The sequence below is a fragment of the Citrobacter sp. Cm046 genome, assembly GCF_030333065.1.
In the GTDB taxonomy this organism is placed as follows: domain Bacteria; phylum Pseudomonadota; class Gammaproteobacteria; order Enterobacterales; family Enterobacteriaceae; genus Citrobacter; species Citrobacter murliniae.
The window spans coordinates 57,672-115,342 of the sequence record NZ_JAOWGP010000041.1; the positions used below are offsets into that span (position 1 = coordinate 57,672).

At 52.5% G+C, this 57,671-nt stretch carries 53 protein-coding genes (2 of these 53 cut by a window edge); 27 read left to right on the top strand and 26 right to left on the bottom strand.

From position 1 onward, the window contains the following. Positions 1-19, top strand: the final stretch of a protein-coding gene (gene rhaS, locus OGX98_RS13730; protein ID WP_286595410.1) for an HTH-type transcriptional activator RhaS. 830 nt of this gene lie to the left of the window's left edge; the window shows 19 of its 849 coding nt (coding positions 831-849); its start codon lies off the left edge, out of view; its stop codon occupies positions 17-19. Positions 20-170: 151 nt separating this feature from the next. After that, positions 171-1,019 carry an HTH-type transcriptional activator RhaR gene (gene rhaR, locus OGX98_RS13735; protein WP_045449271.1) on the top strand — a complete coding sequence of 283 codons (849 nt, stop codon included), beginning with the start codon at positions 171-173 and terminating at the stop codon, positions 1,017-1,019. On the opposite strand, the gene rhaT is transcribed toward rhaR, so the two are convergent. Continuing rightward, the gene (gene rhaT / locus OGX98_RS13740) at positions 1,016-2,050 is read right to left on the bottom strand and encodes an L-rhamnose/proton symporter RhaT (protein ID WP_045449272.1); all 1,035 of its coding nucleotides are present in this window, start codon (positions 2,048-2,050) and stop codon (positions 1,016-1,018) included. The genes rhaR and rhaT overlap by 4 nt on opposite strands. A gap of 203 nt (positions 2,051-2,253) precedes the next feature. Then, positions 2,254-3,675 (bottom strand): L-fucose/L-arabinose isomerase family protein, encoded by a 1,422-nt coding sequence (locus OGX98_RS13745; RefSeq protein ID WP_286595411.1) that lies wholly within the window; start codon positions 3,673-3,675, stop codon positions 2,254-2,256. A 255-nt stretch (positions 3,676-3,930) separates the two neighbouring features. Here OGX98_RS13745 and sodA point away from each other — a divergent pair, with 255 nt between their 5' ends. Further along, positions 3,931-4,551, top strand: coding sequence for a superoxide dismutase [Mn] (sodA, locus tag OGX98_RS13750; RefSeq protein ID WP_045449275.1), 621 nt, complete (start codon positions 3,931-3,933; stop codon positions 4,549-4,551). Between the two features lie 282 nt (positions 4,552-4,833). After that, positions 4,834-5,817: a 2-keto-3-deoxygluconate transporter gene (gene kdgT / locus OGX98_RS13755; RefSeq protein WP_045449276.1), complete on the top strand. Its 984-nt coding sequence runs from the start codon at positions 4,834-4,836 to the stop codon at positions 5,815-5,817. Between the two features lie 83 nt (positions 5,818-5,900). Here kdgT and OGX98_RS13760 read toward each other — a convergent pair whose 3' ends face one another. Further along, complete coding sequence (locus tag OGX98_RS13760; RefSeq protein ID WP_286595412.1) at positions 5,901-6,791, bottom strand: dihydrodipicolinate synthase family protein; 891 nt, start codon at positions 6,789-6,791, stop codon at positions 5,901-5,903. A gap of 152 nt (positions 6,792-6,943) precedes the next feature. Between OGX98_RS13760 and yiiM the strand changes: the two genes are divergently transcribed. After that, entirely contained in the window at positions 6,944-7,618 is a 675-nt protein-coding gene (yiiM, locus tag OGX98_RS13765; RefSeq protein WP_286595413.1) for a 6-hydroxyaminopurine reductase, read from the top strand. A 63-nt stretch (positions 7,619-7,681) separates the two neighbouring features. On the opposite strand, the gene cpxA is transcribed toward yiiM, so the two are convergent. Beyond that, positions 7,682-9,055, bottom strand: a complete 1,374-nt coding sequence (gene cpxA, locus OGX98_RS13770; protein WP_286595414.1) for an envelope stress sensor histidine kinase CpxA — start codon at positions 9,053-9,055, stop codon at positions 7,682-7,684. Continuing rightward, positions 9,052-9,750 carry an envelope stress response regulator transcription factor CpxR gene (gene cpxR / locus OGX98_RS13775; RefSeq protein ID WP_005121756.1) on the bottom strand — a complete coding sequence of 233 codons (699 nt, stop codon included), beginning with the start codon at positions 9,748-9,750 and terminating at the stop codon, positions 9,052-9,054. Before cpxR ends, cpxA begins: the two co-directional genes overlap by 4 nt. A gap of 150 nt (positions 9,751-9,900) precedes the next feature. On the opposite strand from cpxR, the gene cpxP reads away from it, so the two are divergent. From cpxP to OGX98_RS13810, 7 genes are all read left to right on the top strand, one after another. After that, positions 9,901-10,401 carry a cell-envelope stress modulator CpxP gene (gene cpxP, locus OGX98_RS13780; protein ID WP_286493455.1) on the top strand — a complete coding sequence of 167 codons (501 nt, stop codon included), beginning with the start codon at positions 9,901-9,903 and terminating at the stop codon, positions 10,399-10,401. Between the two features lie 147 nt (positions 10,402-10,548). Then, complete coding sequence (fieF, locus tag OGX98_RS13785) at positions 10,549-11,451, top strand: CDF family cation-efflux transporter FieF (protein WP_045449286.1); 903 nt, start codon at positions 10,549-10,551, stop codon at positions 11,449-11,451. Between the two features lie 173 nt (positions 11,452-11,624). Beyond that, positions 11,625-12,587: a 6-phosphofructokinase gene (pfkA, locus tag OGX98_RS13790; protein ID WP_045449287.1), complete on the top strand. Its 963-nt coding sequence runs from the start codon at positions 11,625-11,627 to the stop codon at positions 12,585-12,587. Positions 12,588-12,793: 206 nt separating this feature from the next. Next, complete coding sequence (gene sbp / locus OGX98_RS13795) at positions 12,794-13,783, top strand: sulfate/thiosulfate ABC transporter substrate-binding protein Sbp (protein ID WP_286595415.1); 990 nt, start codon at positions 12,794-12,796, stop codon at positions 13,781-13,783. A gap of 105 nt (positions 13,784-13,888) precedes the next feature. After that, positions 13,889-14,638, top strand: coding sequence for a CDP-diacylglycerol diphosphatase (locus OGX98_RS13800; RefSeq protein WP_286595416.1), 750 nt, complete (start codon positions 13,889-13,891; stop codon positions 14,636-14,638). Positions 14,639-14,711: 73 nt separating this feature from the next. Continuing rightward, positions 14,712-16,016 (top strand): SLC13 family permease, encoded by a 1,305-nt coding sequence (locus tag OGX98_RS13805; protein WP_284097133.1) that lies wholly within the window; start codon positions 14,712-14,714, stop codon positions 16,014-16,016. 113 nt (positions 16,017-16,129) lie between these two features. Beyond that, positions 16,130-17,602: a DASS family sodium-coupled anion symporter gene (locus tag OGX98_RS13810; protein ID WP_048223382.1), complete on the top strand. Its 1,473-nt coding sequence runs from the start codon at positions 16,130-16,132 to the stop codon at positions 17,600-17,602. 50 nt (positions 17,603-17,652) lie between these two features. On the opposite strand, the gene tpiA is transcribed toward OGX98_RS13810, so the two are convergent. After that, the gene (tpiA, locus tag OGX98_RS13815; protein ID WP_003028783.1) at positions 17,653-18,420 is read right to left on the bottom strand and encodes a triose-phosphate isomerase; all 768 of its coding nucleotides are present in this window, start codon (positions 18,418-18,420) and stop codon (positions 17,653-17,655) included. A 109-nt stretch (positions 18,421-18,529) separates the two neighbouring features. Further along, the gene (locus OGX98_RS13820) at positions 18,530-19,129 is read right to left on the bottom strand and encodes a YiiQ family protein (RefSeq protein ID WP_045449300.1); all 600 of its coding nucleotides are present in this window, start codon (positions 19,127-19,129) and stop codon (positions 18,530-18,532) included. 100 nt (positions 19,130-19,229) lie between these two features. On the opposite strand from OGX98_RS13820, the gene OGX98_RS13825 reads away from it, so the two are divergent. Continuing rightward, positions 19,230-19,652 carry a DUF805 domain-containing protein gene (locus OGX98_RS13825; protein WP_045449302.1) on the top strand — a complete coding sequence of 141 codons (423 nt, stop codon included), beginning with the start codon at positions 19,230-19,232 and terminating at the stop codon, positions 19,650-19,652. A gap of 96 nt (positions 19,653-19,748) precedes the next feature. Here OGX98_RS13825 and fpr read toward each other — a convergent pair whose 3' ends face one another. The 4 genes from fpr to OGX98_RS13845 all read right to left on the bottom strand — a co-directional run bounded on the left by fpr (position 19,749) and on the right by OGX98_RS13845 (position 24,111). Further along, on the bottom strand, positions 19,749-20,495 hold the full coding sequence (gene fpr / locus OGX98_RS13830) for a ferredoxin--NADP(+) reductase (RefSeq protein WP_286595417.1): 747 nt from the start codon (positions 20,493-20,495) through the stop codon (positions 19,749-19,751). Positions 20,496-20,590: 95 nt separating this feature from the next. Continuing rightward, entirely contained in the window at positions 20,591-21,601 is a 1,011-nt protein-coding gene (gene glpX / locus OGX98_RS13835; RefSeq protein ID WP_045449305.1) for a class II fructose-bisphosphatase, read from the bottom strand. Between the two features lie 133 nt (positions 21,602-21,734). Then, on the bottom strand, positions 21,735-23,243 hold the full coding sequence (glpK, locus tag OGX98_RS13840) for a glycerol kinase GlpK (protein WP_045449312.1): 1,509 nt from the start codon (positions 23,241-23,243) through the stop codon (positions 21,735-21,737). 22 nt (positions 23,244-23,265) lie between these two features. Next, positions 23,266-24,111 carry an MIP/aquaporin family protein gene (locus OGX98_RS13845; protein WP_045449313.1) on the bottom strand — a complete coding sequence of 282 codons (846 nt, stop codon included), beginning with the start codon at positions 24,109-24,111 and terminating at the stop codon, positions 23,266-23,268. A gap of 428 nt (positions 24,112-24,539) precedes the next feature. Here OGX98_RS13845 and zapB point away from each other — a divergent pair, with 428 nt between their 5' ends. After that, positions 24,540-24,785, top strand: a complete 246-nt coding sequence (gene zapB, locus OGX98_RS13850) for a septal ring assembly protein ZapB (protein ID WP_136345562.1) — start codon at positions 24,540-24,542, stop codon at positions 24,783-24,785. 217 nt (positions 24,786-25,002) lie between these two features. On the opposite strand, the gene rraA is transcribed toward zapB, so the two are convergent. The 7 genes from rraA to priA all read right to left on the bottom strand — a co-directional run bounded on the left by rraA (position 25,003) and on the right by priA (position 33,008). Next, positions 25,003-25,488, bottom strand: coding sequence for a ribonuclease E activity regulator RraA (rraA, locus tag OGX98_RS13855; RefSeq protein ID WP_045449315.1), 486 nt, complete (start codon positions 25,486-25,488; stop codon positions 25,003-25,005). A 92-nt stretch (positions 25,489-25,580) separates the two neighbouring features. Further along, positions 25,581-26,510: a 1,4-dihydroxy-2-naphthoate polyprenyltransferase gene (menA, locus tag OGX98_RS13860; RefSeq protein WP_045449316.1), complete on the bottom strand. Its 930-nt coding sequence runs from the start codon at positions 26,508-26,510 to the stop codon at positions 25,581-25,583. 67 nt (positions 26,511-26,577) lie between these two features. Next, positions 26,578-27,909 (bottom strand): ATP-dependent protease ATPase subunit HslU, encoded by a 1,332-nt coding sequence (gene hslU / locus OGX98_RS13865; RefSeq protein ID WP_045449318.1) that lies wholly within the window; start codon positions 27,907-27,909, stop codon positions 26,578-26,580. 9 nt (positions 27,910-27,918) lie between these two features. After that, positions 27,919-28,449: an ATP-dependent protease subunit HslV gene (gene hslV, locus OGX98_RS13870; protein ID WP_003028805.1), complete on the bottom strand. Its 531-nt coding sequence runs from the start codon at positions 28,447-28,449 to the stop codon at positions 27,919-27,921. 91 nt (positions 28,450-28,540) lie between these two features. Continuing rightward, on the bottom strand, positions 28,541-29,533 hold the full coding sequence (gene ftsN, locus OGX98_RS13875; protein WP_200012975.1) for a cell division protein FtsN: 993 nt from the start codon (positions 29,531-29,533) through the stop codon (positions 28,541-28,543). A gap of 93 nt (positions 29,534-29,626) precedes the next feature. Further along, positions 29,627-30,652, bottom strand: coding sequence for a DNA-binding transcriptional regulator CytR (gene cytR, locus OGX98_RS13880; protein WP_045449321.1), 1,026 nt, complete (start codon positions 30,650-30,652; stop codon positions 29,627-29,629). 157 nt (positions 30,653-30,809) lie between these two features. Then, a complete protein-coding gene (priA, locus tag OGX98_RS13885; RefSeq protein WP_286595418.1) occupies positions 30,810-33,008 on the bottom strand; it encodes a primosomal protein N' in 2,199 nt (732 codons plus the stop codon). Positions 33,009-33,212: 204 nt separating this feature from the next. Here priA and rpmE point away from each other — a divergent pair, with 204 nt between their 5' ends. Beyond that, a complete protein-coding gene (gene rpmE, locus OGX98_RS13890) occupies positions 33,213-33,425 on the top strand; it encodes a 50S ribosomal protein L31 (RefSeq protein ID WP_008787040.1) in 213 nt (70 codons plus the stop codon). A 54-nt stretch (positions 33,426-33,479) separates the two neighbouring features. Here the strand turns inward: rpmE and metJ are convergent, their stop codons facing one another. Beyond that, positions 33,480-33,797 (bottom strand): met regulon transcriptional regulator MetJ, encoded by a 318-nt coding sequence (gene metJ, locus OGX98_RS13895; RefSeq protein ID WP_003862042.1) that lies wholly within the window; start codon positions 33,795-33,797, stop codon positions 33,480-33,482. Positions 33,798-34,067: 270 nt separating this feature from the next. Between metJ and metB the strand changes: the two genes are divergently transcribed. Both metB and metL read left to right on the top strand, forming a co-directional pair. Beyond that, positions 34,068-35,228 carry a cystathionine gamma-synthase gene (metB, locus tag OGX98_RS13900; protein WP_045449327.1) on the top strand — a complete coding sequence of 387 codons (1,161 nt, stop codon included), beginning with the start codon at positions 34,068-34,070 and terminating at the stop codon, positions 35,226-35,228. 2 nt (positions 35,229-35,230) lie between these two features. Then, entirely contained in the window at positions 35,231-37,663 is a 2,433-nt protein-coding gene (gene metL, locus OGX98_RS13905) for a bifunctional aspartate kinase/homoserine dehydrogenase II (protein WP_045449329.1), read from the top strand. A gap of 44 nt (positions 37,664-37,707) precedes the next feature. Here the strand turns inward: metL and OGX98_RS13910 are convergent, their stop codons facing one another. After that, positions 37,708-38,868, bottom strand: coding sequence for a cytoplasmic protein (locus OGX98_RS13910; protein ID WP_286595419.1), 1,161 nt, complete (start codon positions 38,866-38,868; stop codon positions 37,708-37,710). A gap of 133 nt (positions 38,869-39,001) precedes the next feature. On the opposite strand from OGX98_RS13910, the gene OGX98_RS13915 reads away from it, so the two are divergent. Beyond that, a complete protein-coding gene (locus OGX98_RS13915) occupies positions 39,002-40,558 on the top strand; it encodes a bifunctional metallophosphatase/5'-nucleotidase (RefSeq protein WP_079939336.1) in 1,557 nt (518 codons plus the stop codon). A 38-nt stretch (positions 40,559-40,596) separates the two neighbouring features. Here the strand turns inward: OGX98_RS13915 and OGX98_RS13920 are convergent, their stop codons facing one another. Further along, positions 40,597-40,974, bottom strand: coding sequence for a carboxymuconolactone decarboxylase family protein (locus OGX98_RS13920; RefSeq protein ID WP_286595442.1), 378 nt, complete (start codon positions 40,972-40,974; stop codon positions 40,597-40,599). An 89-nt stretch (positions 40,975-41,063) separates the two neighbouring features. Here OGX98_RS13920 and OGX98_RS13925 point away from each other — a divergent pair, with 89 nt between their 5' ends. The 4 genes from OGX98_RS13925 (at position 41,064) to OGX98_RS13940 (ending at position 46,484) form a co-directional block, all read left to right on the top strand. Then, positions 41,064-41,972, top strand: coding sequence for a LysR family transcriptional regulator (locus OGX98_RS13925; RefSeq protein ID WP_286595420.1), 909 nt, complete (start codon positions 41,064-41,066; stop codon positions 41,970-41,972). 157 nt (positions 41,973-42,129) lie between these two features. Continuing rightward, positions 42,130-43,017: a methylenetetrahydrofolate reductase gene (gene metF / locus OGX98_RS13930; protein WP_045449335.1), complete on the top strand. Its 888-nt coding sequence runs from the start codon at positions 42,130-42,132 to the stop codon at positions 43,015-43,017. 168 nt (positions 43,018-43,185) lie between these two features. Further along, positions 43,186-45,366, top strand: coding sequence for a catalase/peroxidase HPI (gene katG / locus OGX98_RS13935; RefSeq protein WP_286595421.1), 2,181 nt, complete (start codon positions 43,186-43,188; stop codon positions 45,364-45,366). Between the two features lie 224 nt (positions 45,367-45,590). Beyond that, positions 45,591-46,484, top strand: coding sequence for a DMT family transporter (locus OGX98_RS13940; RefSeq protein WP_045449339.1), 894 nt, complete (start codon positions 45,591-45,593; stop codon positions 46,482-46,484). Between the two features lie 59 nt (positions 46,485-46,543). On the opposite strand, the gene gldA is transcribed toward OGX98_RS13940, so the two are convergent. The 3 genes from gldA to ptsP are packed head-to-tail and all read right to left on the bottom strand — an operon-like array spanning position 46,544 to position 50,837. Continuing rightward, positions 46,544-47,647: a bifunctional L-1,2-propanediol dehydrogenase/glycerol dehydrogenase gene (gene gldA, locus OGX98_RS13945; protein ID WP_048223407.1), complete on the bottom strand. Its 1,104-nt coding sequence runs from the start codon at positions 47,645-47,647 to the stop codon at positions 46,544-46,546. A 13-nt stretch (positions 47,648-47,660) separates the two neighbouring features. Beyond that, positions 47,661-48,323 (bottom strand): fructose-6-phosphate aldolase, encoded by a 663-nt coding sequence (fsa, locus tag OGX98_RS13950; RefSeq protein WP_286595422.1) that lies wholly within the window; start codon positions 48,321-48,323, stop codon positions 47,661-47,663. Positions 48,324-48,335: 12 nt separating this feature from the next. Further along, positions 48,336-50,837 (bottom strand): phosphoenolpyruvate--protein phosphotransferase, encoded by a 2,502-nt coding sequence (gene ptsP / locus OGX98_RS13955; protein WP_286595423.1) that lies wholly within the window; start codon positions 50,835-50,837, stop codon positions 48,336-48,338. Between the two features lie 306 nt (positions 50,838-51,143). Here ptsP and OGX98_RS13960 point away from each other — a divergent pair, with 306 nt between their 5' ends. The 5 genes from OGX98_RS13960 to OGX98_RS13980 are packed head-to-tail and all read left to right on the top strand — an operon-like array spanning position 51,144 to position 56,083. Then, on the top strand, positions 51,144-52,223 hold the full coding sequence (locus tag OGX98_RS13960; RefSeq protein WP_225760337.1) for a PTS fructose transporter subunit EIIC: 1,080 nt from the start codon (positions 51,144-51,146) through the stop codon (positions 52,221-52,223). Positions 52,224-52,237: 14 nt separating this feature from the next. After that, a complete protein-coding gene (locus tag OGX98_RS13965; RefSeq protein WP_045449349.1) occupies positions 52,238-52,558 on the top strand; it encodes a PTS fructose-like transporter subunit IIB in 321 nt (106 codons plus the stop codon). Between the two features lie 25 nt (positions 52,559-52,583). After that, positions 52,584-54,881, top strand: a complete 2,298-nt coding sequence (locus tag OGX98_RS13970) for a formate C-acetyltransferase (RefSeq protein ID WP_286595425.1) — start codon at positions 52,584-52,586, stop codon at positions 54,879-54,881. Beyond that, positions 54,847-55,725, top strand: coding sequence for a [formate-C-acetyltransferase]-activating enzyme (locus OGX98_RS13975; protein WP_045449352.1), 879 nt, complete (start codon positions 54,847-54,849; stop codon positions 55,723-55,725). Before OGX98_RS13970 ends, OGX98_RS13975 begins: the two co-directional genes overlap by 35 nt. Position 55,726: 1 nt before the next feature. After that, positions 55,727-56,083 carry a PTS fructose-like transporter subunit IIB gene (locus tag OGX98_RS13980; RefSeq protein WP_045449354.1) on the top strand — a complete coding sequence of 119 codons (357 nt, stop codon included), beginning with the start codon at positions 55,727-55,729 and terminating at the stop codon, positions 56,081-56,083. On the opposite strand, the gene OGX98_RS13985 is transcribed toward OGX98_RS13980, so the two are convergent. Together OGX98_RS13985 and OGX98_RS13990 are read right to left on the bottom strand one after the other, a co-directional pair. Continuing rightward, positions 56,070-56,930, bottom strand: a complete 861-nt coding sequence (locus tag OGX98_RS13985; RefSeq protein ID WP_286595427.1) for an AraC family transcriptional regulator — start codon at positions 56,928-56,930, stop codon at positions 56,070-56,072. The two genes, OGX98_RS13980 and OGX98_RS13985, sit on opposite strands and share 14 nt — an antisense overlap. 135 nt (positions 56,931-57,065) lie before the next feature. Then, positions 57,066-57,671: the 3' end of a phosphoethanolamine transferase CptA gene (locus OGX98_RS13990; RefSeq protein ID WP_045449359.1), read on the bottom strand. Its footprint extends 1,128 nt past the window's final position; the window shows 606 of its 1,734 coding nt (coding positions 1,129-1,734); its start codon lies off the right edge, out of view — the gene reads right to left on this strand; the stop codon is at positions 57,066-57,068.

Sequence of the window (57,671 nt, forward strand, 5' to 3'; positions counted from 1 at the left end):
GGGAAGCAGCCTCCAGTAACGCGAATGCTATCAACGTTTTTTGCCGCCAGTTCTCAGATAATCACGTTCCTTAACGCCGGATGACAGTTTCGTCTTATCCGGCTTACAAGGGCGCAGTGTCGGCCTGATAAGCGTATCGCCATCAGGCAACAAAGCATCGAGGTGGTACGGTGACTGAGCGGTTAATTCTTCTAAAGTCAGACTTTTTTGCCAATGCCCGGCAGGCGGTCGCCGTTGCCGATCGCTATCCGCAAAACGTCTTTGCTGAGCACACCCATGAGTTTTGCGAACTGGTTATGGTCTGGCGAGGCAATGGCCTGCATGTTCTCAACGATCGCCCGTACCGCATCACCCGTGGCGATCTGTTTTATATTCGTGCTGAAGATAAACACTCCTACACCTCAGTTAACGACCTCGTTTTGCAGAATATTATCTACTGCCCGGAACGGCTGACGTTGAATCTGGGCTGGGAAAGCGCGATCCCAGGATTTAATGACTCGGCGGGACAGCCGCACTGGCGACTGGGCAGCGCCGGGATGACCCAAGCCCGGCAGGTCATTAGCCAGCTTGAGCATGAGAGCCATCAACGCGACCCGCAGGCTTTTGACCTGGCAGAGCTGTTATTTGGACAACTGGTGATGATCCTAAAACGGCATCGTTATGCCACGGACACGCTTCCGGCGACATCAAGCGAAACGCTGCTGGATAAACTGATCACCGCTCTGGCCGGGAGCCATGAACACGCCTTTGAACTGGACAAATTTTGCGACCGTGAGCAGTGCAGCGAACGTGTTTTGCGCCAGCAGTTTCGTAACCAGACAGGAATGACTATCAACCAGTACCTCCGGCAAGTGCGAATTTGCCATGCTCAGTATCTGCTTCAGCATAGTCGGTTGATGATCAGTGAAATTTCTATGCGCTGTGGCTTTGAGGACAGTAACTATTTTTCGGTGGTGTTCACACGGGAAACCGGGATGACGCCCAGCCAGTGGCGTCATCTCGGTAATCAAAACGATTAGCTTGCCATTCCCATACCGACAATATTGGCCGCGACGATAATCACCACGCAACCGAGGCTTAGCACGCTGACCGGATGTCGGCCCGCATTGCTCCACTCTTTCATAATCAGGCCTACAATACCGCCGCACAGGACGTAGAAACTCATGTGCAGCATCCAGCTCATGTAGTCATACTGCGCCGGAATTTTGGCATGGCCCCAGGCGTAAAAGAAGAACTGGAGATACCACATCAGCCCGGCGAGCGCCGAAAACAGGATATTGCTGATAATCAGCGGTTTTGCTAACGAGAAGTCGGCTTTTATCGACAAGTTTTTCATTTTTGCCAGACGAATGAAGCAGTAGCCGAGGTTGATTACCGCACCGCCGCCCATGATCACCACGTAGCTTGGCAGGGCAACATACAGCGGATCGATACCGAGTGCGGCAGCGGCTTCGTGCATCGGTTTTGCCGCATCCATTGCAAAGGACATCCCGGCGGAGAAAAAGCCGCACATCACCGCCAGTATCAGACCTTTTTTCAGGTTGAACTCTTCCGCTTTGATGCCCATCTTGCGCTCTTTTAGCTGCCCGGCGCGGGTGACAATCGCGACGCCGATCAGGGCGACCAGCACACCGAACAGGGTCATACGGCCACCGGGTGTGCCGACGAGCACATCAAATTTACCGGCAATGATAGGCGTCATTAAGGTGCCGACAATCAGCGTAATACCGATGGCGATCCCGATTCCCATCGACATGCCGAGGTAGCGCATGGTCAGACCATAGTTAATGTTACCGATCCCCCACATCGCGCCAAATAAAAATATCGGCAGCAGTGTGGAAGCGCTGAAAGAACGGTAATAGGCCCAGAAGTCCGGTAGCAGGATCGAACTGACGAGCCAGGGAAGGATTAGCCATGAAACAAAACCGCCTATGGACCACATGGTTTCCCAGGTCCAGTGTTGTACCTTTTTAAAAGGGGCGTAGAAACAAGCGGCACTTGCGGCACCAATAAGATGCCAGAATATCCCCATCGTAATTGCGTTACCCATTCTGTTTCCTTTTAAATTATCGATCTGGCTGGATAAAAATCTCCCGTTTTGATGATCGAAAGTCTAAAGAGTGAGCAATGAATTAACCTTCAGCATGCTGCCGCAGGATTGGCAATGCTGGCAAAATTCAGGGGATGATAGGGATGTTGATCACAAATTGATCTTCCGCCCCTCTTTTTTGAGAAGGGCGGAAATGTCGCGGGTTAGCAGATTTTTACTGCCTGAATGCCCAGCAGCCAGGCGAGTTTATCCAGCACGTCGCCATGATGACCAAGGCCAATGCTGCAATGGTGGGCTGGACCGCCCAGGCACCACTGCGTTGTGAATTCGCGAGCCGATAAAGGGAAACGATAGCGGCTGTTGGTGTTGCCGATATCCAGTACTTCGCCCGCCACAGCTTCACCTTCGGCATACTGCAAACGCACGCCGTTTTCGGCATCTTCAACAACCGAAAGAAAGGTTACCGGGCCGGGTTTTACGGTCATCTGGATAGATACACCTTTACCGGGTTTACCATGATAAACCGGCAGCGGTACCAGGTTAACCGGGCCGTCCGCCATCAGCGGATGTGCCGGGCCGTCATGCCCCCACAGTACAACATTGTCATTAAATTCAATTCCATAGGGTTCAGAGAACGAACCTCCGGCCCCCAGGAGCTGCTGGATTTTCATTGCCAGCACGTTTTTGATTTCATATTCTCCTGCCACGGGAATACCGCGGTGGGTGAGCAGCGTGTTACCGAGGATGATTGAGGTGATGATATTTTCGTAAGCATTACCGCTTCGACCTTCGTAGTAATAGGCCAGTGCGCCAAGGGTATTCCGGGCAATAAGTTTATCCATGGCGCAGGCCGTGGTGAGCGCGCGGTCAAGTTCAGCGGGTTCACAGGCTGCTTCCACCTGTAGCACGCGGTTCGTCTCTTGCCGTTTAGCGCAGAGGTCCGTCTCGCTAACCTGCTCGCGATATTCCGCCAGCTCACACATTTCCAGCGGCTTAAAACGTACGCCCAATCTGGCGGATAAATTCGTCATATTGCTGTAAACGTCCACCATACCGTCATAATAGTGTCCGAGTACGCCGACCTGACAGTTTGACAGCATCTGGCGTACGTTCAGGGCCTGTAGCCACTGCGCAGTTTGTTGCCAGACGTACTCATCGCCCTGTAATGCACCCACAATCAGTTGAAAGCGGATATTCGCGCGGTTAAACACGTTTGCCAGTTCGGGCGCGCTACAGGCCTGGCAGTGCGCCAGCCATTCTCCGGTACGCCCGCCCCGATCCGGGATTTGACGGATCGTCGAATAGGGCAGGCCAGGCTCTGGCTGTAAGACCAGAATAATGACCGGCTTGTTGATGCTTTGCACCAAAGGCAGTACCGTTGCGCTGAGGGCATAGGTGCTGATGTACAGGCAGACAGCATCGACAGGCTGCTGCTGCAACCGCCTGATAAGGGCGTCGGCTTTGTCGACGTTATCGATCAGGCCGCCGTTAATTACGGTGGCTTGTTGCGCCGTCAGACGCTCGTCAATTGTTTGCAGATAGTCCTGAAGTCGTGACTCCAGGCCAGTAAACTGGGGCCAGTATGTGTCGAGGCCGATACCGAAAAGGGCGATGTTGACAGACATAGCAATATTTCCTCGTGAGATAATCCAGAGACTATCTCTTGCTTTGTCTCCCGTGTCCTTTATGTCGTTGCCTGTTTTCTCCGCGTGTTGGCAAAATTCGCCTGATTATTCCGCTAATGCTCACATTTTCATCTCATAATAGCCATGTAAAAAGTACGGCATTGATAATCATTTTCAATATCATTTAATTAACTATAATGACTCAACTGCTTACGCGGCGTTAACACTGGCCGCCCGACAATACTGGAGATGATTATGAGTTATACACTGCCATCCCTGCCGTACGCTTATGATGCCCTTGAACCGCACTTTGATAAGCAGACGATGGAAATTCACCATACCAAACACCACCAGGCCTATGTAAACAACGCTAACGCTGCGCTGGAAAGCCTGCCTGAATTCGCCAACCTGTCTGCTGAAGAGCTGATCACCAAACTGGATCAACTGCCTGCGGATAAGAAAACCGTACTGCGTAACAACGCTGGCGGTCACGCTAACCACAGCCTGTTCTGGAAAGGGCTGAAAACCGGTACCACGCTGCAGGGCGATCTGAAAGCCGCTATTGAGCGCGACTTTGGCTCTGTTGATAACTTCAAAGCTGAATTTGAAAAAGCGGCAGCAACCCGTTTCGGTTCTGGCTGGGCGTGGCTGGTTCTGAAAGGTGACAAGCTGGCTGTTGTTTCCACTGCTAACCAGGATTCCCCGCTGATGGGCGAAGCTATCTCTGGTGCTTCTGGCTTCCCGATCGTGGGTCTGGACGTATGGGAACACGCTTACTACCTGAAATTCCAGAACCGTCGCCCGGACTACATCAAAGAGTTCTGGAACGTGGTGAACTGGGACGAAGCTGCAGCGCGTTTTGCGGCGAAAAAATAAGTTTGATGATGCCTGAAACCTGATAGCGTTACGATTATCAGGCCGGGATCTGATGACCTGATACAGCCCTTACAAGTCATGCTTGTGGGGGCTTTTTTGTGATCAAAATCAATATGGGAACAATGATCCATTTAAATTGAAACAATGTTTTATTGTGCGATGAGGATCACTTTTATCTGTCCTCTGAGTATCTATCTTCTTTCCATCAAGACGGGCGCATCTCATAAGCAAGATGCAATCGCCCATAAAAATGCCCCATTTTTATGTCTACAGGTGATGGAAATGCATATCAAACGTACGATAGAGAAAATCCCAGGCGGTATGATGCTGGTGCCGCTATTTCTGGGCGCGTTATGTCACACCTTTTCACCCGGCGCCGGAAAATACTTCGGCTCATTCACCAACGGTATGATCACTGGCACAGTGCCGATTCTGGCTGTCTGGTTCTTTTGCATGGGGGCGTCGATTAAGCTAAGCGCCACCGGAACCGTACTGCGTAAATCTGGCACGTTAGTAATAACCAAGATTCTTGTGGCATGGGTAGTGGCGGCGATCGCTTCGCGCATTCTTCCAGAACATGGAGTGGAGGTGGGGTTCTTTGCCGGGTTGTCCACGCTGGCGCTGGTGGCTGCAATGGATATGACCAACGGCGGGCTGTATGCCTCGATCATGCAGCAATACGGCACCAAGGAAGAGGCTGGGGCGTTTGTCCTGATGTCACTGGAGTCCGGCCCGCTCATGACCATGGTCATTCTGGGAACTGCGGGGATTGCTTCGTTTGAACCGCATGTGTTTGTTGGTGCGGTGTTGCCGTTCCTGATTGGTTTTGCACTGGGAAATCTGGACCCTGAGCTTCGCGAGTTCTTCAGTAAAGCGGTGCAAACGCTGATACCTTTCTTTGCCTTCGCATTGGGTAACACTATTGATTTGAGCGTGATTGCTCAGACTGGCGTGCTGGGTATACTGCTGGGCGTCGCGGTGATTATCGTCACCGGTATCCCATTGATTATCGCCGATAAACTGATTGGCGGCGGGGATGGTACGGCGGGGATTGCGGCTTCCAGCTCTGCAGGTGCGGCAGTTGCCACGCCGGTGCTGATTGCCGAAATGGTTCCAGCGTTTAAACCAATGGCTCCGGCAGCGACTTCTCTGGTGGCAACCTCGGTGATTGTGACATCAATTCTTGTGCCGATTATCACTTCTATCTGGTCGAAAAGAGCTAAAGCCAGAGCGGCGGAAATTGATATTCGCGGCACGGTGAAGTAAATATTTTTTACCGGATAGCGCTGCGCTTATCCAGCCAATGTAGGCCCGGTAAGCGTTCGCGCTGCCGGGCATCAGGTGCAAAACTAAAGGACAAGGACCTCGTCAATTGTCCGACACTCACTCTCGTTCAGTTCCCCACCTGCATTACGTGAAACCCCTGAGCAATAACCATACTTACGTGACACTACAGTTTTAATGGTGGTGACAAAATCCTCGCCAATCGCGTAGATGGACATATACGTGCCAATCTTATCCTGAATGTCGCGTAGCGCAGCCAGGTCGCCCTGCTTAAATGCCTCGCGCGCGCTGACAAACAGTTCCGGCATGACGTTGTTCAACCCTGAGATAATCCCTGCACCACCTGCCAGCAGGTTAGGAATGTAGTATTCGTCGTAGCCGGAGAGCACAGCAAAATCTTCCCGCACGGCGCGGGTTGTCTGGATCATGCTGCGGGTATGCGACTGGCAGTCCACGGTGTCTTTAATACCGGCGAAGTTCGGGAACTCAGCGGCGAGTGTGGCAACCAGTTCAGGCGTTAAATCACAGCCGGTACGTGCCGGGAAGTTATAGGCAAACCATTTTCCACTGAGCTTCTGTCCTAGCTGGCGGAAGTAGCTCAGCAACTGTTTCGATGTTTGTCCGTAGTAGTAAGGTGGCAGGATCATGACGGCATCATATCCCGAGTGAAACGCTTCTTGCGCCATCAGCAGAACATCATTTTGGCATGTGGATGAGACATTTGCGACCATCTTCAGCGAGCTCATGGCCCGGGCCTCACGGATCAGTAACAGTCTCTCTTCCAGCGTAAAGGAGGCAAATTCCCCAATGCTGCCCATCAGTAAAATAACGTCGATCTTTGCCTCGGTAAGGCGTTTGAGATGCTGACTCAGACCGTTGAGATCGATCTTGCCATCATTGTCCATCGGCGTAATGGACGGACACCAGACGCCAGCAAATTGCGATTGACCAGTCACGTTGTTGACTCCTTAATTGAAATGATGTTTCAAAACCAGTTTACATTGATAGCATGTGTACCTAATTTTCATGTGAACCGTGCTCTCATTTTGAGCGACTGGGGTAAAATAAATATGGTGTAATGGGGGAAATTTATCGGGAGAGGGAACAGATGCGATATCCGGTTGATGTTTTTACAGGCAAGATTCGGGACTACATAGGAAGCCGTCCCAGCGCGATTGCGAAAGTTCAGGTCGATGGCGAGCTGATATTGACTGAACTGGGTCTGGCAGGCGATGAGCAGGCGGAAACGAAAATTCACGGTGGACCGGACCGAGCGCTGTGCCACTATCCGCGTGAACACTATCTGCACTGGAGGCAAGAATTCCCCGAACAGTCAGAGTTATTTATTGCCCCCGCCTTTGGTGAGAACCTCTCAACTGAAGGAATGACGGAAGAGAATGTTTATATCGGTGATATCTTCCATTGGGGAGAGGCACTGATTCAGGTCACGCAGCCGCGCTCGCCGTGTTTTAAGCTTAACTACCATTTTGGCATCAGTGATATGGCCAGCCAGATGCAAAACGCAGGCAAAACCGGCTGGCTGTACAGCGTTATCGCGCCAGGGATGGTGTCGGCGGATGCCCCCTTGATTCTGACTTCACGTGTCAGTGACGTCAGCGTACAGGAGGCAATTGCTATTGCCTGGCATATGCCGTTCGATGATGAACAGTACCACCGTTTGCTGTCGGCTGCGGGATTATCAAAAAGCTGGACCAGAACGATGCAGAAACGTCGTTTAAGCGGCAAAATCGAAGACAATTCGCGGAGATTGTGGGGGAAATAATTCCCCCCAGCAGGAAGCGTAGACCGGGTAAGGCGAAGTCGCCGCCCGGCACAACAGGTTTAATTACGAGCGTTTATACAGCGGCAGCCAGAGAACCAGACGCAGACCACCCAACGGGCTGTCTTCGGCCTTCACCCAACCACGGTGCTGCTGAATAGCGGTTTCGACAATCGCCAGACCCAGACCGGTACCGCCGGATTCGCGGTCACGCGCTTCATCGGTACGATAGAACGGACGGAAAATCTGTTCTCTGTCTTCGGGACTCACCCCCGGGCCATCATCGTCTACGGCGATGGTAATCCCGTCTTTATCCACCGCGAAGCCAACTTCAATCTTGGTGTGCGAGTAACGCAGGGCGTTGCGAACAATGTTCTCCAGTGCACTTTCCAGCGCATTCGGGTTACCGTACAGCGGCCACGGCCCTGGCGGGAAGTTTACCGTTAACGATTTACCCATCTGCTCAGCTTCAAAGGCGGCGTTATCCAGCACTTCGCCCCACAACTGGTTTGCTTTCACGGTTTCACTGACCAGTGCGTTTTTCTGTTGATTACGCGACATGACCAGTAAATCGTTGATCATGCTGTCCAGTCGGTGTGCTTCCGTTTCAATACGTTCCAGCTCTTTGCTCTCACCGCTACGACGGCGTAGCAGAGCGGTACCCAGTTGCAGGCGCGTCAGCGGCGTTCTCAACTCGTGGGAGATGTCCGACAACAGCCGTTGTTGGCTGGTCATCATCCGTTCCAGAGCGGTCACCATCTGGTTAAAACTGGCGCCTGCTGCAAGAAATTCCTGCGGACCTGCTTCCAGTTCCGGATGCTGACGCAGGTTACCCTGTGCCACTTCATCCGCCGCATTTTTCAGCTTACGTGCCGGTTTCGCCAGGCTCCAGGCAAGCCAGAGCAACAGCGGGGAACTGACCAGCATGGTGACGATCAGCAGTAACAGCGGTCGGTCAAACAGCAGGTTGATAAAGTCTGATTGTGAACTGCTGGCAGGTCGAATGAGATACAGTTGGTAGTTATCTTCGCCATCTCTGACAGAGAAAGGCCCGACCATCTCAACGCGACCGTACTTTTTCTTTTGTGGGTGGTCGGCGTTATCCGCCTGACCAATAAAGTTACGAATGATCTGCATTTCGTTGCGTTCTGCACCGATCACGCGTCCTTCCGTCGTAACAAGCAATAAACGTTGTCCCGGCGGTGCCCACTTGTCTATTGCACGGAACAGGCGACGCCACCACATCAAATCATTGGGTGGATCGTTCGCGAGTTCAGCTTCAACGTGTTGCTCGATCATCAACCCCTGGCGCTGTTCGCTGTCCAGTAGCTCGGTCATCTGGCGTGAGTCGAGCTTGGGTAACATCAGTACCAACATCAACACCAGTGCCAGCGTCAACCAGAAGATGGCAAAGATGCGTGCGGTTAAGCTCCCTATCATGAAGCGGAGACCATCAGGTAGCCGCGACCGCGCAGGGTTTTAAACCACGGGTGTCCGTCTTTACGCTCTGGCAGCTTACGACGCAGGTTAGAGATATGCATATCGATAGCACGGTCGAACGGTGTCAGACGTTTGCCCAGCACTTCCTGGCTTAAATGTTCACGAGAAACCACCTGACCGAGATGCTGTGCCAGCAAATAGAGCAGGGTGAATTCGGTGCCAGTTAACTCCAGGGTTTGTCCATCGAAGCTGGCTTCCTGGCGGCCTGGGTTGAGGCTTAACGCATCCACTTCCAGCGTCGGCGAACCGTTGTCGCTGTTCTGCTGCTGTTCGCTCCAGTGTGAGCGGCGCAGAATAGCGCGGATGCGCGCGACCAGTTCACGGTCGTTAAACGGTTTCGGTAAATAGTCGTCCGCGCCCAGCTCAAGGCCGAGTACGCGATCCAATTCGCTGCCGCGTGCGGTCAGCATGATTACGGGTGTCTGGTGTGTCTGGCGAAGCGCTTTCAACGTATCAATGCCGTTTTTCTTCGGCATCATGACATCGAGCAAAAGTAAATCGATGCTGTCATCCAGAAGCTCAAGTGCCTGCTCCCCGTCATGGGCAACCAGCACATCGAAACCTTCCATTTCGAGCAACTCCTTTAACAGGGATGTCAGCTCTCGGTCATCATCAACTAACAGGATTTTATTCATTGTTTACGTACCTCCGAGGCAGAAATTACGTCATCAGGCGGCGCTAATCTATGACTTTACGTTGTTTTACACCCCCTGACGCATGTTTGCAGCCCGAATCGTAAACTGTCTCTCGTTGAATCGCGACAGAAAAGATTTTGGGAGCAAGTGATGGGCAAAGTTACCGCTGCCGTCATGGCCTCAACGCTGGCACTCAGCACTTTAAGCCATGCAGCTGAAGTCGTCACAGGCGATCACTGGCACCTGGGAGAAAGCGGCTCGCAACGTAATGCGCAGAGCCACATGTTCGACGGTATCAGTTTAACCGAACATCAACGCCAACAGATGCGAGATTTAATGCAGCAGGCAAGACATGAGCAGCCTCCTGTTAATGTTAGCGAAATAGAGACAATGCATCGCCTTGTCACCGCAGAGAAATTTGATGAAAGCGCTGTGCGCGCTCAGGCAGAAAAAATGGCACAAGAGCAGGTTGCCCGCCAGGTTGAAATAGCCAAGGTTCGCAACCAGATGTATCGCCTGTTAACGCCCGAGCAGCAAGCGGTTTTAAATGAGAAACATGAACAACGAATGGAGCAACTGCGCGACATGGCGCAATGGCAAAAAAGCTCATCGTTGAATTTATTGAGTAGTAGCAACTCACGTTCCCAGTAGTAACCCTGTTTTCCTTGCCATAGACACCATCCCTGTCTTCCCCCACATGATGTGGGGGTTTTTTTTGCCCAAAATTTGACGCTCTGTTATTGCCTGACTGTTTTACTTCATCCGTTATACTAGCGGCATATCCTGGCAGGAGTGTTTATGAATCAAACCTATGGGCGGCTGGTGAGCCGGGCGGCAATCGCCGCGACAGTGATGGCATCGCTGTTACTTTTGATCAAAATTTTTGCGTGGTGGTACACCGGATCGGTGAGTATTCTGGCTGCACTGGTGGATTCTCTGGTAGATATCGCCGCGTCGTTGACCAATCTTTTGGTGGTGCGTTATTCATTGCAACCGGCTGATGATGAGCACACTTTCGGACATGGGAAGGCAGAATCGCTGGCGGCGCTGGCACAAAGTATGTTTATTTCAGGCTCGGCGCTGTTTTTGTTTTTGACCGGTATTCAGCATCTGGTCCAGCCGACGCCGATGAAAGATCCGGGCGTAGGGGTGATCGTCACCGTCATTGCGTTAATTTGTACTATCATACTGGTCACGTTTCAGCGCTGGGTTGTGAAACGTACGCAAAGTCAGGCTGTCCGGGCAGATATGCTTCATTATCAGTCTGATGTTATGATGAACGGAGCGATCCTCGTTGCGCTTGGCCTTGCCTGGTATGGCTGGCATCGTGCGGATGCCTTGTTTGCCCTCGGAATTGGCATCTATATTTTATATAGCGCATTACGTATGGGGTATGAGGCGGTGCAATCCTTACTGGATCGCGCTTTACCCGATGGGGAACGTCAGGAAATTATTGATATTGTGACGTCATGGCCGGGAGTCAGCGGCGCTCACGATCTTCGCACGCGGCAGTCAGGGCCGACCCGCTTTATTCAGATTCATTTGGAAATGGAAGATAATCTGCCGCTCGTTCAGGCGCATTTAGTGGCTGAACAGGTTGAGCAGGCAATTTTGCGGCGTTTCCCGGGATCGGATGTGATTATTCACCAGGATCCCTGTTCCGTCGTACCCAGGGAAGGCAAGATGTTTAATTCGTTGTAAAAAGTGTGCCAGGCCAGCATTTTGTGTATAAATTACCACCATTTGGCCTGACCTGAATCAATTCAGCAGGAAGTGATTGTTATACTATCTGCATATTCGTTGGATCGTTTCGATATGCGGAATCGACTTCCGGCAGCAGATTTCATTTTGCATTCCAAAGTTCAGAGGTAGTCATGATTAAGAAAATCGGTGTGTTGACAAGCGGCGGTGATGCGCCGGGCATGAACGCAGCAATCCGTGGTGTTGTACGTGCAGCGTTGTCGGAAGGACTGGAAGTCATGGGGATCCATGATGGCTACCTGGGTTTGTATGAAGACCGTATGGTCCAGCTTGACCGCTACAGCGTATCCGACATGATTAACCGTGGCGGTACTTTCCTCGGTTCTGCTCGCTTCCCTGAATTCCGCGACGAAAATGTGCGTGCAGTGGCTATCGAAAACCTGAAGAAACGTGGCATTGATGCACTGGTTGTTATTGGTGGTGACGGTTCTTACCTGGGTGCAAAACGCCTGACTGAAATGGGTTTCCCGTGCATCGGTCTGCCGGGCACGATCGACAACGATATTAAAGGCACTGACTACACTATCGGCTACTTCACTGCACTGGGTACCGTGGTAGAAGCGATTGACCGCCTGCGTGATACCTCTTCTTCTCACCAGCGTATTTCCATCGTTGAAGTGATGGGCCGTTACTGTGGCGATCTGACCCTGGCGGCAGCAATCGCGGGTGGCTGTGAGTTTGTTGTGGTACCGGAAGTGGAATTCAGCCGTGACGATCTGGTCGCTGAAATCAAAGCTGGGATCGCGAAAGGTAAAAAACACGCCATCGTCGCCATTACTGAGCACATGTGTGACGTTGACGAACTGGCGCATTACATCGAGAAAGAAACAGGCCGTGAAACGCGTTCAACCGTACTGGGCCACATCCAGCGTGGTGGTTCTCCGGTGCCTTACGACCGTATCCTGGCTTCCCGTATGGGCGCGTATGCCATTGAACTGCTGCTGGAAGGTCATGGCGGTCGTTGCGTCGGCATTCAGAATGAACAACTGGTTCACCACGACATCATTGACGCAATTGAAAACATGAAGCGTCCGTTCAAAGGTGACTGGCTGGACTGCGCGAAAAAACTGTACTGATTGTTTTTTCCGCGCCTGATGGCGCTACGCTTATCAGGTCTACAGGTTGCAGAGACTTGTAGGCCGGATAGGGCGTTAGTCGCCATCCGGCACATCCCCTCGCTTTTATTCCCCCAAGTTATAGCAAATCTTTTTTTATTCTTTAATGTTTGGAACGCTTTCTGGCACGCTTTGCTCATCACAACACAACATAAGAGAGCTGGGCGATGAACAAATGGAGCGTGGGGTTAACATTATTGCTGGCATCGACCAGCGTTCTGGCAAAGGATATTCAGTTACTTAACGTATCGTACGATCCAACGCGTGAACTGTACGAACAGTACAACAAAGCATTCAGCGCGCACTGGAAACAAGAAACGGGTGATAATGTCGTGATCCGCCAGTCACACGGTGGCTCCGGCAAACAGGCAACCTCCGTTATTAACGGTATTGAAGCCGATGTGGTAACCCTGGCGCTGGCCTATGATGTTGATGCCATCGCTGAACGTGGTCGTATCGATAAAAACTGGATTAAGCGTTTGCCGGATAACTCTGCGCCTTACACCTCCACCATCGTCTTCCTGGTCCGCAAAGGAAATCCAAAGCAAATTCATGACTGGAACGATCTGGTTAAACCGGGCGTGTCGGTCATTACGCCAAACCCGAAAAGTTCAGGCGGCGCCCGCTGGAACTATCTGGCCGCGTGGGGCTACGCGCTGCACCACAACAACAACGATCAGGCCAAAGCACAGGACTTTGTCAAGGCTCTGTTTAAAAACGTTGAAGTACTGGATTCCGGCGCACGTGGTTCAACCAATACTTTTGTCGAGCGCGGGATCGGTGATGTGCTGATTGCCTGGGAAAATGAGGCGCTGCTGGCGACAAATGAACTGGGTAAAGATAAGTTCGAAATTGTCACTCCGAGCGAATCTATCCTGGCGGAACCGACCGTTTCTGTTGTCGACAAAGTGGTCGAAAAGAAAGATACCAAAGCAGTGGCAGAAGCTTATCTGAAGTATCTCTATTCCCCGCAGGGTCAGGAAATTGCAGCGAAAAACTACTATCGTCCACGCAATCCTGAAATTGCGAAGAAATACGAAAATGCGTTTCCGAAGCTGAAGCTGTTCACCATCGACGAGGAGTTTGGCGGCTGGACAAAGGCGCAGAAAGAACACTTCTCTAACGGCGGCACGTTCGATCAGATTAGTAAACGGTAAGTGCGGGTGTCGTTTTCAGGCCCGGTAGCATAATGCGACCGGGCTTTTTTATTTGTCATCATTTTGCGTTACTCTTCCACTTCAATAAGATACAGGGAACGCGCAATGAAAAAAGCAGGCTATTTTTTACTGGTGGTGATCGTTATCGCTGCGACGGCGGGTATTGGCTACTGGAAGTTTACCGCTAATCCGAACGCGTTACGCCAGATTGTGCTTGAGCAATGTCTGCCGAACCAGTTACAACACCAAAATCCTGCACCGTGCGCTGAAGTTAAGCCGGATGCCGGATACGTGGTGTTCAAGGACCGTAACGGCCCTCTGCAATATCTGTTGATGCCTGGCTACCGTATTAACGGGATGGAAAGCCCGCTGTTGCTGAAATCGGGCACGCCAAACTTTTTCTGGCTCGCCTGGCAGGCGCGTAGCTTTATGAGTCAGAAATATGGTCAGGAAATTCCCGACAAGGCAGTATCACTGGCGATCAACTCAGTCACTGGTCGCACGCAAAACCACTTTCATATTCATATCTCTTGTCTGCGTCCTGATGTCAGAACGCAACTGGATGACAATCTGGCGAAGATCGGTACTCGCTGGCTGCCTTTGCCCGGTGGGCTACGCGGACACCAGTATCTGGCGCGCCGCGTGACGGAAAGCGAGCTGGTACAACGTAGCCCGTTTATGATGCTGGCGGAAGAAGTTCCTGATGCGCGTGAGCACATGGGCAGCTATGCGCTGGCGATGGCACGCCAGAGCGATGACTCCTTTGTCCTGCTGGCGACGCAGCGCGATCTGCTGTCATTGAATCTCGCCTCCGCCGAGGAAATTCAGGATCATCAATGTGATATTCTGAAGTAACCCCACCTAATCTGGCGTTTACTCTCTTTGCCTGTCCCCGTATTCTTGTTGAAAAAAACAACAGGAGACAGGCATGTCGATCTGGCTTACGCACCCTCTGTTTATTCCTTCTCTGGTGGTTGGCATCACCATTCTGCTCTGGGCAACGTCGCTGTTACCGGAGTTTATAACCGCTCTGCTGTTCTTTTCTGTGGCGATGGTGGCCAAAATTGCTCCACCGGATGTGATCTTTGGTGGCTTTGCATCGTCAGCGTTCTGGCTGGTCTTTAGCGGTTTCGTACTGGGTATTGCGATTCGTAAAACGGGACTGGCGGATCGGGCTGCGCGTGCGTTGTCGTCCCGGCTGACCGACTCCTGGCCGTTAATGGTTGCGAGCGTGGTGCTGCTTAGCTATGCGCTGGCGTTTGTAATGCCATCCAATATGGGGCGCATTGCGTTGTTGATGCCGATTGTTGCGGCGATGGCGAAACGTGCCGGAATTGCCGATGGTACCCGCGCCTGGTACGGCCTGGCGTTAGCCGTTGGTTTTGGCACCTTCCAGCTTTCCGCCACGATTCTACCCGCGAACGTACCTAACCTGGTAATGAGTGGTGCAGCAGAAGGCTCTTACGGTATCCATCTGAATTACCTTCCCTATTTGCTGTTACATACGCCTGTGCTGGGTTGGCTGAAAGGTGTGGTACTTATTGTGCTTATTTGCTGGCTGTTCCCCGGCAAGCCTCATGCACCGCGTGATCTGACGCCACCTGAACCGATGAGTGGTGATGAGAAACGTCTGGCCTGGATGTTGACGGTCGTGCTGATTATGTGGGTGAGTGAAAGCTGGCACGGCATTGGTCCAGCCTGGACCGGCCTGACGGCAGCGGTCATTACGCTGTTGCCCCGTGTTGGTTTTATTAATGGGGAGGAGTTTTCCAGTGGCGTAAATATCCGCACCTGTATATATGTGGCAGGTATCCTGGGGCTGGCGATCACTGTGACGCAGACCGGCATTGGTAGTGCGGTGGGCGAAGCACTGTTACAGGTGATGCCGTTGGATGCGAATAAACCGTTTACCAGCTTCCTGGCGTTGACCGGTATCACCACCGCGCTCAATTTTATTATGACGGCTAACGGCGTTCCGGCACTGTATACCACGTTGGCCCAGAGCTTTTCCGATGCGACCGGGTTCCCGCTGTTGTCGGTGATTATGATTCAGGTTCTGGGTTATTCCACCCCGTTGTTGCCGTATCAGGCATCACCGATTGTGGTGGCGATGGCGTTAGGGAAAGTGCCCGCAAGAGCAGGGATGTTGCTGTGTATTACGCTGGCGGTGGCGACGTATCTGGTACTGTTGCCGCTGGATTACGTGTGGTTTAGCGTATTAGGGAAATTATAGTTTCATCGTGGTGTTAATTTTTTGTTTTGTGAGATGATGAATTGTTTTATTTGTGCTGATACCGGTTAATACCGGAGCGCGTACTTGCGCACTGGAAACTCAAGGATTGATTCATGGACAGATTGACCCCCATCCGCTGTTGGCCTGCCATCATCTCGATCGTTATTACGCTGACAATCTGGTTTATTATTCCTTGCCCCCCTGACGTAACTCCTGAGGCGTGGCATCTGTTGGCGCTGTTTATCGGCACGATCGCGGCGATTATTGGCAAGGCCATGCCCATCGGCGCTATCGCAATTGTGGCGATTATGCTGGTGGCTATGACAGGCGTTACCAACCCTGGTAAACCCTCAGCGGCGTTGAACGACGCGCTAAGCGGTTTCTCGAACCAACTGATCTGGCTGATTGGGTTATCCATCATGCTGTCGCAAAGTCTGTTGAAAACGGGGCTGGGTGCGCGTATCGGCTATGGGTTTATTGCCTTGTTCGGCAAAAGAACACTGGGTATCGCCTGGGCATTAACGCTGGCGGAAACGATGATCGCGCCCGTAACGCCGAGCAATACCGCGCGCGGCGGCGGCATTATCCATCCGGTGATGCGGGCGATTGCAGAAAGTCTCGGGTCTCAACCCGGCGACAAGGAAAATGGTTCAACGGGGCGATATCTTGCACTGGTGAACTACAACATTAACCCGATCAGTTCAGCAATGTTTATCACAGCGACTGCACCTAACCCCTTAATTGTTAGCTTTTTGACTAAAGGGTCAGATGGGGTGCTGAATATGACCTGGGGGATGTGGGCCATCGCGGCGCTCCTTCCTGCTGTCGTCTCATTGATCGTGATGCCCATCGTTATCTGGTGGCTCTATCCACCGGCCATTACGCGTACGCCGAATGCGCCGCAGTTTGCCCGGGAAAAGCTGGGCGCGCTTGGCCCGCTATCGCTGGCAGAAAAAATCACCCTCGCAGTTTTCGTTTTGTTGCTTTGCCTGTGGGCGGGTGTTCCTGCGATGCTGATGGGCAACGGCTGGGCTGTTAACCCCACCAGTGCGGCGTTAATTGGCCTATCCATTCTGCTCGTGACGGGGGTATTAAACTGGGACGATATTCTTAAATGCCGCGGTGCATGGGATACGATAGTCTGGTTTGCCGCTCTGGTGATGATGGCGGACTTCCTGAGCAAACTGGGTCTGGTGGGTTGGCTGGCGACGAGCGTGGGCAGTGCAATTGATCATCTCGGTGTCCACTGGAGTATCGCGACACTGCTGCTGATCCTGCTTTACGTCTATTCACACTACTTTTTCGCCAGTACCACCGCGCATATTACGGCCATGTTCGCGGCGTTCTTCGCTGCGGGATTAGGTCTCGGCGCTCCCCCGGCACTGCTTGGACTGATGCTGGGTTTCTCTTCCTCACTGATGATGTCGCTCACGCATTATGGTACGGGTACTGCACCCATCATCTTTGGCTCGGGCTATGTCACGTTGGCGGAGTGGTGGAAAACGGGGCTAGTGATGAGCGTGGTTAACCTGACTATCTGGGGAGTGACCGGAGCCTTTTGGTGGCACTGGCTGGGATACTGGTAAAACGGAATCGCCGGATGTGACGGGAGGAGCATGCCTCCCGTCGCAACGACTTAAGCCTGTTTAGCGGCTTCAGCTGCTTTAACGATCACCGCGAAGGCGTCAGCTTTCAGCGAAGCACCGCCAACCAGCGCACCGTCGATGTCCGGCTGGGCAAACAGTTCTGCTGCGTTAGCTGCGTTTACGGAACCGCCGTACTGGATGATAACTTGTTCAGCGATTTTCGCGTCAGCTTTAGCAATGTGGTCACGGATGAATTTGTGAACAGCCTGAGCTTGTGCCGGAGTTGCAGATTTGCCAGTACCGATAGCCCATACAGGTTCGTAAGCGATAACCACGCCTTCGAATGCCGCAGCACCCTGAGTTTTCAGAACGGCGTCGATCTGACGTGCGCAAACTTCTTCAGTTTTGCCTGCTTCGTTTTCTGCTTCGGTTTCACCAATGCACAGAACCGGGGTCAGACCCTGTTCTTTCAGCACAGCGAATTTTTTAGCGATCAGCTCGTCAGACTCTTTGTGATAAGTACGACGCTCGGAGTGGCCGATAATGATGTACTGCGCGCCGATGTCTTTCAGCATTTCAGCTGAAGTTTCACCAGTGAATGCGCCAGACAGGTTCAGGTCAACGTTCTGCGCGCCCAGGATGATGTGGCTACCGGCAGCAGCGTGTTTTGCCAGGTCGATATACATTTCCGGTGGAGCGATTGCTACTGCACAGCCAGCTACGCCAGCCAGTTCTTTACGCAGGTTAGCAACCAGTTCGTTTACCATATGGCGGCTGCCGTTCAGTTTCCAGTTACCCATCACTAAAGGATGTCGCATTTAATTTCTCCACGCTTTATCAGCGAATTAAGGAATATGGCCGCCCGTCAGGGCAGCATGGTCTGTGAAACAGTATAGAGATTCATCCCTGGAAAGGCTTTGCTTTTTGTCATTTATTCGACTCCTCCAGACTCTCAGATAATGCCAGCTTAATCGGTTCAACAGCGAAGGTCAGCCCCTTTTCGCCGTTATCTGCAACAACATAGCGAATTGCACCCTCAGTTTCTGCGTAGTAATGCTTACCTTTGCCTGCGGTGAGCAATTTTTGCAGCTTTTTCTGGCTTTGTTCTTTGGTCAGTAAAGGGGCTACGGTGCGGATGATGGCGCTCATGTATTCCAGCGCTTTCGCTTTGGCGGCCTTTTGTTCCGGCCCCTGAATCGGCAGCCAGGTTACCTGCATGCTTTTGATTTTCAGCGTACCGCGCTCAAGAGCAGATGACGCATACAGGTTTTCATTGATCTTACTGGCGGCGCGGGTGAGGTTTGCCTTATCACGGCTGCTGTCGATGGCACGGAACTCATTCAATGCAAGTTTTGGATTCTGCGTATTAAAGTTTTCACGAAATTGGCTGATCGACAGATCAAACGTCGGCGCGCCCGCCAGCAGGTAGGGGGCTGTGGTTGCTGTCGAGTGCTCTTCCGCCAGTGCCGTAGTGTTTACGGACAGGGCTGAAAACAATAATAAAAACAGAGTAAATCCTTGCTTCATCAATCGTACCTTTCGTTATGACTGTCCACGATTAAAACGATAACTGTCGGGCTTGTCAAAAGGGTAAACTGTTCTGAAGGCCAATTTTAAAGGAACCTACATGACCATACAGCAGTGGTTATTCTCATTTAAAGGGCGTATCGGACGCCGTGATTTTTGGATTTGGGTCGGCCTCTGGATTGTCGGTATGCTGGTTCTGTTCTCACTGGCGAGTAAAAAATTACTCGATATCCAGACGGCTGCGTTTTGCCTGGTCTGTCTGCTCTGGCCGACGGCGGCAGTGACGGTAAAACGCCTGCATGACCGGGGGCGCTCTGGATTGTGGGCGCTATTGATGATTCTGGCGTGGATGCTGCTGGCCGGAAACTGGGCGATATTGCCAGGCATCTGGCAGTGGGTGGTAGGTCGCTTTATTCCTACGCTGATTCTGGTCGGTATGATTATCGATCTGGGCGCGTTTGTTGGCACTCAGGGTGAAAACAAATTTGGCGTAGATACGCTGGATGTGAAGTATAAAGGGTAAAGCGTAGGCCGGATGAGGCGTTGCCGCCATCCGGCAGATCGCCCGCTGGCGCTACGCTTATCGGACCTACAAAATCAATAAACCCACGGCAATGTCTTACCAGTAGTGCTCGGCAGTCATATGGCCCGGTCGACGACGCAGATGTTTGGTCATCTGCCGGGTCTCTTTCAGTAACTGCTGGGTATCGCGTACCATCTGTGGATTTCCACAAAGCATCACATGGCTGGTGGTGGTATCCATTGCCAGCCCAACTGCTTTTTCCAGCTCGCCGCTTTCAATCAGCGCGGGAACCCGTCCAGTAAGCGAGCCTGTAGCCGTTTCACGGCTGACGACGGTCTGGATACGTAATTTACCTTCGTAGCGTTTTTCCAGCCTCTGCATCAGCGGCAGGTAGCTTAAATCGGCGGCATAACGGGCAGCATGGACCAGCACCAGATTTTTAAAGCGATCAAGATCTTTACCCAACTGCAGAATCGACAAATATGGGCCGATAGCCGTGCCGGTTGCCAGCATCCACAGCGTGTCACAATCGGGAACTTCATCCAGCACGAAAAATCCTGCGGCTTCGCTTACGACCTGCACTTCATCGCCAGGTTTCAGCGCAGCCAGACGTGGACTGAGTTTACCGTCGGGAACGGTCACCAGATAAAACTCTAAATCAGGATTATCAGGCGCGTTCACATAGGAATAGGCGCGCTGGACGCGCTCACCGTCGATCTCAAGGCCAAGCTTAGTAAACTGACCAGCAGTGAAAGGATGAACTGGAGCTCGCACGGTCAAACTAAACAGGGCATCGGTCCAGTTATGTACCTTCGTGACTTTACCTGTTACCCAATCTGCCATGGTTTTCTCCTGTCTGATTTGCTTGCCTTATCTTCGTTCGCTGAACAAAAAAATTCCAGTCCCGGAGGACTGGAAAGCTCAATCAAACAAATCTGTTACAGGATGTGCGCCTGCACATCAGGATCTTTGCGATCCAGGTAGTGAATGGATTGAATGCGGCGGATCGTGCGCGATTTCCCGCGGATCAGCAGTGTTTCAGTGGTTGCGATATTGCCTTTACGGCTAATCCCTTCCAGCAGGTCGCCTTTGGTGATCCCGGTCGCTGAGAAAATCACATTGTCGCTGCGCGCCATTTCGTCCAGACGCAGCGCTTTGCCTGCTTCAATGCCCATTGCCTGGCAACGAGCCAGTTCCTGTTCGCCAATGCGACGATTCTCTTCGCTGTCGCCCTTGACGTCGTGACGTGCCAGCAGGCGGCCCTGCATGTCGCCATCCAGTGCGCGGATTACGGCAGCGGAAACTACGCCTTCCGGTGCACCGCCGATACCGTACAGTACGTCGACTTCGCTGTCTGGCATGCAGGTCAGAATTGAGGCGGCGACATCGCCGTCAGGAATGGCAAACACGCGTACGCCCAGCTTCGCCATCTCAGCGATAACTTCATCATGACGAGGCTTTGCAAGGATGGTGACGGTCAGCTCACCAAGTGGTTTACCGAGTGCGGCAGCAATGTTACGCAGGTTAGCTTCCAGTGGCAGATTCAGGTCGATTGATCCTTTCGCACCAGGGCCGACAATCAGCTTTTCCATATACATATCCGGCGCGTTCAGGAAGCAGCCTTTATCACCGACAGCCAGTACTGCCAGGGCATTCGCCTGGCCCATTGCTGTCATGCGCGTGCCTTCGATTGGATCGACAGCTATGTCCACGGCATCGCCGAGACCGGTCCCAACCTTCTCACCGATAAACAACATTGGCGCTTCATCGATTTCGCCCTCACCAATAACAATAGTGCCGTCGATGTTGACCTGGTTGAGCATAATACGCATGGCGTTCACCGCCGCGCCGTCAGCGATGTTTTTATCGCCGCGACCCAGCCATTTATAGCCAGCCAGTGCGGCTGCTTCGGTCACGCGTGAAAATTCAATGGCAAGTTCTCGTCTCATTGCAAACTCGTAGCAGAAAGGAATGGCGCGAAGTGTAGCACAGGGTAAGGGGCTGGATTATTGATGTGTGTGCGTGTGCAGGGTTGAGAAGGTTTTGCCGGATAAGGCGTTAGCCCCATCCGGCATTTCAGCATTACTCTTCGTGGTCTTCCCACGCAAGGGCGCGTTTGACCGCTTTTTTCCAGCCGCTGTAACGGAAGTTACGCTCTGTGGTTTCAATACCAGGGCGGAATTCACGTTCAATAACAGCTTTTTCCTGCAACTCATCCAGATTCTGCCAGAAACCTACGGCTAGGCCTGCCAGGTATGCGGCACCCAGTGCGGTAACTTCGCGGACTTCCGGGCGCTCAACGCGAGTGCCGAGAATGTCTGACTGGAACTGCATCAGGAAGTTGTTGGCAACCGCACCGCCATCAACACGCAGTGCGTGCAGACGAATACCGGAATCGGCCTGCATCGCTTCCAGAACATCACGGGTCTGGTAAGCGATAGACTCGAGCGTTGCACGGATGATGTGGTTAGAGTTTACGCCACGGGTCAGACCGAAAATCGCGCCACGGGCATACGGGTCCCAGTACGGTGCACCCAGACCAGTGAATGCCGGAACAACGTACACGCCGTTGGTGTCTTTCACTTTGGTGGCAAAATATTCGGAGTCGAAAGCATCGCTGATGAGTTTCATTTCATCACGCAGCCACTGGATGGATGCGCCAGCCATAAACACCGCACCTTCCAGCGCGTAGTTCACTTCTCCGGTTGGGCCACAGGCGATGGTGGTCAGCAGTCCGTTTTCGGACTTAACCGCTTTCTCACCGGTGTTCATCAGCATGAAGCAGCCGGTGCCGTAGGTGTTTTTCGCCATCCCTTCCTTCACGCACAGTTGGCCGAACAGCGCAGCCTGCTGGTCGCCTGCGATACCGGAGATTGGAATACGTGTGCCACCTTTACCACCGATGTTGGTCTGACCGTAGACTTCGGAGGAACGACGAACTTCCGGCAGCATTGCGCGCGGGATGTCCAACGCATCCAGCATCTTGTCGTCCCAGTCCAGGGAGTGGATGTTGAACAGCATGGTACGTGAGGCGTTGGTGTAATCCGTTACGTGTACACGTCCCTGAGTCATTTTCCAGATAAGCCAGGTATCCACTGTACCGAACAGCAGTTCACCGCGACGAGCGCGCTCACGAGAACCTTCTACGTGGTCAAGGATCCACTTTACTTTGGTGCCGGAGAAATACGGGTCAATTACCAGGCCGGTGTTGTTACGGATGTAATCTTCCATCCCGTCGCGCTTGAGTTTCTCGCAAATATCAGCGGTACGACGACACTGCCACACAATGGCGTTATAGATAGGTTTACCGGTCTCACGCTCCCAGACGATAGTGGTTTCACGCTGGTTAGTAATACCAATCGCTGCAATTTCATCGGAACTGATATCGGCTTTCGCCAGCACTTCTACCAGCGTGGAGCTTTGGGTCGCCCAAATTTCCATTGGGTCGTGTTCTACCCAGCCTGCTTTCGGGTAGATTTGCTCGAATTCGCGTTGTGAAACGCTAACGATATTTGCATCGTGGTCCATCACGACCGCGCGGGAGCTGGTGGTGCCCTGGTCGAGCGCAACGATATATTTTTTCTCAGTCATAATTTTTTGTCCCGTAGTCACATTACTGCGAAGCTTTTTGTTGAGTGTTGGCCGCAATGTCTTTCTCTTCAATCGCGCAGACATCGCACGGTAAATGGCGACCAATCAGTTTGCGATATGCCCATGCGCCCAAAATCGCGCCGGTAATCGGGCCAAACACCGGTACCAGGAAGTAAGGAATATCGCGACCACCCGTAAAGGCAATCTCACCCCATCCTGCGAGCCCGGCGAATAGTTTCGGCCCAAAGTCACGAGCCGGGTTCATCGCAAAACCGGTCAGTGGACCCATGGAGGCACCAATAACGGCAATCAATAAGCCGATCAGCAGGGGTGCCAGCGGACCACGAGGTACACCGTTACCATCGTCGGTCAGTGCCAGAATCAGCCCCATTAGAATAGCGGTAATGACCATTTCAACCGCGAAGGCCTGCACAAAATTGATATGCGGGTTCGGATAGGTGGAGAAAGTACCAGCCAGACCCAGGCTCTCGGTACTGCCGCGCACGATATGGTTAGTTTGTTCGAAATCGATGAAAAGATTGTAATAAAGCCCGTAAACCAATGCCGCTGCGCAAAAGGCGCCGGCAATTTGCGAAATAATAAAAGGTACTACTTTGCGTTTGTCAAAACACGCAAACAACCAGAGTGCGATTGTGACTGCTGGGTTCAGGTGTGCACCAGAAACGCCTGCTGTCAGATAGATAGCCATCGCTACCCCCAGACCCCAGATGATACTGATTTCCCACTGACCAAAAGTAGCGCCAGCCACTTTAAGTGCAGCAACACAGCCCACACCGAAGAAAATCAACAACCCGGTACCGAGGAATTCAGCAATGCACTGGCCTTTTAAGGTTGATGTTTGACTCATAATCGGATCCTGAAGAGAGTTTAATGTTTATTGTGTTCGAGAAGGTCACTGACATCCCCGGAGCCGGTAGGCACACTGTTAATTTATCGTTAACGAGCAAAAACGAGAAATATCGAAATTGAAATGTGTGTACTGCATCAACAAAATGAGCGTTATCGCGCCATAACGAGGTATTTGTTATACAAAAAGAGTGTGAGCTGAATCATTTCATTAACCAATATGTTAACACTTTTGAGTTATGCGCTGTCTGTCACCAGGACAAAGATTAAAAGTGTTGCAAACCGCAATCTGCGCGGGATGCTGCTGGACAGGGATGGCGCGGCTTCATACAATCGGAGCTAAGTAGAGTGCGCTCGTTTTTATTAAGGCGTCGCCGGTTATCGGGACGAGGATTTTTATCCATCAACGCCTTGCAATTCAGGAGAGGTATGACGATGTCATTAGAAGTGTTTGAGAAACTGGAAGCAAAAGTACAGCAGGCGATTGATACCATCACGCTGTTGCAGATGGAAATCGAAGAGCTGAAAGAAAAGAATAACTCACTGACGCAGGAAGTTCAGTCTGCACAGCAGCAGCGTGAAGAGCTGGAGCGTGAGAATAACAGTCTGAAAGAACAGCAGAATGGCTGGCAGGATCGTCTGCATGCTCTGCTCGGCCGTATGGAAGAAGTCTAATTACGCTTTATCTTTCGCGCCGTAGCAGCGTTGGCTGCGCTTAGTTACCCCCAGTCTCGTAGTTTACTATGCTCCTGGGGATACCTTCGTTTGCCGCCTTGCTACAACACGAAATCTCTCGCGTAATCGCCCCTACGTGTAGGCTGGATAAGGCGCAAGCTGCTTCCGGTACTCAGCGATAACGCATAAAAAAGGCACCTTGCGGTGCCTTTTTTGATCACTCGATATCGAGCGGGTCTTCGGAAAGGATTATCCCGGTATTGTCGGCGTACAGATGGTCGCCGGAGAAGAACGTCACGCCACCAAAGTTGACGCGCACATCGCTTTCCCCGGTTCCTTCACCTGCGGCACCCACCGGAATAGCGGCAATCGCCTGAATGCCGATGTCCAGTTCTTCCAGATCGTCCACCTGGCGGACTGAGCCGTAGATGACCAGACCTTCCCACTCATTCTGTACAGCCAGACGAGCCAGTTCGGCATCGACCAGCGCACGACGGACAGAACCGCCGCCATCGACCAGCAGAATTCGACCACGGCCATTTTGTTCGAGCAGATCGTACAGCAACCCGTTGTCCTCGAAACATTTTACCGTGATGATTTGTCCGCCAAACGACGACCGTCCCCCAAAGTTAGAGAACAGCGGTTCCACGACGTTGACATCTTCCTGATAGATGTCACAAAGCTCGGATGTATCGTATTTCATAGGCTTAACGTTCAGTTGCTGCGAGAATTTTTAGTATATCGCGCTATGTGTACTGTTGGCAAAATCATCAATTGTTAATTGATATTTGTCAGTTAAAGGGACCACTGACTTAAGAAAATCCCAACAACAAACAGTAAGTTAGTTAATAGCGCAGCTTTCACGGTGCGTTCCAGCATTGGGCGCATCGCTGTAGGATCCATCTCATGCATCACATATCTTGCCTGTTTGATCAGCAACGGAGCGGCCAGAATAAACAGCCATCCCCACAGACTTTGCAGCGAGAACAGGTTAAACAGTGCCAGGCAGACCAGCGTACCCATCAGCAGGCAGGCATGGTAACGACGGGCATTGACGGCGCCTAAACGTACAACCAGCGTGTTTTTGCCATTTTCTCTGTCGCTGTTGATATCGCGCAGGTTATTGATATTGAGCACGGCGGTTGCCAGCAGACCGCAGGCCGTTGCCGGCAAAATCAACGCGGGAATAAGCGTATGCGCCTGCAGATACCAGCTCCCCATAACGCTGAGCCAGCCGAAGAAGACCAGCACGGAAATATCGCCCAGGCCAATATAGCCGTAAGGACGATTACCTACGGTATAAGTGATAGCGGCGATAATCGACAGGCCGCCGAGTATCAAAAAGCCGACAAAATCAGTCAGCGTGTGGCAGGCCACTGCTACCAGCGCCAGACCGGACAAGCAGATCAAGACCACGGTGATAATCAACGCGCGCTTCATTTCCTGCTGCGTGATGACCCCTTTTTGCATTCCACGTAACGGCCCTATGCGGTCGGGCTTGTCGCTGCCTTTGACAGCATCGCCATAGTCGTTCGCAAGGTTGGACAGAATTTGCAGCAGTCCTGCCGTGATTAATGCCAGCAGAGCAACCAGCGGATCGAAATACCCTTGCCACCATGCTAATGCCGTACCGACGATGATCGCCGCGAAGGCGAGCGGTAAGGTCTTAGGTCGTAAACTTTCCAGCCAGGCTTGTGAGCGGCTAATTTGTTGTTGTTCAGTCATATTTAGCGCCAATAAAAATGGGGCTTTATCAGCCCCATCAACAGTGATGAAAATGCATTGAACGCGATTATAGGATAAAACGGCTCAGATCTTCATCTGCGACCAGCGCATCCAGATGTTTGCTCACATATTCGGCATCAATTGTGATGCTTTGGCCGTTCAAATCGCTCGCATCATAGGAAATATCTTCCATCAGACGCTCGAGAACGGTATGCAAACGACGTGCACCGATGTTTTCGGTGGTTTCGTTGACCTGCCAGGCCGCTTCGGCAATACGTTTAATACCTGATTCAGTGAAGTCGATATTCACGCCTTCGGTCGCCATCAGCGCTTTGTATTGCACGGTGATAGAGGCATTCGGTTCAGTCAGAATACGCTCGAAATCGCTGGTGGTCAGCGCCTGTAGCTCGACGCGGATTGGCAGACGACCCTGCAGTTCTGGGATCAGGTCAGACGGTTTCGCCACCTGGAACGCGCCGGAGGCGATAAACAGTATGTGATCGGTTTTCACCATGCCGTGCTTGGTGGAGACGGTGCAGCCTTCAACCAGCGGCAGCAGGTCGCGCTGTACGCCTTCACGGGACACATCCGGACCAGAAGATTCACCGCGCTTACAGATTTTGTCGATTTCGTCGATAAACACGATCCCGTGTTGTTCAACGGCGTCGATAGCTTCCTGTTTCAGCTCTTCCGGGTTGACCAGTTTCGCCGCTTCTTCTTCAATCAGCAGCTTCATCGCATCTTTAATTTTCAGCTTACGCGGTTTTTGTTTCTGGCCGCCTAAGTTCTGGAACATGGACTGCAACTGGCTGGTCATCTCTTCCATTCCCGGAGGCGCCATGATTTCTACGCCCATCGGTGCAGCAGCGAGATCAATCTCAATCTCTTTATCGTCCAGTTGGCCTTCACGCAGTTTTTTACGGAACGCCTGACGTGCAGCGGAAGGTTCCTGCGGCTGTTCTGACTGTCCCCAGTTATTTTTGGCTGGAGGAATCAGCACATCGAGAATACGTTCTTCCGCCATTTCTTCTGCACGGAAGCGGTTTTTCTCGATAGCCTGAACGCGAACCATTTTAATGGCTGCGTCGGTTAAATCGCGGATGATGGAGTCAACTTCTTTACCAACATAGCCGACTTCGGTGAATTTCGTTGCTTCAACTTTGATGAACGGCGCGTTGGCCAGTTTTGCCAGACGGCGGGCAATTTCGGTTTTACCGACACCGGTTGGACCAATCATCAGAATGTTTTTTGGCGTGACTTCATGGCGCAGCTCTTCGTCGAGCTGCATACGGCGCCAGCGGTTACGCAGGGCAATCGCCACGGAACGCTTGGCGTTATCCTGGCCGATAATGTGTTTGTTCAGTTCGCTGACAATTTCGCGTGGGGTCATTTCAGACATGGGGGATCCTTACGCTTTGGAGTTCAATTCTTCGATGGTATGGAAGTGGTTGGTATAAATGCAGATATCCCCTGCAATATCCAACGCTTTCTCAGCAATCTCGCGTGCGCCAAGCTCGGTGTTTTCCAGCAGAGCGCGTGCTGCAGCCTGGGCGTAGGGACCGCCGGAGCCGATGGCAATCAGATCGTTTTCTGGCTGGATGACATCGCCATTACCCGTGATGATGAGCGATGCAGTTTCATCTGCAACGGCCAACAATGCTTCGAGTTTGCGCAGCATACGATCGGTTCGCCAGTCTTTCGCCAGTTCAACGGCAGCTTTCACCAGATGACCCTGATGCATTTCCAGTTTGCGTTCAAACAATTCAAACAGCGTGAATGCATCCGCAGTGCCGCCCGCAAAGCCCGCAATGACTTTGTCGTTGTACAGACGGCGGACTTTTTTCACGTTGCCTTTCATTACGGTGTTACCCAGTGTGGCCTGACCATCACCGGCGATTACCACATGGCCGTTACGGCGTACGCTTACTATTGTTGTCACGAGCAGACCCCTTGGTTACAAATGCAGAATACAGGCCCCGCACAGTGTACGGGGCGTAATGCAAGTATAGATGGGGGGGATTTTGGGGGTTTCAACCCCCGGTAGCGAGTCGAATGCAGTTTGTGTGGCCAGCCACTTTCAGACGACTGATAGTGTTGTCGGCATTTTCTTTGCCTTTGAGCGGGCCAATGACCACGCGATTCCAGCCGTTGTTGGTGGTTATGCGGGAATTGAAGCCCTCAAAGGCCAACTGAGCACGCACAGTTTCTGCCTGCTCAGCCCCTTTAAATGATCCACACTGAACCATCCAGCGACGTTCATCTTTTTTCTCTGCCGTCTGTTTTGGCGCTTCTGTTTCATGCGTAATCGGCGCGGCTGGTTGCGTTTTCGGCTGAGCAGCTGTGGTATGCGCTGGCGTCTGCAACAGATCCTGGTACGGCTGTTGGGCCGCCGGTTTTGGCTGCGTTTGACGCGGCTGTTGTACCGGCGCAGCTTGTACCGTACGCGTTTGTTGCTGTTGCTGTTGCTGTTGCTGGTAAGGTTGTTCCGTTACCCGCGTACGCGGCTGCTGAGCCTGTTGCTGTGCGTTGGTCCACTGCTGTTGCTGCACCTGACGCTGGCGCTGCAGCGTTTGCTGGCGTTGTTCAGGCGTTTGTTCGTTCCACGGTACCTCATTGAGCTGCGTGGGCTGCTGACGCATATCAGCCTGCATTTGCGCCAGGAGCTGACGCTGCTCATTGGTAAGCTGATCGGCGTTAAGCACTTCACCGCCAGCAGAAGGTTCGGTTGGCGCACGCACGCCCGGCTGGCGGCTTTCCAGCTCTTTGATGTATCGCCAGCGTTCTTCCGGTTTCGGTGGGATCCCATTACCGGTGACTTTCTGGCTTTGCAGCGTTTCGGACTCTTCTTTCTTGTGATGCGTAATGAAGTACAGACCACCGATAAAGGTCACAAGTACGGCTGCCGCAATAGCGACCATCGCGGGGGATACCGCTGACGTATTGCGTTGCTTTTTCCGTGAAGTGCTCTTTTTGCGCCGCGAAGGTGCCGGTTGGCCGCGACGTACATAATCTCGTTGTGCCACTATCGTTTCGCTGTATTTATTCGTTCGTCAGCCCGCCATGTTACTTAAGCGGCGGGCCTTTGACCAGACAGGGGAGTCCGAAAGCACTTTACTTTAAGTCAATGCCCGCGTAGAGCCCCGAATAATAAGCTCACAGTCCAGTAAACGTGAGCCACTACTGACGTTATGCCCTTGTAATTGATCGAGCAGTAACAGCATAGCTTCACGTCCGATATCGAAACGCGGCTGTGCAACGGTTGTCAGGGGTGGATCACAAAATTCTGTGAGTGAAATGTTATCAAAGCCAATAATGGATAAATCGTCAGGTACTTTTAAGCCCTGACGTTTGGCATATGAGAGTGCGCCCAGCGCCATGACATCGCTGTGACAGAAAACAGCGGTAGGCGGCTGTGGTAGCTCAAGCAGCTGTTTCAGTGCGTTTGCACCTGCTTCATAGGTAAAATTACCGCGCGCGATAAAATGTGGATCGACCGTAATCCCGCTGCGGCGCAACGCCTGAACGTAACCTTGCAGGCGGTAGTGACACAGTGGCATATCCTCTGGCCCGGCGATACAGCCAATACGCTGATGACCCAGTTCAAGCAGATAGTTCATCGCATTAAACGCAGCGGTGAGGTTATCAATATGAACGGTGGGGAGCTCCAGCTCTGGCGCGAATTCGTTGGACATCACCATCGGTGGCAAATTGCGTTGCTCTTCCACGCTGGCATCAAACGGCAGACGTGAGCTAAGCAGTACCATGCCATCGATCTGCTTGGTGATAATGAGGTTAAGAAAAGTCTTTTCCTCCTGGTTCTGGTGCGCGCAATCACCGATCAGCACCAGGTAACCCTGCTCTGCGGCGGTGACCTCAATGCCCCGGATAATTTCACTAAAGAACGGGTCGCAAATATCCGGAACAATCACCAGAATGGTACGTGATTCATTGCGCTTAACGTTGCGCCCCATCGATTGGGGGAGATATCCCACTTCCAGCGCGGCCTGCTCAACCCGGCTACGGGTGGACTGAGAGACTTTGTCCGGGTTCATTAATGCACGGGAGACGGTTGCCGTGGAGACTTTCGCCTTCAGGGCAACATCTTTCATCGTAGCGGCAGCGACCTGCTTATTCGGTTTCACTCTTTCTCCTCGCCAGAGAGCTGCTGGCGCAGACCTGTCCCTGGGTAACCTTCATTTGAAATATTTTTATCAGATAGTGAATAGAAGCAGTTACAGAATTTTCATAAAAAGTGTGATGGATATTTAATTTTACGATCCGCCTCGCATCATGAGGGGGCTATCCCTCAATGGGATCGACATCCAACACCCATTTGACCTTGCGTGCATCAGGCAGCGTATTGATTAACGCCAGTGTCCCGCTAACGATATGTTGCAGTCGAATGCGTGACGGATGTTGCAACAAAATTTGCCAGCGATAACGGCCGCCACGCTTGGGTGCCAGTGCAGGAACCGGGCCGAGCACCCAGAGTTTGTCGTCGGCCAGCGGACTGGCCTGAATCAGATTGCGCAGTTGCTGCAGGAACATCGGCGCATGCTGATTGTTATGGTCTTCTGCCCGTACGATCACATGACTGGTCCACGGTGGAAGCTGCAGCGTTTGGCGTTCGGCCAGTGCCTGTTCGGCAAAGGCGTCATAACCTTTATACAGTAAGGTTTGCAGCAGTGGATGTTCAGGGTGGTGCGTTTGCAGCACCACTTCACCCTGTTTACCGGCACGGCCTGCACGCCCGGATACCTGTGTGTAAAGCTGGGCGAAGCGCTCTGCTGAACGAAAATCTGCCGAGAATAGCGCACCGTCCACATCCAGTAATGCCACCAGTGTGACGTCCGGGAAGTGGTGACCTTTTGCCAGCATTTGTGTGCCGATAAGAATTCGTGCGCCGCCGCGATGCACTTCTGCCAGATGCTGCTCCAGCGCCCCTTTACGGCTGGTGGTATCGCGGTCAATACGCGAAATCGGTACACCTGGGAAGAAGGGGGCTAAAGCCTGTTCAAGCTGTTCGGTGCCGAGTCCGACCGGTACCATATGCGTAGAACCGCAGGAAGGACACTGACGCGGTATGGGACGCTGACTGTCACAGTGGTGGCAGCGCAAATGATGCTGCGCCTGATGCAGCGTGTAGTAGTGATCGCAGCGCGGGCATTCGGCAATCCAGCCGCAGTCGTGGCATAGCAGTGCAGGGGCAAATCCCCGGCGATTAAGAAAGAGAATTACCTGATTATCCGCCTGCAGATGCTGACGCATGCGGGTGATAAGCGCAGGAGCCAGTCCGGCCTGTACCTGCTGACCTTTTAGATCCAGTACGTGCTGAATGGCAGGACGTGCATTTCCGGCGCGGCGCGTCAGGCGCAGCATACGGTATTTTTTTTGCCGCACGTTGCACAGCGTTTCCAGCGCCGGAGTGGCCGACCCGAGAATAATGGGGATCTGCTCGCTGTGGGCGCGGTAAACCGCCAGATCGCGGGCGTGATAGCGCCAGCCTTCCTGCTGTTTATAGGAGCTGTCATGCTCTTCGTCGATGACAATTACGCCGAGATTTTTAAACGGTGTAAACAGTGATGAACGCGTACCGATGACAATCGCCGCTTCACCATTTTTCGCTTTCAGCCAGGCAGAAAGACGTTCGCTGTCATTCAGACCGGAGTGCAATACTTCTACCGGAGCATTGAAGCGTTCGCGAAAGCGGGCAATGGTTTGTGGTGTCAGACCAATCTCCGGCACCATCACCAGCGCCTGTTTGCCCTGGGCGAGGATATTTTCCAGTACGCTCAGATAGACTTCTGTTTTGCCAGAACCCGTCACGCCTGCTAGTAGCCAGGCGCTAAAACAGTCTGATTCGCTGTGAATCGCTCCAACGGCAGTGGCCTGTTCGGTATTTAGCCGTAACCGCTCACCGGAAACGGCGTAGTGCGTGCGCCAGTCACTGAAACCTGGCGTTTCGCTCGCCAGGTCGCAGAGACCTTTTTTACGCAGTGCTTGTAATGCGGCGTCATTAAATTCGAGTTCAGCCACCTGGTCACGCCAGATTTTTCCCTGGCGTAGCGCTGCCAGCGCCTGTTGTTGTTTGGGGGAGCGCTTCAGGCTGTTTAAATCAATAACCTGACCTTCTTCGCTGGCAAACCAGTACCACATTGGCGCGTTAGTGGCAGGTCTGCCCTGGCGTAGCAGAATAGGCAAAGCATGAAACAGCACGTCGCCAATAGGGTGGTGGTAATAATCAGCAGCCCACAGCAGTAAACGCCAGACGGAGGAGGAATAGACCGGTTCGCTGTCCAGTACCTCAATCACGGCTTTTAATTCATTCAGCGGCAGTTCGCTTTGCTCGCTTACCGACAGGACAATGCCGACACGCTCCTGCTGCTTGCCAAAGGGCACACGTACGCGACACCCGGCTTTGGCGTTCATGCCTTCCGGCAAGAGGTAGTCAAAGGTGCGGGGTAGCGGGACGGGTAAGGCAACGTGCGCAACGGGCATTTAATCATCCTGACTTGAATTCTGGCGGGTTAGTATACACATTAGTGAGAAGCGGAATGCGGATCAGTTTGCATGAGCAGGTTAATTTCTGTATGATTCGCCGCCTTTGATACAAATTTGTATCACTGACCTATACTATTAACATCGCGTGGTGTCTGGCGTTAGGGCTGGAAGAGCGACGCGGCCTTAAACCGAGGTTTCCCCATGAAAAAAGATATTCACCCGAAATACGAAGAAATTACTGCAAACTGCTCTTGCGGTAACGTCATGAAAATCCGCTCTACCGTCGGTCACGATCTGAACCTGGACGTGTGCGGTCAGTGCCACCCGTTCTATACTGGCAAGCAGCGTGATGTTGCTACCGGTGGCCGTGTTGATCGCTTCAACAAGCGTTTCAGCATCCCGGGCAGCAAATAAGTTTTTCTGCTGTCAAAAAAAAGCGCCTTACGGCGCTTTTTTTGTACCCGGCGTTTAGTATTCCCACGTTTCCGGGTCGATCCCCAGTTCACGCATAATTACCTTCGCCTCTTCAGGAATTTCATCACTGCGTTCTTTACGCAGATCATCATCGTTGGGTAACGGTTGCCCGGTAAAGGCATGCAGAAACGCTTCACACAGCAGTTCGCTGTTGGTGGCGTGGCGCAGGTTGTTCACCTGACGACGCGTGCGTTCATCGGTAAGGATTTTTAACACCTTCAGAGGAATGGAAACCGTAATTTTTTTGACTTGCTCACTCTTCTTACCGTGCTCAGCGTATGGGCTGATATATTCGCCGCTCCATTCAGCCATGAGATACCTAATCCTCTTTGTCATTTATATTGAGGCCGGAAACTGAGCCCGAGCCATAATTTCATTGCGCGTAGTTTATCGTAGTGGCGAGGCCCTGACACGAAGTTAGCCATCGCAGATGTGCGCTAATGCATATAATTTTAACGGCTATTTCCAGTTTGCTCAATCTATACGCAAAGAAGTTTAGATGTCCAGATGTATTGACGGCTATTGTAACAATGATTACTCTGGTGCCTGACTTTTCACCGGCTCAGCCAGGAACTCCTCAATATGACGCGTAAACAGGCCACCATCGCAGTGCGTAGCGGATTAAATGACGACGAGCAGTACGGTTGCGTTGTCCCGCCGATTCACCTTTCCAGTACCTATAACTTTACCGGTTTTAATGAGCCGCGAGCCCATGACTATTCACGTCGCGGCAACCCGACGCGTGATGTCGTCCAGCGCGCGCTGGCTGAGCTGGAAGGAGGGGCTGGTGCAGTGCTGACCAATACTGGCATGTCGGCGATCCATCTGGTGACTACGGTGTTCCTGAAGCCTGGTGATTTACTGGTGGCGCCACACGACTGTTACGGCGGCAGCTATCGTCTGTTTGACAGTCTGGCGAAGCGCGGTTGTTATCGCGTCCTGTTTGTCGATCAGGGTAATGAGCAGGCGCTCAAGGCGGCACTGGCGGAAAAACCGCAGTTAGTGCTGGTGGAAAGCCCGAGTAATCCCCTGTTACGCGTGGTGGATATTGCGAAAATCTGCCAGCTGGCGCGTGAGGCTGGCGCGGTGAGTGTTGTGGATAACACTTTTTTAAGCCCTGCACTGCAAAATCCACTGGCATTGGGCGCCGATCTGGTGTTGCATTCATGCACGAAATATTTAAACGGTCACTCTGATGTGGTGGCTGGCGTAGTGATTGCGAAAGATCCTGAAACGGTCACTGAGCTGGCATGGTGGGCGAATAATATTGGCGTAACCGGCGGCGCATTTGATAGCTATCTGCTGTTGCGTGGCCTGCGTACTTTGTCACCGCGTATGGAAGTGGCACAACGTAATGCTCAGGCGATTGTGGACTATTTGCAAACCCAGCCGCTGGTGAAAAAACTGTATCACCCGTCACTGCCGGATAATCAGGGGCATGAGATTGCCGCGCGCCAACAAAAAGGTTTTGGCGCGATGTTGAGTTTTGAACTGGATGGTGATGAGCAAACGCTGCGTCGCTTCCTGGGCGGGTTGTCGTTGTTTACGCTGGCGGAATCATTAGGGGGAGTTGAAAGTCTGATCTCCCACGCCGCAACCATGACACATGCGGGTATGGCACCAGAAGCGCGTGCTGCTGCCGGAATTTCTGAAACGCTGCTGCGTATCTCCACCGGTATTGAAGATGGCGAAGATTTAATTGCCGACCTGGAAAATGGCTTCCGGGCTGCAAACAAGGGGTAAACATGAGTGTGATTGCGCAGGCAGGGGCGAAGGGTCGTCAACTGCACAAATTTGGTGGTAGTAGTCTGGCAGACGTGAAATGTTATTTGCGTGTCGCAGGTATTATGGCGGAGTACTCGCAGCCTGACGATATGATGGTTGTTTCAGCTGCAGGCAGCACCACTAACCAGTTGATTAGCTGGCTGAAGTTAAGCCAGACCGATCGTCTTTCTGCGCATCAGGTTCAGCAGGCGTTACGCCGCTATCAGAGCGAACTTATTAGCGGCTTATTGCCGCCAGACGTGGCCGATGGGTTGATCGGCGCGTTTATCAACGATCTGGAGCGCCTGGCCGGTTTGCTCGACAGTGGTGTGAACGATGCGGTCTACGCCGAAGTCGTAGGGCATGGCGAAGTGTGGTCGGCACGCCTGATGTCTGCCGTGCTTAATCAGCAGGGGCTGGAGTCGACCTGGCTGGATGCGCGTGAGTTTTTGCGTGCTGAGCGCGGCGCTCAACCGCAGGTGGATGAAGGTCTCTCTTACCCATTATTACAACAACTGCTGGCTCAGCATCCGGGCAAGCGCCTGGTAGTGACCGGTTTTATCAGTCGTAGCAATGCGGGCGAAACGGTATTGCTGGGGCGTAACGGCTCTGACTACTCTGCGACGCAAGTCGGTGCGCTGGCGGGTGTTTCCCGGGTGACCATCTGGAGCGATGTCGCCGGGGTATACAGTGCGGACCCACGAAAAGTGAAGGATGCCTGTCTGTTGCCATTGCTGCGTCTGGACGAAGCCAGCGAACTGGCTCGTCTGGCCGCTCCGGTTCTGCATGCCCGGACTTTACAGCCGGTTTCTGGCAGCGATATCGACCTTCAGTTGCGCTGCAGCTATACGCCGGATCAGGGATCGACGCGCATTGAACGCGTGCTGGCTTCCGGTACCGGAGCGCGTATTGTGACCAGCCATGACGATGTCTGCCTGATTGAATTCCTGGTTCCAGGTGGTCAGGACTTTAAGCTGGCGTATAAAGAGATCGATCAGATTTTAAAACGCACACAGGTGCGTCCGCTGGCGGTTGGCGTGCATCCCGATCGCCAACTCCTGCAATTTTGCTACACCTCAGAAGTCGCTGACGGCGCACTGAAAATTCTTGATGAGGCCGGTTTACCTGGCGAGCTGCGTTTACGTCAGGGGCTGGCGCTGGTGGCGATGGTTGGGGCCGGCGTGACACGCAATCCGCTGCACTGCCACCGTTTCTGGCAGCAACTGAAAGGTCAGCCGGTAGAGTTTACCTGGCAGTCGGAAGAGGGCATCAGTCTGGTTGCCGTACTGCGTACCGGTCCGACTGAAAGCCTGATTCAGGGACTGCACCAGTCTATCTTCCGCGCAGAAAAACGTATTGGTCTGGTGTTGTTCGGGAAGGGGAATATTGGTTCTCGCTGGCTGGAACTGTTCGCCCGTGAACAAAGCACGCTTTCTGCACGTACTGGTTTTGAGTTTGTGCTGGCAGGCGTGGTGGATAGCCGCCGTAGCCTGCTGAACTATGAAGGACTGGATGCCAGCCGCGCATTAGCCTTCTTCGATGACGAAGCAGTGGAACAGGATGAAGAGTCGCTGTTCCTGTGGATGCGCGCCCACCCGTATGATGATTTAGTTGTGCTGGACGTGACCGCCAGCGAACAGCTGGCGGATCAGTATCTGGATTTCGCCAGCCACGGTTTTCACGTTATCAGCGCCAATAAACTGGCAGGCGCGAGCACCAGTAACAAGTATCGCCAAATCCACGATGCCTTCGAAAAAACGGGCCGCCATTGGTTGTATAACGCCACCGTTGGCGCCGGGTTGCCGATCAACCATACCGTGCGCGATCTGATTGATAGCGGTGATACCATTCTGTCGATCAGTGGGATCTTCTCCGGTACGCTGTCGTGGCTGTTCCTGCAATTTGACGGATCTGTCCCGTTTACCGATCTGGTGGATCAGGCGTGGCAGCAGGGGTTGACTGAACCGGACCCGCGAGTGGACCTTTCGGGCAAAGATGTGATGCGCAAGCTGGTGATTCTGGCGCGCGAAGCCGGTTACGATATCGAACCGGATCAGGTTCGTGTGGAGTCCCTGGTACCAGCGCACTGTGAAGAAGGCTCAATTGATCATTTCTTTGAAAATGGCGATGAGCTGAACGAGCAGATGGTACAGCGTCTGGAAGCCGCCCGTGAAATGGGGCTGGTGCTACGCTACGTGGCGCGTTTTGATGCTAACGGCAAAGCACGCGTCGGTGTTGAAGCGGTGCGACCAGAACATCCGCTGGCGGCGCTACTGCCGTGCGATAACGTGTTCGCCATTGAAAGTCGCTGGTATCGCGATAACCCGCTGGTGATTCGCGGACCGGGGGCGGGTCGCGATGTGACTGCTGGCGCTATTCAGTCGGATATCAATCGCCTGGCGCAACTGCTGTAGTTTGCGTTGCCGGATGGCGCTTACGCTTATCCGGCCTACATATTTCATGAACCGTAGGCCCGGTCAGCGCCACCGGGCAAATCGCGCAGGGTGATCAGGGCGTTGTATTGATCTACCAGCGTCCTTATCGTCTGAAACACCGAATGGGCGGAGTAACGGGGGCTTTGCTGAAATTCCGTCTGTTGCCGCAACCAGGCGAGAAAATGATGGCTTGCCGCCAGGGTTATTGACGCGCCTTCTTCAACCTGCCCCTGCGTTAACAAACACACCATTTTACGCGAATCGCCTCGTTGCCAAATCTGCCACTGGTTTCGCCACCATCCCTGATAGGTTTTACCCTGCAATAGCCAGGGCAGCGTGCGCTTATCGTTGTTGATTTCTTCATCAATAAACCACAGCGAGGCGTGATGATGGCGAAACTGTTCCGCCCATGCGGTAATCGCCGCGCCGCGCAGAAAACATTCGTGGGCAATAATGTGAGTTTTTACCTCCGGCCACAGATGGCTCAGCAGACGGAAATGCCCATGGGCAGCAATTACCGGACGTATAATTGCGCCGCTGGCGTTACGTTTGAGCATCGCACTGCCGTACTGAATTTCGTCAAACTGGCTGCGGCGTAAAAACTGGGTTTCCCGCTGGCTGACTCGCTCAACAATATCATCATGCGTTGCAGTTGCTTCACCGATGCCGCGCCAGCGGTAACGTAATGAGTCTCCAATGGGATGGGGCGTGAAATTACTGGAAACATGCAACACATCACCGCGAATAGCGTCAAAACTGAGCAATACATAGAGTTTCTGGTCGGTGCTGGATCCCTGAAAAGGTACGATTAAGGGAACCGTCGCTATTTGTTCTGGTGGAACAATGGTGGTGAGCGGCTGCTGCTTTGGTGTCCAGACTTGTTTGCAGTTCCGACACTGAACACGCTGGCTGCCCTGGGGATTGTGCCCATAGCGGATGGTTTTCCGCTGATAACAATGTGGGCAAAACTGACCTCTATTGATCGCAAAATCCGCTAAATATGCCGACAACCAGCTATGGAACTGTTCTTCGTTAAACAGCGGGGGATAGCTGCCGCATGCCCGGCAATGCAGGGCGGCATAACCCAGCCGATAATCAGGCCAATGGTAATCAACTGAATGATCCTGTCCCAAATTTTGACAGCCGAAGGACTTGCAGCAATTGATAGTGAACAGAGGCATCATCGGATTACCAACGATTTTTAAGGGTCGTTGATTTTGACCCGCGACTATCCCTGACGGATGTGATTTTTCTCACATAAAAAAACCTTTCAGAACGTAACGTAGCGATTCTTTATATGACTGAAAGGGATTGATTATGAAGTTAAAAATGCTTGCTGTTGGTGTTCTGGTCTCTTTGCCGCTCTGGGCGAGTGCCAAAGACGTTACGATTATCTATACCAACGATCTCCATGCCCATGTCGAACCTTATAAAGTCCCATGGATTGCCAATGGCTCACGTGACATTGGTGGTTGGGCCAATATCACGACGATGGTGAAGCAGGAGAAAGCGAAAAATAGCGCCACCTGGTTTTTTGATGCTGGTGACTATTTTACCGGGCCATATATCAGCAGCCTGACCAAGGGTAAGGCGATTATCGATATCATGAACACCATGAATTTTGATGCTGTCACCATGGGTAATCATGAATTCGATCACGGTTGGGACAATACGTTGTTGCAGCTGAGTCAGGCGAAATTCCCTATTGTGCAGGGCAATATCTTTTATCAAAACAGCAGCAAAAAGTTTTGGGATCAGCCCTACACCATCATTGAGAAAGATGGCGTGAAGATTGGCGTGATTGGTCTGCACGGCGTGTTTGCTTTTGATGATACGGTTTCCGCTGCGACACGTGTCGGGATCGAGGCGCGGGATGAAGTGAAGTGGTTGCAACGCTATATCGATGAGCTTAAAGGCAAAGTCGATCTTACCGTGGCGCTGATCCATGAAGGCACGCCAGCACGTCAGTCCAGTCTGGGGGGCACCGATGTGCGCCGTGCGCTGGATAAAGACATCCAGACCGCAAGCCAGGTGAAGGGGCTGGATATCCTGATCACCGGTCATGCGCATGTGGGCACGCCGGAGCCGATTAAAGTCGGTAACACCCTGATTCTTTCTACCGACAGCGGTGGTATTGATGTGGGTAAACTGGTGCTGGATTACCAGCAGAAACCGCATCAATTTACCGTGAAGAACTTCGAGTTGAAGACCATTTTTGCTGATGAGTGGCAGCCAGACCCGCAGACGAAACAGGTCATTGATGGCTGGAATAAAAAGCTCGATAAAGTGGTACAACAAACGGTTGCCAACTCCCCGGTTGAGCTGACGCGTGCTTACGGTGAATCTTCTTCCCTGGGAAATCTGGCGGCAGATGCGTTGCTGGCTGCGGCGGGTAAAGATACCCAGTTAGCGCTCACTAACTCGGGCGGCATCCGGAATGAAATCCCTGCTGGAGCCATCACCATGGGCGCAGTCATTAGCACCTTCCCGTTCCCGAATGAGCTGGCAACCATGGATCTTACCGGTAAGCAGTTGCGCAGCCTGATGGAGCATGGCGCGAGTTTAAGCAACGGTGTATTGCAGGTGTCCAAAGGACTGGAGATGAAGTATGACAGCAGTAAACCGGTTGGTCAGCGGGTCACCGTATTGACGTTAAACGGCAAACCCATTGAGGATGCCACGGTTTATCACATTGCCACCAATAGCTTCCTGGCAGACGGCGGTGATGGTTTTACAACATTTACCGAAGGTAAAGCGCGTAACACATCCGGTGGTTACTATGTCTCTAATGCGGTCGTTGATTATTTCAAAGCAGGAAATACGCTGACGGATGAGCAACTCAAAGGCATGCGTGTGGTCGATGTGAAACCGTAGTGAGCTCAGGCCAGCAGATATTCCGCTGGCCTGTTGTTTTAGCCTTTGTGGGAGGCAAACACCTCTTTTGCGGCGAACAAGCCGTTGAGTGCCGCGGGGAAGCCAGCATATACGGCCATCTGCATAATCACTTCAACGATCTCATCCTGCGTTAAACCTACGTGTAATGCCGCGCCAATATGTACCTTCAACTGCGGTGCGGCGTTACCCAGCGCAGTTAATGCCGCGACGGTAGCGATTTCTCTACTGCGTAAATCCAGCCCCGGTCTTGAATAGATGTCGCCAAAAGGAAATTCAATCAGGTATTGGGCGAAATCTGGGGCAATACCTTGCAGACTTTCGACGACTGCATCGCCCCCTTTACCATCCACTTTTTGCAACATTTTCTGACCGATAATAAAGCGTTCTGAAGGCATCATTTCTTCCTCTTTTATGTGGTCTGTGGCGTGAGGATAGAGCGAGCGAAATGATTGGGATAATACCGTTTCCGTGATACCTTTTCGGTATGACAACCCCGTCTTTGCACTCTCTGGACATTCGCCTGCTGCGTTACTTTGCCGTAGTCGCGGAAGAGAACAATATGAGTCGGGCGGCGCAGCGGTTGTTTATGTCGCAGCCGCCGCTGAGTCGCCATATTCGCCAGCTTGAAGAACGCCTGGGAGTGACGCTTTTTGTCCGTCATACCCGTGGGCTTACGCTGACGGAGGACGGCCAGCGCGTGCTTGATATCGTGCTCCCGCTATTGGCGCTACAGGATAAAACCTGGACGGCGCTGAGTCAGCTAGCGAAAACGGGGGAGCAATCTCTGCGCTTAGGGCTAAGTACGGCGTTTGAGCAGGGCGTTTTCGCTGCACTTGAGTCGCCGCTTATTACGCGAGTACAGAAGCTGCATGTTGTCCGTCATAGTTCGCCTGAACTGGCACGCCAGGTGCGTCGGGGAAAACTGGATGCCGCTCTGGTGGCTCTACCGCTTGAAACTTCGGGGCTTAGCGTCACGCCGCTTGGCTGGCAAGAATCGATGATCGCCGCTTTACCCGCGCAGTGGGCAGAAGCGACGCTGCCGTCGCTCTCGTTAACGGCGCTGAACCACTGGCCACTGTTCTGGTTCAAACGTGAACGTAACCCTGCCTTCTTTGATTACACCCGACACATTTTTCGTCGTGCGGGTTACTCGCCTGCCTGTATTGAAGAGCCGCTGGAACATGACGTGCTGCTGGCGCGGATCGCGCAGGGTGACGGTCTGAGCCTGATTCCGGCCTCCTTTTCGGCTATCCAGCGTCAGGGCGTGACCTTCCTTCCGCTTACTGATACTGAATTGCGTATTAGCACGGGGTTGCTGATGCTGCCTGAGAACGTAACAAAATTAGCGTGGCTGCAGAACGTCGTGACGCAATCCCTCATTATTTCAGGCTGATGTGAATTTTTTTCACGTTGGCTGAGTATTCCTCACCTTTAACGATGATTTTTGTGTTGACGCCAGCATGCTTTTCCGTCATTTTTACATCTAGACGTCTAAACGTATAGCAGTTCACAACACAACATATAACGACAAAAGATTGATGAGGTAAGGTATGAGCTTTTTTCACGCCAACCAGCGGGAAGCCCTGAATCAGAGCCTGGCAGAAGTGCAGGGTCAGATTAACGTTTCGTTCGAGTTTTTCCCGCCGCGCACCAGTGAAATGGAGCAAACCCTGTGGAACTCCATCGATCGTCTGAGCAGTCTGAAACCTAAGTTTGTTTCCGTCACCTATGGTGCAAACTCGGGTGAGCGTGACCGCACGCACAGCATTATTAAGGGAATTAAGGATCGCACGGGCCTCGAAGCGGCTCCGCACCTGACCTGTATTGATGCTACCCGTGATGAGTTGCGCACTATTGCTCAGGATTACTGGAACAACGGTATTCGTCATATTGTTGCTCTGCGCGGTGATCTGCCGGCTGGTGGTGGCAAGCCGGATATGTACGCTTCTGATCTGGTGACCTTGCTGAAAGATGTCGCAGATTTTGATATCTCAGTTGCGGCTTATCCGGAAGTGCATCCTGAAGCGAAAAGCGCACAGGCTGATTTGCTCAACCTGAAGCGTAAGGTCGATGCCGGAGCGAACCGCGCGATCACCCAATTTTTCTTTGATGTGGAAAGCTATCTGCGTTTTCGCGATCGCTGTGTGTCTGCGGGGATCGATGTGGAGATTATCCCGGGCATTCTGCCGGTTTCTAACTTTAAGCAGGCGAAAAAATTTGCTGACATGACTAACGTTCGCATTCCGGCGTGGATGTCGACAATGTTTGATGGCCTGGATGACGATGCCGAGACCCGTAAGCTGGTTGGGGCGAATATCGCCATGGATATGGTGAAGATTTTAAGTCGTGAAGGGGTGAAAGATTTCCACTTCTATACCCTCAATCGTGCGGAAATGAGCTACGCTATTTGCCACACGCTGGGTGTAAGACCGAATTAAACAGATGCCCCAGCCCTCTACGGAGGGCTTTTTATTGATCATTTTGATCTACATCTCTGTAACTTAAAATATAAAAGGAATTAGCTATCGAATCTGTGGGTTATTTCGACTATATCTTATCTCTGGTGGTGTATATCGTAGTCAGAACACTGTAAAGGGAGCATATAGATGAGCATGTCCGACGATAACCATAACGCATCAACTGCCGGTAAGTGTCCTTTTCATCAAGGCGGTCACGACCAGAGCGCGGGAGCAGGAACGAGCAACCGCGACTGGTGGCCTAATCAACTCCGTGTAGATCTGCTGAACCAACATTCCAACCGTTCGAACCCACTGGGTGAGGACTTTAACTACCGCAAAGAATTTAGCAAACTCGACTATTCTGCCCTGAAAGGGGATCTCAGAGCCCTCCTGTCCGAATCTCAACCGTGGTGGCCCGCTGACTGGGGCACTTATGCCGGTTTATTTATCCGCATGGCATGGCATGGCGCAGGTACCTATCGCTCTATTGATGGACGCGGTGGAGCGGGTCGTGGACAGCAGCGTTTTGCACCACTGAACTCCTGGCCGGACAACGTGAGTCTTGATAAGGCACGCCGTCTGCTGTGGCCAGTTAAGCAGAAATATGGTCAGAAAATTTCCTGGGCTGATCTGTTTATCCTTGCGGGTAACGTAGCGCTGGAAAACTCAGGTTTCCGTACCTTCGGTTTTGGTGCTGGTCGTGAAGACGTCTGGGAACCGGATCTTGACGTAAACTGGGGGGATGAGAAAGCCTGGCTGACTCACCGCCACCCTGAAGAGCTGGCAAAAGCGCCATTGGGCGCGACCGAGATGGGGCTTATCTATGTAAACCCGGAAGGTCCGGATCACAGCGGTGAGCCGCTTTCTGCAGCTGCAGCTATTCGTGCGACATTCGGCAACATGGGGATGAACGACGAAGAAACCGTAGCGCTAATCGGTGGTGGCCATACGTTAGGTAAAACTCATGGTGCAGCACCTGCATCACATGTCGGGGCCGACCCAGAGTCAGCACCGATTGAAGCACAGGGTTTAGGCTGGGCCAGCAGCTATGGTAGCGGTGCGGGCGCAGATGCTATCACGTCTGGTCTGGAAGTGGTTTGGACGCAAACACCAACCCAGTGGAGCAACTATTTCTTCGAGAACCTGTTCAAATACGAATGGGTACAAACTCGCAGCCCGGCCGGTGCCATCCAGTTTGAAGCGGTTGATGCGCCAGAAATCGTTCCTGATCCGTTTGATCCGTCGAAAAAACGTAAGCCGACGATGCTGGTCACCGACCTGACGCTGCGTTTTGATCCTGAGTTCGAGAAAATCTCTCGTCGTTTCCTTAACGATCCGCAGGCGTTCAACGAAGCTTTTGCCCGTGCGTGGTTTAAACTGACGCACCGTGATATGGGGCCGAAAGCGCGTTACATTGGACCGGAAGTACCACAAGAGGATCTGATTTGGCAGGATCCGCTGCCGCATGCGTTCTTCAACCCAAGCGAAGAAGATATTCTTAACCTGAAGGCGACCATCGCGGCTTCCGGACTTTCCGTAGGCGAGCTGGTATCGGTGGCGTGGGCTTCGGCTTCTACATTCCGTGGTGGTGACAAACGTGGCGGTGCTAACGGTGCTCGCCTGGCGCTGAATCCACAACGTGGTTGGGATGTGAATGCCACTGCTGCACGTGTTCTGCCTGTGCTGGAAGGTATCTATAAATCTGCCCATACAGCCTCGTTGGCCGATATTATCGTGCTGGCCGGTGTTGTCGGTGTGGAGAAGGCAGCAAGTGCAGCGGGCGTCAGTATCACTGTACCTTTTGTTCCAGGCCGCGTGGATGCGCGTCAGGATCAAACCGATATTGAGATGTTTGAATTGCTGAAGCCGATTGCCGATGGCTTCCGTAACTATCGTTCCCGTCCTGACGTATCAACCACCGAATCGCTGCTGATTGATAAAGCGCAGCAGCTGACGTTAACCGCACCGGAAATGACCGTGCTGGTGGGCGGTATGCGTGTGCTGGGAACCAACTTTGATGGTAGCCAGCATGGCGTCTTTACCGATCGTCCTGGCGTGCTCAGCAATGATTTCTTCGTCAATCTGCTGGATATGCGCAACGAATGGAAAGCGGTGGATGAGTCGCAAGAACTGTTTGAAGGGCGCGACCGCCTGAGCGGTGATGTGAAATACACCGCTACCCGCGCCGATCTGGTATTCGGTTCTAACTCGGTACTGCGTGCACTGGCAGAAGTTTATGCTTGCAGCGATGCCCACGAGAAGTTCGTGAAGGACTTTGTCGCGGCATGGGTGAAAGTGATGAATCTGGACCGTTTTGATCTGCTGTAATCTCAACGTCTAACACTTCAGCGGCTGCTTCCCGGCAGTCGCTGAAGTTTTTTTGAGGCGTATATACCGGTCATACTTCAAGTTGCCGGTGTGTTGGCTACACTCAGAAACCCCAGTCACATAGTTATCTATGCCCTTGGGGATTTCTTCCTTTGCCGCCTTCCTGCAACTCGAATTATTTAGGGTATAGTACATAAAGGAAACGTCACTCTACGGGATTTATCATGTCTGCCTCAGGAAAGAGCAACCCACTGGCTGTCAGTGGTCTTCTCGTTCTCACTCTTATCTGGAGTTATAGCTGGATCTTCATGAAGCAAGTCACGAGCTATATTGGCGCGTTCGACTTTACATCTCTTCGCTGTATTTTCGGCACCCTCGTCTTATTTCTTGTTTTGCTCTTGCGTGGTCGTGGATTAAGACCGACGCCGTTTAAATTTACCCTGGCGATAGCGTTGTTACAGACCTGTGGCATGATCGGACTGGCGCAATGGGCGCTGGTCAGCGGCGGGGCGGGAAAGGTCGCCATCCTCACTTATACCATGCCATTCTGGGTGGTGATCCTGGCGGCGTTGTTTCTGGGGGAGCGGTTTCGACGTATGCAATATGCGGCAATCGGCATTGCCGCTGTTGGACTGGTGCTGGTGATGCAACCGTGGCAGCTTGATTTCACCTCGATGAAAAGTGCGCTGCTGGCGATCCTTTCCGGTGTGAGCTGGGGGGCGAGCGCAATTGTCGCCAAGCGAATGTACGCTCGTCATCCCAGGATTGATTTGCTCTCACTCACGGCGTGGCAAATGCTGTATGCCGCGCTGGTCATGAGCGTCGTTGCCTGGTGGGTGCCCCAACCGGAAGTTAACTGGCAACCTATTGTCTTTTGGGCACTGGCCTATAGCGCTATTCTGGCCACTGCGCTGGCCTGGAGCCTGTGGTTGTTTGTGCTGAAAAATCTGCCTGCGAGCATTGCCAGTTTAAGTACGCTGGCGGTGCCAGTATGCGGTGTGCTGTTTTCCTGGTGGTTGCTTGGTGAAAATCCAGGACCGATTGAAGGCGGCGGCATTGTGCTGATTGTACTGGCGTTAGCGCTTGTGAGCCGGAAAACGCAGGCGGATGGAAAATGAAGCGACAGGAAGGACATTCAAAAAGACTCCCGGCGTGAGCCGGGAGTCTTGGTCAGATTTTATTCCCATTCCTGCAGATAACGCTGACCGTACTGGTCTGCCACCAGCAGGGCGGCATAAACCTGATCGGGTGTCGCACCGCCAGGCATGTTGTGAATTGTTTCGCCCTCGACACAGGCTGCTTGTGCCACTATGCGCATTTTGGCTGGAATATCCTGTTTGATGTCCAGCTGCGCCAGCGTAATCGGCAGACCAACGGAATGGCACAATGCGGCAACGGTTTCAATTTCTTCTACCGGTGCGTTTTCCAGTACCAGTTGCGTTAGCGTGCCGAAAGCCACTTTCTCGCCGTGGTAGTAGTGATGTGCATCCGGGATTGCCGTCAGGCCGTTATGGATTGCGTGCGCGGCAGCCAGACCACCGCTTTCAAAACCAACGCCGCTCAGATAGGTGTTGGCTTCAACGACGCGTTCCAGTGCCGGGGTAACCACATGCTGCTCGGCGGCAAGCATGGCTTTTTCGCCTTCTTCAATCAGCGTGTTGTAGCACAGTTCAGCCAGCGCCAGCGCAGCCTGAGTACACTGACCACCCGCCATCGTGGTGGCGCCACTGCGTGAACAGGCGCGTGCTTCAAACCAGGTCGCCAGCGCATCGCCAATACCCGCAGCTAACAGACGCGCCGGTGCGCCCGCCACAATTTTGGTGTCAACAATAACCCTGTCCGGATTGTTGGGCAGCAGCAGATAGCGATCGAATTCGCCAGCATCGGTATAAATCACGGACAGCGCGCTGCATGGCGCATCGGTTGAAGCAATGGTTGGCACAATGGCGACGGGCACGTCCATAAAGTGAGCCAGCGCTTTCGCGGTATCCAGCGTTTTACCACCGCCAATACCGAGAACCGCGCCACACTTCGCTTGTTCAGCCACACCGCGCAGGCGGTCGATTTCGTTTTGTGAACATTCACCGCCAAATGGCACGATTTCCAGTGATAAACCGGCATCATGGAAGCTTTTTTCTACAGCGGGTTGTGCAAAACCTAAGACAAACTTGTCCCCAACGACCAGCCAGCGTTCTGCCAGTGGTTTGAGATAGCTGCCAAGACGGGTAATAACATCTGCCCCCTGGATGTACTTACCAGGTGATTGAATTATGCGATCCATACTTTAATCCTCTTCACAGGTTGATGTGACCAAATGCGTTGTTCCAGTCCTGCTCAAACTTCTCTATTGCTGACTCTACCGCAGGGGTGTTGAGCATTTGTTGCGCTACATCTAATGGCAGGGTGATTGCCTCACATCCTGCCAGTAAGCAATCCAGTGCCTGACGTGGCGTTTTAAAACTGGCTGCCAGCACCATGCTGTTTGGTGCATGCAGCTCCAGCAATGTTTGCAACTCCTGTACCGTGCGGATACCGTCGCTGCCCTGAGCGTCAATACGGTTAACATACGGTGCGACATATTTTGCCCCGGCCAGCGCTGCCAGCAGTCCCTGCGCCGCGCTGTATACGGCTGTGCCGAGTGTTGTAATGCCTTCTTTTTTCAATTGTTTGATAGCTGCGAGACCTTCGGAAGTGACCGGAATTTTCACCACGATGCCCGGTACCGCGTTGCTCAGGCGTTTGGCTTCTTTCACCATGCCATCCGCATCCCGACTCATCGTCTGGGCAAACAGAACGCCATTTTCGCCAATGGCCTTTTGCAGGCGTGGCAGTACGTCCCAGATGGGCTCTTTACCTGCCGCCACAATGCTCGGGTTGGTGGTCACACCTGCGATAGGGAAGATGCGGGCCAGACGTTCAACTTCCGCCACGTTGGCGGTATCCAGATACAGTTCCATATAAATACCCTCTTAAAGTTCAAGCTCGTGTTGCAGCAGGCTGGCAATAGCATCGGCAGATGCCGCGTTAACCAGTGCGTTGCGGAATTCTTCATGCATAATGCGGCGCGCCAGGCGTGAGAAAATACGCATATGCTGGTCACCGGCGGCGTGTTTGTTGAGCGTAAGCATGATGATGAATTGTGCATCTTCATCACCCCAGCGTACAGGTGCTGTCAGGCGCGCCACGCTAATCGTGGATTGTTCAATATGTTCAGACTTGCTGTGCGGAATGGCGAAGCTAAAGCCCAATCCAGTGGAGAAGACCGCTTCACGTGCCCACAGATCGGCTTCCAGCTTGCGCGGGTAGCGACAACGATTTGCCAGCAGCAGGTTGTCAGTCATTCCTTTGATCACTTCCTCTTTGTTGCGCCAGTCGCTATCCAGAGTAATACATTGCGCCGTAACCAGCGGGGCATCCTGTTGAGACATGCGGAACTGGGCCAGCAAGTGCTCCACTTCCAGCGAGGTGCGACAGGCCATCGCCTGATTCAGTAACTGGCGGCAGGCGCGGCTGTCCAGTTGCGCCATCCGTGCTTTGGCGGCAGGAATGGATGGTGCGCTCATGCTGATTTCATCTAATCCCAGGCCAATCAGTAGCGGCAACACCGATCCTTTTGCGCCAAGTTCACCGCACAGGCCAATCCACTTACCCTGACGATGTACCGCCTGTACCGCGAAATCCAGAGCGCGCAGGAAAGCTGGATTCAGGCTATTGTAGTGGCGCGTAACCTTGGCGTTGTCGCGATCGACCGCCAGCAGGTACTGGGTCAGGTCGTTGCTACCAATACTAAAGAAATCAATTTCTTCGCAACACTGATCGATGATAAACATTATTGATGGTACTTCCAGCATGATGCCGAGCTGAATCTTCTCATCAAACGGGATATGTTCATTACGCAACTGTTGTTTGGCTTCTGCCAGCTTCTCTTTGACCCACAGGATCTCTTCCATTGAGGAGATCATTGGGATCATGATTTTCAGGCTGCCGTGCGCAGAGGCTCGAAGTATCGCCCGGAGCTGCGTAGTAAACAGCGAAGCGTACTCTTCATAAATACGGACTGCGCGATAGCCGAGGAACGGGTTCGCTTCGGCTGGAATATTCAGGTAGTCAACGGGTTTATCACCACCGATGTCCATGGTCCGCACAATAATGCTGCGTCCTTGTGCGGACTCCAGTGCCTGGCAAAAAATGTTGTACAGCTCATTTTCACCGGGAGCGCTGGTGCGGTCCATATACAACATTTCTGTACGGAACAAGCCAACGGCTTCTGCACCGTTGCCAAAAGCCGCCTGTGCTTCCACGGAATGAGCAATGTTGGCTGCAACCTCCATACGTATACCATCTGCAGTACGAGCTTCCTGAGTCAGCCAGATACGCTGTTGTTTGCGCAAGGCCTCCTGTACGCGGGCTTCCTGTTGGTAGTAGCGGGCAACGGGTTCAGTCGGTGCGACGACGATCGCGCCTGCGTTGCCGTCGATGTAGGCGGTTTGTTGTTGCCACGGCGTTAAGGCTTCAATATCCACGCCCACTAGCGTGGGAATGTTGAATGAGCGTGCAAGAATAACCGTATGGGAAGTCGTGCCACCGCTTTTTAGCAATAAGCCCTTAAGGAATGTTTTATCCAGTTCGAGGAACTGGCTGGGTGTGAGTTCATCAGCCATACAGATTGCTGGCTGGCTGAGTTTTCCCGGTGCCGGGAAGCGCTGTTCGCCATAAACTTGTTGCAGAAGTTGGAAGCAGACGTCGCGTACGTCCAGTGCGCGTTCTTGTAAATAACTGCTGCTGGAGCGGGTGAACTCATCACAGAAATGGTTGGCGCTTTCGACAATCGCCTGGGCGCAGCTTAAACCACGAGAAATGCCTGTCAGCAAATGTTGACGCAGGGAGGTGTCACAGGCCAGTGAGCGGTGAGCCTCCAGAATTGCACTGGTTGCACCATCGCTGTCGAGCAGGCGGAACTCAATATTCTTCATCAACAGCGTCAAGCCATTATCGAGCATGGATTGCTCGGCTTCCACATCGTTGGCAGTTGGGAGTTCGCCGAGCGCGTTAAGATCCAGTGAAGAGAGAAGTGTCAGCATGCCGCCTGCACTGCCGCTGCAGACTGCCCTGGCGCGAAAAAGCTGAGGATTAAGATTCGTTAGTGACGTCGGAAGCAGTTCCAGTTCACTGTTTTTGACCTCTTCCATCGGAGCATCACAGTGAGGGAATTCATCATGTAACCACTGACTCAATCTCTGGTGAGCAGTCTCCTCATCGGCACCGGAGATCAGCAGTTGACAGTTGTCACCTGCCAGAGTGTCGGTGCCAATCAGCGCCAGCGCGCTTTTGGCGTTGCCCTTTCGGTCAGTGCGAAGATTATGCCACTCAATGCGTGAGATAAAGCTGTTGCACAGCGTTTCAATGTGGCTTGCCGGACGGGCATGTACGCCATTGGGTAGCTCACAAGTAAATTCCACAATCAGGGCCATAGCCTCTCTCCCATAACGATTTCTGACTACAGAATAAAAGGGCAATGCCCAGGCCTGCCATGTGACAAATCTGTCAAAAACTGGACAAATGTAATGTAAGTCTCAAAGTGGGATGTACCTCACAAGTCTTAATCCATTTAAGAATTCCTGGTATTCCGCAAGTTATGAGGCGGATCGCATTTTTGTACTGATATTACAAAAATCCAGTAAATGGCCTTTTTATCCACTGTCTGCGCTGCATCGGATTGCCTATTGTTTCCGCAACAACATTATGGACATGGGCCTCAAAAAGCCCGGGAGCGACTTATGAAAGAGTTGGTGCAGATCCTGAAAAACACCCGTCAGCACCTGATGACAGGTGTTTCGCATATGATCCCCTTCGTCGTAGCGGGCGGTATTTTACTGGCGGTCTCCGTCATGCTGTATGGCAAAGGAGCGGTACCGGATGCTGTGACCGATCCCAATCTCAAGAAGTTATTCGATATTGGTGTCGCCGGGCTGACCTTAATGGTGCCTTTTCTTGCGGCGTACATCGGGTACTCGATCGCCGAGCGCTCTGCGCTGGCACCTTGTGCGATTGGTGCCTGGGTGGGCAACAGCTTTGGCGCTGGATTCTTTGGCGCGCTAATTGCCGGGGTCATCGGCGGTATTGTTGTTCACTATCTGAAGAAGATTCCGGTGCATAAGGTGTTGCGCTCGGTAATGCCCATCTTTGTTATTCCTATTGTCGGCACCTTTATTACTGCGGGCATCATGATGTGGGGACTGGGTGAACCGGTCGGTGCGTTAACCGCCAATTTGACGCAATGGTTGCAGGGAATGCAGCAGGGCAGTGTCGTGATGTTAGCGGTCATTATGGGTCTGATGCTGGCTTTTGATATGGGTGGCCCGATTAACAAGGTTGCTTATGCGTTCATGCTGATTTGCGTAGCGCAGGGTGTTTATACCGTGGTAGCGATAGCGGCTGTGGGGATCTGTGTACCACCGCTGGGATTAGGGCTAGCGACGCTAATGAGTCGTAAAAATTTCTCTTCTGAAGAACGCGAAGCGGGTAAAGCCGCATTAGTGATGGGGTGTGTTGGTGTTACGGAAGGGGCGATTCCTTTTGCTGCTGCTGACCCACTGCGCGTAATTCCATCCATTATGGTCGGTTCGACTTGTGGTGCAGTAACGGCCGCGTTGTTTGGCGCACAGTGTTATGCCGGTTGGGGGGGATTAATCGTTCTGCCCGTTGTGGAAGGAAAACTGGGTTATATCGCGGCGGTCGTGGTTGGGGCAGTGGTGACGGCGCTCTGCGTTAACGTGCTGAAAAGCCTGGCAAGGAAGAAAGTATCTCTGGTTGACGAGAATGAAGACGATCTGGATTTGGATTTTGAAACGAATTAAGTGAGGAATGAGCTATGACTAAAATTATCGCAGTAACAGCATGTCCTTCTGGTGTTGCACACACCTATATGGCAGCCGAAGCGCTGGAAAACGCAGCGAAGGCCAGGGGCTGGGAGATAAAAGTTGAGACACAGGGTTCGATTGGTCTGGAAAACGAACTGACCGCAGCGGATGTGGCAGATGCCGATATGGTGATTCTGACCAAAGATATCGGTATCAAGTTTGAGGAGCGCTTTGCGGGGAAAACCATCGTTCGTGTCAACATTAGCGATGCGGTAAAACGTGCCGATGCCATCATGAACAAGATTGGCGCGCATTTGGCGCAAACCGCGTAACTTTATATGCCAGGGAGCCTGCCTCATGACGAATCGTATTCAACGCCTCAAAGCCGCTCTGTCTAAAAACCATCGTGAGATTTCGCTCGAGCGTGCGCAGCTGTATACCGCCAGCCATCAGCAGACAGAGGGGGAGCCGGTTATTCTGCGTCGGGCTAAAGCAACCGCATATATCCTTGAGCATGTTGAAATATCGATTCGTGATGAGGAGCTGATTGCCGGGAACCGTACCGTGAAGCCGCGAGCAGGTATTATGTCGCCGGAAATGGACCCGTACTGGTTGCTTAAGGAGCTGGATCAGTTCCCGACACGTCCGCAGGATCGTTTTGACATCAGCGAAGAAGATAAGCGTCTCTATCGCGAGGTGTTGTTTCCCTACTGGGAAAAACGCTCGATGAAAGATTTCATCAACGGCCAGATGACCGATGAGGTGAAGGCGGCAGTCAGTACACAGATTTTTAGCATTAACCAAACGGATAAAGGACAGGGGCATATCATTATTGATTATCCGCACCTGTTGAAACACGGGTTGGGTGAACTGGTATCGCAGATGCGTACACATAGTCGACTGAATCCGGATAACCATTTTTATCAGGCGGCGCTGTTGTTACTTGAGGCCTCGCAAAACCACATTCAACGTTATGCCACACTGGCAGAGAAAATGGCGGAAAGCTGTCCGGATGCGCATCGTCGTCAGGAACTGCTCGCTATTGCTGCTAACTCTCGTCATAACATGCAACATAAGCCACAAACTTTCTGGCAGGCGTGCCAGTTGTTCTGGTACATGAACATCATTCTGCAGTATGAATCCAATGCCAGCTCGCTCTCGCTGGGACGTTTTGATCAGTATATGCTGCCGTTTTACCAGGTTTCCCTGACCCAGGGAGACGATCCAGCCTTCTTAAAAGAGCTGCTCGAATCGCTGTGGGTGAAATGCAATGACATCGTGCTGCTGCGTTCCACCAGTAGCGCGCGCTACTTCGCCGGATTCCCGACGGGGTATACCGCATTGCTTGGTGGGTTGACGGAGAGCGGGCGCAGTGCGGTAAACGTGCTCTCTTTCCTCTGCCTTGATGCCTACCAGAGTGTGCAACTACCACAGCCAAATCTCGGTGTACGCACCAATGCGTTAATTGATACGCCATTCCTGATGAAAACGGCGGAAACCATCCGCCTGGGCACCGGTATTCCTCAAGTCTTTAACGACGAAGTGGTGGTGCCTGCTTTCCTGAACCGGGGCGTATCGCTGGAAGATGCGCGAGATTACGCGGTGGTGGGCTGTGTGGAGCTGTCGATCCCGGGTAGAACCTACGGTCTGCACGATATTGCCATGTTTAATTTGCTGAAAGTGATGGAAATCAGCCTGTATGAGAATGAGGGTAACCACGAGTTGACGTTCGGAGGTCTGCTATCACACATTCGAGCCAAAATCAGCCACTACATTACCCTGATGGTGGAAGGGAGTAATATTTGCGATATCGGTCATCGTGACTGGGCTCCGGTACCGTTGCTCTCCTCGTTTATTAACGATTGTCTGGTGAAGGGCTGCGATATCACCGATGGTGGAGCGCGTTACAATTTCTCCGGCGTACAAGGGATCGGTATTGCCAACCTGAGTGACTCTCTGCATGCCCTTAATGGGCTGGTATTCGAACAGCAGCGCTTAAGTTTTGACGAGCTGTTGTCGGTATTGAAGCGTAATTTCGCTACGACGGAGGGCGAGAAAATTCGCGCCAGACTGATTAACCGATTTGAGAAATACGGTAACGATATTGATGATGTGGATAACATCAGTGCCGAACTGCTGCGTCATTATTGCAAAGAGGTGGAAAAATACCAGAATCCGCGCGGTGGGCAATTTACACCCGGTTCATATACCGTATCTGCACACGTACCGCTGGGATCGGTCGTTGGGGCGACGCCGGACGGTCGTTATGCCGGGGAGCAGCTGGCTGATGGCGGCTTATCGCCGATGCTCGGTCAGGATATGCAGGGGCCGACAGCGGTGCTGAAGTCAGTTAGTAAGCTGGACAACACCCTGCTGTCGAACGGCACGTTATTGAACGTGAAGTTCACACCGGCCACGCTGGAAGGTGAGGCTGGTTTGCGCAAGCTGGCGGATTTCTTGCGGGCGTTTACCCAGCTTAAACTACAGCATATCCAGTTTAACGTGGTGAATGCCGATACGTTGCGGGAAGCCCAGCAGCGTCCGCAGGACTTCGCCGGACTGGTGGTTCGCGTGGCTGGATACAGCGCTTTCTTTGTCGAATTATCGAAGGAGATTCAGGATGACATTATTCGCCGGACCGCACATCAACTGTGAGGTTGTGGAGATATCCGGCGAGGAGGTTGCACGCATTTTCAATATTCAGCGTTACTCGCTGAATGACGGGCAGGGGATCCGCACTGTAGTCTTTTTTAAAGGCTGCCCGCACACCTGCCCGTGGTGTGCTAATCCTGAATCTATTTCCCCGCGTATTGAAACAGTACGGCGGGAGAGTAAATGTCTGCACTGCGCGCCGTGTCTGCGAGATGTCGATGAATGCCCTTCCGGCGCGTTTGAGCACATTGGTCGTGATATCTCCCTTGATGCGCTGGAACGTGAGGTAATGAAAGATGATATTTTCTTTCAAACCTCTGGTGGCGGGGTGACGCTTTCTGGTGGCGAAGTACTGATGCAGGCCGCTTTCGCCATCCGGTTTTTACAGCGTCTGCGACGCAACGGTGTGCAGTGCGCGATTGAAACGGCGGGGGATGCTCCCGCCAGTCGTCTGCTCCCGCTGGCAAAGTTATGCGATGAGGTGCTTTTCGATCTTAAAATTATGGATGAAAGCCAGGCTCGCGAGGTGGTGAATATGAATCTGCCGCGCGTACTAAAGAATTTACAGCTATTAGTTGGTGAGGGGGTCAATGTGATCCCTCGTCTGCCGCTGATTCCGGGCTTTACGCTCAGCGTGGAGAACATGCAGCGTGCGCTGACCTTATTGTCATCATTAGATATAAAGCAAGTACATCTGCTACCGTTTCATCAGTATGGTGAGCCGAAATATCGCCTTCTTGGGCAGCAGTGGTCGATGAAGGATGTGCCCGCCCCGTCAGCACAAGAGGTGGCGACGTTGCGTAAGATGGCAGAAGACGCCGGATTTCAGGTAACCGTAGGAGGTTGATATGGCAGTCGCATCTGTTCGATATCTGGTTGCAGTGACCGCTTGCGTCAGCGGCGTCGCACATACCTATATGGCTGCCGAGCGGCTGGAAAAACTCTTTCAGCAGGACAAGTGGAACATCAAGATTGAAACTCAGGGGGCGCTGGGAACGGAGAATCGTTTGACGGAAGACGATATTAGTCGCGCCGATGTGGTGTTGCTGATTACCGATATTGAGCTGGCAGGTGCTGAGCGATTTACGCAAAGTCGCTACGTCCAGTCGGGAATTAGCGCTTTTTTGCGGGAACCTCAACGGGTGATGAGTGCCGTACGCAAAGTACTGTCGGCACCACAACATACTCATCTTATTCTGGACTAACTTTCTTGTCCGTCAACTGACTGTGATATTGCCGACGATACTCTGAAGGTGAACGCTCGGTATTTTTTCGAAACAGGCGACAGAAGTAATTGCTGTCAACAAATCCACAGGTGTGGGCCACTTCTTTGACTTTCAGATCGTAACCCTTTAGCAGCGTCTTTGCGTGCTCCAGCCGCGTATGGTTCAGGTATTCGTTAAAGCCAATGGTCCCTGTTTTTTGAAACAGGTGCGAAAGGTAATTCGGAGAGATGTAGAACGCCTGGGCCACGGATTCCCGGGTGAGCGGAGAGGTGTAATGTTCGTCAATATAGTCACGAATAGCTTCAAAAAGCGCCTGGCTGCGTGACGCCGTCTGGATCTGGCTTCCCAGCAGGTCGCGACAATGGCTGAGCAGACTGGAGACGATCAGTCTGGCCGTTTGCTGCTCCTGAGGCTGCATCTGCATTTCATTGAGTGTATGTAACAGGAAAGAACCGATACGTGGCCCGCGTCGTGCGACGTGTTGCTTTGTGAGGTTTTGATACTGCTTACCATCCCACTGTACGACGCTGAAACCCAGTTGTTGTTTGCCGAATAAGATGCTCAGCGTCGTTACCGGTGTTTGCCATTGTGGGAAGTTCCAGCCACCTGCCGGGATATACAGAACATCATAAGGCGTTAACGTAGTGGATGCGCCTGCAACACTGCTATCGGTGAATTCGCCCTCCAGCACAATCTCCAGTCGCGGAAAATCAACCTGATATGCCAGCTCTGGCATTGAACCATTAGTACTGGGGAAATACACCTTGCACAGTGGTGTCGGGCCGTTAATCAGGCGGGAGAGAAGATGGCTGATGTCGTGATACATGTTAATCCCTTGCAGATCGCAGACAGGGAAACAGTAGCGTCGAAAGCGGGGAGTCTCAAGTGATAAATTACCGGATGGCGCTGCGCTTTCCGGCCTACGGGACTGAGTGGATCGTAGGCCGGATAAGGCGTTCTATTACTGATTCCCGATTTGATCCCCATACGGCAGGGTATCGTAATCAATCAGGGCGTTTTTCTTGTACGGATTACCAATCCAGCGGGTTGTTTCTTTAAACTGCGGGTTGGTAATAGCACGGGTCGGATCGAATCCATCGTAAGTGAAGCCAGCTAAATCAGACCAGGTATGGATAAGCTCAGAGCTGCTGTATTTTCGATTCACATCCTGGGAGAAATCTCGTGGATGCGCGGCCTGCCATTTTTCAGAGGTCCACAGCAGGAACGGAACCGTATACATATGGCGAGTTGGGTTGTCTTCATTTCGACCCTGCGTTTTATGCGGCGGTGTGTCATATACCTCTTCTCCGTGGTCAGAGAAATAGAGCAGGAAGCCGTTCGGATCGGTCGCTTTGTAATCTTTGATCAGGCTAGCAATGATGTGGTCGTTATAAACATTGGCATTGTCATAATCGTTATATGACTCCAGTTCATCGCTGCTCAGACCCGGAGGAACGTTGTCGATATTATTATCGAACTTGCCCTGACCTTCCGGATAACGGAATTTGTACTTAATGTGCGTACCCAGCAGATGAACGATGATGAACTTTTTCGGTGCCGGGTCAGC

Coding starts and splice junctions, on each gene's coding strand:
- OGX98_RS13845 (WP_045449313.1), bottom strand. CDS start 24,111: ATGAGTCAAACATCAACCTTAAAAGGCCAGTGCATTGCTGAATTCCTC.
- gldA (WP_048223407.1), bottom strand. CDS start 47,647: ATGGATCGCATAATTCAATCACCTGGTAAGTACATCCAGGGGGCAGAT.
- cpxP (WP_286493455.1), top strand. CDS start 9,901: ATGGGCAAAGTTACCGCTGCCGTCATGGCCTCAACGCTGGCACTCAGC.
- zapB (WP_136345562.1), top strand. CDS start 24,540: ATGACGATGTCATTAGAAGTGTTTGAGAAACTGGAAGCAAAAGTACAG.
- OGX98_RS13810 (WP_048223382.1), top strand. CDS start 16,130: ATGGACAGATTGACCCCCATCCGCTGTTGGCCTGCCATCATCTCGATC.
- fpr (WP_286595417.1), bottom strand. CDS start 20,495: ATGGCAGATTGGGTAACAGGTAAAGTCACGAAGGTACATAACTGGACC.
- menA (WP_045449316.1), bottom strand. CDS start 26,510: ATGACTGAACAACAACAAATTAGCCGCTCACAAGCCTGGCTGGAAAGT.
- glpK (WP_045449312.1), bottom strand. CDS start 23,243: ATGACTGAGAAAAAATATATCGTTGCGCTCGACCAGGGCACCACCAGC.
- tpiA (WP_003028783.1), bottom strand. CDS start 18,420: ATGCGACATCCTTTAGTGATGGGTAACTGGAAACTGAACGGCAGCCGC.
- rraA (WP_045449315.1), bottom strand. CDS start 25,488: ATGAAATACGATACATCCGAGCTTTGTGACATCTATCAGGAAGATGTC.
- cpxR (WP_005121756.1), bottom strand. CDS start 9,750: ATGAATAAAATCCTGTTAGTTGATGATGACCGAGAGCTGACATCCCTG.
- OGX98_RS13800 (WP_286595416.1), top strand. CDS start 13,889: ATGAAAAAAGCAGGCTATTTTTTACTGGTGGTGATCGTTATCGCTGCG.
- rpmE (WP_008787040.1), top strand. CDS start 33,213: ATGAAAAAAGATATTCACCCGAAATACGAAGAAATTACTGCAAACTGC.
- OGX98_RS13960 (WP_225760337.1), top strand. CDS start 51,144: ATGAAAGAGTTGGTGCAGATCCTGAAAAACACCCGTCAGCACCTGATG.
- kdgT (WP_045449276.1), top strand. CDS start 4,834: ATGCATATCAAACGTACGATAGAGAAAATCCCAGGCGGTATGATGCTG.
- hslU (WP_045449318.1), bottom strand. CDS start 27,909: ATGTCTGAAATGACCCCACGCGAAATTGTCAGCGAACTGAACAAACAC.
- yiiM (WP_286595413.1), top strand. CDS start 6,944: ATGCGATATCCGGTTGATGTTTTTACAGGCAAGATTCGGGACTACATA.
- fsa (WP_286595422.1), bottom strand. CDS start 48,323: ATGGAACTGTATCTGGATACCGCCAACGTGGCGGAAGTTGAACGTCTG.
- rhaT (WP_045449272.1), bottom strand. CDS start 2,050: ATGGGTAACGCAATTACGATGGGGATATTCTGGCATCTTATTGGTGCC.
- OGX98_RS13745 (WP_286595411.1), bottom strand. CDS start 3,675: ATGTCTGTCAACATCGCCCTTTTCGGTATCGGCCTCGACACATACTGG.
- metL (WP_045449329.1), top strand. CDS start 35,231: ATGAGTGTGATTGCGCAGGCAGGGGCGAAGGGTCGTCAACTGCACAAA.
- cpxA (WP_286595414.1), bottom strand. CDS start 9,055: ATGATAGGGAGCTTAACCGCACGCATCTTTGCCATCTTCTGGTTGACG.
- metB (WP_045449327.1), top strand. CDS start 34,068: ATGACGCGTAAACAGGCCACCATCGCAGTGCGTAGCGGATTAAATGAC.
- sodA (WP_045449275.1), top strand. CDS start 3,931: ATGAGTTATACACTGCCATCCCTGCCGTACGCTTATGATGCCCTTGAA.
- OGX98_RS13975 (WP_045449352.1), top strand. CDS start 54,847: ATGACATTATTCGCCGGACCGCACATCAACTGTGAGGTTGTGGAGATA.
- priA (WP_286595418.1), bottom strand. CDS start 33,008: ATGCCCGTTGCGCACGTTGCCTTACCCGTCCCGCTACCCCGCACCTTT.
- OGX98_RS13940 (WP_045449339.1), top strand. CDS start 45,591: ATGTCTGCCTCAGGAAAGAGCAACCCACTGGCTGTCAGTGGTCTTCTC.
- metJ (WP_003862042.1), bottom strand. CDS start 33,797: ATGGCTGAATGGAGCGGCGAATATATCAGCCCATACGCTGAGCACGGT.
- OGX98_RS13980 (WP_045449354.1), top strand. CDS start 55,727: ATGGCAGTCGCATCTGTTCGATATCTGGTTGCAGTGACCGCTTGCGTC.
- OGX98_RS13920 (WP_286595442.1), bottom strand. CDS start 40,974: ATGCCTTCAGAACGCTTTATTATCGGTCAGAAAATGTTGCAAAAAGTG.
- OGX98_RS13965 (WP_045449349.1), top strand. CDS start 52,238: ATGACTAAAATTATCGCAGTAACAGCATGTCCTTCTGGTGTTGCACAC.
- OGX98_RS13970 (WP_286595425.1), top strand. CDS start 52,584: ATGACGAATCGTATTCAACGCCTCAAAGCCGCTCTGTCTAAAAACCAT.
- pfkA (WP_045449287.1), top strand. CDS start 11,625: ATGATTAAGAAAATCGGTGTGTTGACAAGCGGCGGTGATGCGCCGGGC.
- glpX (WP_045449305.1), bottom strand. CDS start 21,601: ATGAGACGAGAACTTGCCATTGAATTTTCACGCGTGACCGAAGCAGCC.
- OGX98_RS13985 (WP_286595427.1), bottom strand. CDS start 56,930: ATGTATCACGACATCAGCCATCTTCTCTCCCGCCTGATTAACGGCCCG.
- OGX98_RS13825 (WP_045449302.1), top strand. CDS start 19,230: ATGACCATACAGCAGTGGTTATTCTCATTTAAAGGGCGTATCGGACGC.
- OGX98_RS13805 (WP_284097133.1), top strand. CDS start 14,712: ATGTCGATCTGGCTTACGCACCCTCTGTTTATTCCTTCTCTGGTGGTT.
- OGX98_RS13820 (WP_045449300.1), bottom strand. CDS start 19,129: ATGAAGCAAGGATTTACTCTGTTTTTATTATTGTTTTCAGCCCTGTCC.
- fieF (WP_045449286.1), top strand. CDS start 10,549: ATGAATCAAACCTATGGGCGGCTGGTGAGCCGGGCGGCAATCGCCGCG.
- ptsP (WP_286595423.1), bottom strand. CDS start 50,837: ATGGCCCTGATTGTGGAATTTACTTGTGAGCTACCCAATGGCGTACAT.
- OGX98_RS13910 (WP_286595419.1), bottom strand. CDS start 38,868: ATGATGCCTCTGTTCACTATCAATTGCTGCAAGTCCTTCGGCTGTCAA.
- sbp (WP_286595415.1), top strand. CDS start 12,794: ATGAACAAATGGAGCGTGGGGTTAACATTATTGCTGGCATCGACCAGC.
- katG (WP_286595421.1), top strand. CDS start 43,186: ATGAGCATGTCCGACGATAACCATAACGCATCAACTGCCGGTAAGTGT.
- OGX98_RS13915 (WP_079939336.1), top strand. CDS start 39,002: ATGAAGTTAAAAATGCTTGCTGTTGGTGTTCTGGTCTCTTTGCCGCTC.
- metF (WP_045449335.1), top strand. CDS start 42,130: ATGAGCTTTTTTCACGCCAACCAGCGGGAAGCCCTGAATCAGAGCCTG.
- OGX98_RS13925 (WP_286595420.1), top strand. CDS start 41,064: ATGACAACCCCGTCTTTGCACTCTCTGGACATTCGCCTGCTGCGTTAC.